The sequence below is a fragment of the Mesorhizobium sp. M0496 genome, assembly GCF_040321205.1.
Classification (GTDB): Bacteria; Pseudomonadota; Alphaproteobacteria; order Rhizobiales; family Rhizobiaceae; genus Mesorhizobium.
This window is the reverse complement of the sequence record NZ_JAMYRC010000048.1, coordinates 1-45347: the sequence shown is the minus strand read 5'-3', so window position 1 is coordinate 45347 and position 45347 is coordinate 1. Positions and strand designations below refer to the sequence as shown.

Here is a 45347-nt window from a genome sequence, read left to right as displayed (position 1 = left end):
AAATCGAGCTTCTGTTCCGCTGGATCAAGCAGCACCTCAAGATCGGCAAGTTCCTGGGCAACAACGGCAATGCAATCCGCCTGCAGCTCTTCGCGGCAATGATCGCCTATGCACTGCTGCGCATCGTCGCGCGCGCCCGAGGTGTCGTCATTCCAATCCTGAGGTTCACAGAGCTGGTCGCCCAATACTTGTTCGGGCGGCGAAAAATACACGCCATCGATAAGCCGCCGCCGGTCAATCCGAGCCGACCAAGAGACCGATCCTGCCTCAATCAGATGGCCTTCATATATGAATAACTTTCCCCGGACAGTCCTGCGCAAGGAGGGAGATTGGCAGTTTCAATGTCGCTGCTCGTCTTGCAACGTTAGAGATTGGCGAAAGCGGAAGTGACATCTGATCTCCCCCCTTGCGGGGGAGATGTCCGGCAGGACAGAGGGGGGTGTGAAGGATCACTACAGAAACCAGTTACCCTGCGCCGTAGCATCTTCCTCGCCGCGACATCAGGCCCCTCAGCCCCCCAGCGCCTGATCCAGATCCGCGATCAGATCATCGCCATCCTCGATGCCCGCCGACAGCCGCACCAGCGAATCCGATATGCCGATCTCGTCGCGCTTTTCGGCCGGGATCGAGCCATGCGTCATCAGCGCAGGGTGCTCGATCAGGCTCTCCACCCCGCCGAGGCTTTCGGCGAGCGTGAACAGCTGCGTGCGTTCGAGGAACTTTTTTGTGCCGGCAAGGTCGCGGTCGAGCACGGCTGATATCATGCCCCCGAAGGCATGCATCTGGCGCCTGGCGATCTCATGCTGCGGATGGCTGGCGAGGCCGGGGTAGATGACGCGGCGCACATCTTTGCGGCCTTCCAGCCACAGCGCGATCTTGAGGCCGTTGGCGGAATGACGCTCCATCCTGAGTGCCAGCGTCTTGAGGCCGCGCAGCGCCAGAAAACTGTCGAACGGACCCGAAATGGCGCCGATGGCGTTCTGCAGGAATTTCAGCTGGGTGGCCAAATCCTTGTTGTCGCCGACCACGGCGACGCCGCCGACCATGTCGGAATGGCCGTTGAGATATTTGGTCGTCGAATGCACCACGATATCGATGCCGAGCTCCAGCGGCCGCTGAATATAGGGGCTGCAAAACGTGTTGTCGGCGACCGTGAGAACCCCCTTGCGTTTGGCCAGAGCCGCGACGCCTTCGAGGTCGACGATGCGCAGCAGCGGGTTGGTCGGCGTCTCGACCCAGAGCATTTTTGTTTCGGGGCGGATCGCGGTCTCCACGGCGGCGAGGTCGGTGAAATCGACGAACGAGACCTGCAGATTGGCGGAGCGTTTGCGCACCCGCTCCATCAGCCGGAAGGAGCCGCCATAGATGTCGTCGGTGGCGACGATATGCGCGCCGGAATCGAGCAACTCCAGCACGGTGGCGATCGCCGCCAGTCCGGACGCGAAGGCGAAGGCAGCCGAGCCGCTTTCGAGATCGGCCACGGCGCGCTCGAAGGCAAAGCGCGTCGGGTTCTGGCTGCGGGCGTATTCGAAACCCTTGTGCACGCCGGGTGACTGCTGGCCATAGGTCGAGGTGGCGTAGATCGGCACCATCACCGCGCCGGTCAGCGGGTCGTGGCTCTGACCGCCATGGATGGTGCGTGTCGAGAAGGCCAGGCGGTTCTTGCCCGGCGGTGGTGTTTCAGCAGTCATCGTGCGCGCCTCAGATGGTTGATCAGATCGATGCGGGTAATCAGGCCGACGAACTCGTCGCCGTCGAAGATGATGGCGACCTCGTTGCGGTCGAAGACAGGCAGCAGCGCGTCCAGCGTCTGGCTGGCCTGCAGCGTGTGCAGATTGGAGGTCATCGCCGTGCGCACCGGGCCGTTGAAGCGCTCCCAGCGGCCGTCATAGGGGCCGTCGACCTTGGCCAGGATGTCACTCTCGTCGACGATGCCGACGAGCTTGCCATTGTCGAGCACCGGCAGCTGCGAGACATCGGAACGGCGCATGCGGCCATAGGCGTTGAGCAGGCTTTCGTCCGGGCCGACATAGACGGTGTCGCCGGTGCGGTGCGAGCGCATCACCAGGTCGCGCAGATCGCCATGCTGCTCATGCTCGGCCAGACCCTGCTCGGCCAGCCAGAAATCGTCGAACACCTTCGACAGATATTTGTTGCCGCTGTCGCAGACGAAGGTGACGACCCGCTTCGCAGAGGTCTGCTCGCGGCAATAGCGCAAGGCCGCCGACAGCAGCGTGCCGGAGGATGAGCCGGCCAGGATGCCTTCCTTGGACAAGAGGTCGCGCACTGCCAGCATGCTCTGCTTGTCGGGAATGGAGTACGCCTTTTTCACCAGCGACAAATCGGCATTGGGCGGCACGAAATCCTCGCCGATGCCTTCCACGGTCCAGCTGCCGGCCTCTTCCATCTTGCCGGTCTTGATCAGTGGCGCCAGCACCGAGCCGACCGGATCGGCGAGCACCATTTCTGTCTTGGGCGAAACCTTCGCGAAGTAGCGGCCAAGCCCGGTCAGCGTGCCGCCCGAGCCAACGCCGACCACCACCGCGTCGACGTCACTGTTAAGCTGTGAAAAGATTTCCGGGCCGGTGGTGGTTTCATGCGCCAGCGGGTTGGCCGGATTGGCGAACTGGTTGGCATAGAAGGCGCCGGGCGTTTCAGCCGCGATCTTCTCGGCCATGTCCTGGTAATATTCGGCATGGCCCTTGCCGACATCGGAGCGCGTCATGCGCACCTCGGCGCCGAGCGCGCGCAGATGCTGGATCTTTTCACGCGACATCTTGTCGGGCACCACCAGCACGATACGGTAGCCCTTGGGGATGCCGACCTGGGCAAGGCCGAGGCCGGTATTGCCGGCGGTCGCCTCGACAATGGTGCCACCGCGCCGGAGCTTGCCCTCTCTCTCCGCCGCGGCGATCATCGACAGCGCGATGCGGTCCTTGATCGAGCCGCCGGGGTTCTGGCTTTCGAGCTTGATGAACAGCCGGCACTTGCCGGTGTCGAACTTGGTCAGCTCGACCACCGGCGTCTGGCCGATCAGGTCGAGAACCGACTTATAGGGCGGACGCAGGCGCGACAACGCGTCGGCCGCGGCGATCTCGTGCTCGCTCATATCGATGCTCCATGACCAAGCGACCGCCTCGAGACAGAGCGGCAGCATATCCTCTTTTCCAGCCCTTTGCTGTCGGAAAGAAGATAGATCGTGCCAATCAACCGGCCAGATGCGGAATGAAATTCCGGGTTTGCTGCTATCGCGCAAATCGTGGCGGGGCGCCGGGACAGCGCCCCCTCTGGCCTGCCGGCCATCTCCCCCTCAAGTGGGGAGATTGGCTGTCACCACGGCTTTCGCCAACTCTCCAGCGTCGTGAAGGGTGGTGCTGTCAGCGAAGCTGCCAATCTCCCCACCCGTGGGGGAGATGGCCGGCAGGCCAGAGGGGGGCGCCATAAAGCGCCGACCCCAACAGAACTCACCCCAACAGCTGCTTGCTCAGCCTCGCGCACTGCACGCGGATATCCGGGATGGCGTCGATCTCGAAGAAGGTGCCGCGCGTCAGCGGGCCGACGGCGAGGATCTTGGCCGAAACCGTGCCGTCGCCAGCGATGATCTCGCAATTGGCCGACACGTCGAGGCCGATGCGCAGCGGGTCAGGTCGTGCCAGGCCGCGATCGACCAGCGAGCGCACGACGCTATTCGACGAGGTGGAAATGTCCCTGACGATCCCCGAGCAATCATAGATGCGCGCGACCTCGAATGTCTCAAGGCGCTGGGTGTGGCGCGACTGGACTTGGACGGTGAATTCGCCGCCCTTGGCGATGTCGACGACGCGGCCGGCGACCAGGCGGATGCGGCCGGATTGCACGGCTTCCGTCACCCTCGCATAGACCTCGGGCGCCATGCGATGGCGGTGGATGTCCCACCAGGCCTTGGTGTGCTCGACAAAACGGCGCTTGGCGGAAGCCGGCCAGTTCTGCCAGATCTTCTGGTTGAACGGCCGCAGGCCGTCGACGACGTCGCGCCAGTCGATACCGGCCTTCTGGTTTTCCTTGATCAGGTCGCGGAACCAGCCGACGAAGTAGGACAGCTGGGTGCCAAGCGGAATGTCGGCGACGTCGAGCTTGATCGGATTGCCCTTGCGATGCGGCGAGGGCAGCAGGCCGCGCCGCGACACCGCGATGATGTCGCCGCGATGGCCGCGCTGTTCCAGCGCCAGGAACGCATCGACCATGCTGAGACCGGTACCCAGCACCATGACCCTGCTGTCCGAAGGGAGCGCTATGTCGGCTTCCGAGCCCATCCTGATGGCATGGCCTTGCGCCGGCTCCTCGTCATGACCGGTCGCCAGCACGGCCAGATGCGCCACGACGCTGGTGCCGTTGGCCAGCGCCACCTCGACGCCGGACGCGGTCGGCGTGATCGAAAGGCTTTCCTCGCGGATCAGCCGCAGCCGGCCGCTCTGCTTCTCGCGCGCCTCCAGCTCGTCGAGCAACTCGCCGAGATAGCGGGCATAGATGCTGCGCGGCGCGTAGACCGGCGCCTGGTCCTGACTTGCCAGGCCGCGCTCCAGCAGCCAGCGCCAGAAATTGCCGGGGTCGTCGGCATAGGCGCTCATGCCGGCGGCACTGACATTGAGCACATGCGCCGACAGCAGCGTCGAATAGGCGATGCCCTGGCCGAAATGCGGACGCTTTTCGATCAGCGTGACGCGCAGATCGGGATTGGGCGATTTCAAGAGATGCGCGGCCAGCACGACGCCGCTGGCGCCGCCACCGACGATGATGATCGAGTTCGCGCGGCCGGTCATACCTGCACCAACCGTACCCGAAGCGTCGGCGTCAGGCCTGGACCTTCACGGCGACCGCAAGGTCGATGTCGCTCGCGACCGGAAGGTCGTCGAGGGCGATATCGCGCATCTCGGCGAGGCTGCGCTGATCGAGCACCTCGGCGATCGCCTGCCGGACCTCGAGCATCAGATGTCGGACTTGGCATGTCGCCTCGTTGCAATCTTCACAGCGCTGGTACTGGGTGCGGCTGGCGCAAGGGATTGGCGCCAGCGGCCCGTCGAGGACGCGCACGACATGGCCGACCTTGATTTCATCCGCCGGCCGGGCGAGGCGATAGCCGCCATCCTTGCCCTTGCGGCTCTGGACGAAGCCGGCATTGCGCAGCTCGCCCAGAATGGCGTCGAGAAATTTCTTCGGGATGTTGTTGCCGGTGGCAATGTCGTTGACGAAGGCGAGCTGTCCGGCCGGCAATCGCGCGAGGTGGACAAGCGCCTTGAGGCCGTACTTACCCTTTTTCGTGAGCATGAAATCAAAATTTCTCTGTCATGCGACGGCATGGAACCATCGGTTGCGCAATGCCTGGCGTGCGTCCCCGCCGCGTCCAGACTGCCATGACACATAAATTCTAGTGACATGATGTACAAGCCGAGCAATGTTGATTTTGCTTCGTTTTCAAGCCGCCGTGGCCATTTTAGCCCGACCTTGTGCCCTCGAAAGCACAAAAATGCCCTTTGAGAGCAGCGGGACGGCAAATCGTCCTCCAGGGCCGGATGTGGTCGGCATCGACTGACGCGACGGCGAAAGTCGATCCATGCCGCGAGCGATCATGGTGATGTGGTGGCCGCTCATCGCCGACTCCAACTCTCTCATGTCGATAAGAATACTATACTTATGCTGGAGCACGCGGAATGCGTTTTCGAATCGAGAGCTGTTTGGGGTATGGATTTGCCTGACAGGGACAAGACTAGGAATTCTCGTTCGCGATCGAGGTCATGCCATTCCTTCGAGCGTTGGTGCGGTGCAGGACCTTGCCGGACGCTGGCAGGACAGCACCCCCTCTGCCCTGCCGGGCATCTCCCCCGCAAGGGGGGGAGATTGGCAGCTCCACCGTAGGTTCAACGCCTGCAACGATGGCGATTGGCGAAAGCCGGGATGACAGCGATCTCCCTCCTTGCGGGGGAGATGGCCGGCAGGCCAGAGGGGGGGTGCTGTCCCGCCGACATCGGAAGACTTCGGACCGTGGCCGAACGCCCAACGTCACGGCTTGGATCAAGCCAGGAGATCGCTCGCGCCGCCCTATCCGCCTCGCCACCCCACCACCGACAGCTTTTTTCTAACAAGCCCGCCTTCCTTGGAAGGATTTAACTCTACAAGAACGATAGAATTAGCTGACTATCATGGGGCATTCCGATTTTCTCTTTTCAGGAGCCTTTCATGTCCACGATTTCGCGACGCATCATTCTGCTCTCGTCGGCGGCACTGGCCGGTGCGGCCTTCCTTGGCCCGGCCGTTGCCGACGACCTCAAGATCACCATCGGCTACCAGACGGTGGTCGAGCCCTCGAAAGTGCCGCAGGCCGACGGCGCCTATGAAAAGGCGACCAAGGCCACCATCGACTGGCGTAAATTCGATTCCGGCGCCGACGTCATCGCCGCGGTCGCTTCCGGTTCGGTCGATATCGGCTATGTCGGCTCGAGCCCGCTGGCGGCGGCGGCCAGCCGCGAGCTGCCGATCCAGACCATCTTCGTCGTCGGCCTGATCGGGCAATCCGAGGCGCTGGTGGCGCGCAACGGCGCCGGCATCGCTGAGGTCGCCGACCTCGCCGGCAAGAAGGTCGCGGTGCCGTTCGTCTCGACCACGCATTACAGCCTGCTCGCCGCACTGAAGCATGAGAAGGTCGATCCGACGTCGGTCGAGATCCTCAACCTGCGGCCACCGGAAATCGCCGCGGCCTTCTCGCGCGGCGATATCGACGCGGCCTATGTCTGGGATCCGGCGCTCGGCCAGATCAAGACGACGGGCAAGGTGGTGCTGGATTCCTCGCAGGTCGCAGCCTGGGGTGCGCCGACCTTCGACGCCTGGATCGTGCGCACCGACTTCGCCGAAAAGAACCCGGAAGCGGTGCGCGACTTCGTCAAGGTGACGGGTGCGGCCTACGCCGAGTTCCTGGCCAAGCCCGACGCATGGTCGGTGTCGTCGCAGCAGGCGGCAGCGATCGCCAAGATCACCGGCGCCAAGCTGGAAGAGGTGCCGCAGCTGCTCAAAGGCTATGTCTTCCCAACGCTCGAAGAACAGGCTTCGGACAAATTCCTCGGCGGCGGCACGGTCAAGGCGATCGAAGCGGCATCGGCCTTCCTCAAGGAGCAGGGCAAGATCGACGCCGTGCTGCCGGACTATTCGAAATACGTGTCGTCGAAATACGTCACCGAGGCGCTGGCCTCGAACTGAGCGCCTGACTCACACTGGACGCGCGCGGATCTTCTTCCCTGACGCCGCGTGCCGCCTGCCCCGGAACCGCTGACGAGGAGCGGTTCCGGGGCAGGCGGATTTGCTTCAAAATCAGCGAGGCACCCATGCCGCATCTCGTACTCGATCCCCATCTCGTACTGGACAAGGTCTCGATCCACTATGACGGTCAGGCGGCGCCCGCCGTCGAGCGGGTTTCGATCGATGTCGCCAAGGGCGACTTCGTCGTGCTTGTCGGCCGTTCCGGCTGCGGCAAGACCTCGCTGCTCAATGTCGCCGCCGGCCTTGTCGCGCCGGCGCGTGGGCGTGCCTCCATCAACGGCAAGCCGATCACCGCGCCGGGCTCGGACCGCGCGGTTGTGTTCCAGAATGATGCTTTGTTTCCGTGGCTGACCGCGCGCGAAAACGTTGCCTTTGCGCTCAGGCTGCGTGGCATCAGGCCGGCCGAGCGGGCGCGGCGCGCCGATGAGCTTCTGACGCTGGTGAAGCTCACCGATGCCGGCGACAAGCGCATCTGGGAGCTTTCCGGCGGCATGCGCCAGCGCGTCGGCCTTGCCCGGGCGCTCGCCGCCGAACCTGAATTCCTGCTGCTCGACGAACCGCTCGGCGCACTCGACGCGCTGACGCGCGAGCGCATGCAGACGACGCTGCTCGATTTATGGACGGCAAGCGAGGTCGGCGTGCTGATGGTGACGCATGGCATCGAGGAGGCGCTGGTGCTCGCCACCCGCATCGTCGTGCTGGCGCCCGGCCCGGGCCGCGTGGTGCGGACTTTCGAGCCTGGCTTCTCCAGGCGCTACGCGGCCGGCGAAGCCATTCGCACCATCAAGGCCGATCCGGCCTTTGCCGCGGCGCGCGGCGAGTTGACCGACGCGATCTTCGAAGGAGAAGCGGCATGACCGTTACCTCCTACACGGAGCGGCCGGGACACAAGATCGACGAGTCCGACGGCCTGTCGGTGCCGTGGTCTCGGCCCAGCCCGAAGCGCAAAGGTGTTTCGGCGCGCGCAGTCAGCGCGGTCACCATTCTGGTGGTGCTGGCCCTGTGGGCGCTGTCGGCCCGCCTGCAACTGGTGTCGCCGGTCTTCTTGCCCTCGCCGCTCGCGGTGTGGACCAAATTCATCGTCGTCGCTCGCGACGGCTTCGTCGATGCGACGCTGCTCCAGCATGCCGTCGCCAGCCTGGGCCGCGTGTTTGCCGCGCTGGTCGCGGCCATTCTCGTCGGCGTGCCGGTTGGTCTGACCATCGGCATCAGCACCATCGGGCGCGGCGTCTTCGATCCGCTGCTGGAATTCCTGCGGCCGATCCCGCCGCTCGCCTACCTGCCGCTGGTCATCATCTGGTTCGGCATCGGCGAGCCGTCGAAGATCCTGGTGATTGCCATCGCCATGCTGGCGCCGGTCGCGCTGTCGACCGCTTCGGGCGTTCGCGGCGTCTCGCAGGAACGCATCAACGCGGCGCGTTCGCTTGGCGCGACCCGGGCCCAAGTGGTCCGCCATGTGATCCTGCCCAGCGCGCTGCCGTCGATCCTGACCGGACTGCGCATCGCGCTTGGCGCCGGCTGGTCGACGCTGGTCGCCGCCGAGCTGGTGGCGGCGACGCGCGGGCTCGGCTTCATGATCCAGTCGGCCGCCCAGTTCCTGGTCACCGACGTGGTGGTGATGGGCATATTGGTGATCGCGGCCATCGCCTTTGTGCTCGAATTCACCATCCGGAGGATCGAGCGCGTGCTCGTTCCGTGGGCGGGACGGGAGTGATTGGAACCAGAAGAGCAGGAGAGAATGACGATGACCCATTCCACCGCCGTGCTGTTCGCCCAGATCGGCAACTGGCTTCTCGCCCGGACCAGGGAAAGCCAGCCGCTTGAACAGCAACCGAAATCGCCGGCGCCGGTGCGCTGGGACGCCGAGCGCGACCGCCTGCCGCCGCGCGACGAGAGTTTTTACTGGGCCTGGCAGTATTGGTCGCAGTGAGGGGGCGGCGGCTGGGCCGCAGGGTAGGGGGCTCGCCTTCATCGCTTCGTCATCCTAGGGTCTGCGCCGCGTCGGTTCGCTCCTTGCTCCGCCCTAGGATGACGAAGGAAGGGTTGCCGCAGAAAATATTTCCAACGTTCGCAGTCAACTCGCAAAATCATTCCTCTACTAAGTTTATAGAACTACCTAGCCTGATCCATCTTCCAACCGGCGAGGCCATTTTTCCGGCGCCGATCCGCATCGAAGGAGAGGGATCATGTTCAATCTTACCAAGCACTTCAATCTTACCAGACGTGTTTTCGGTATAGGGCTGCTGGCGGCAAGCGTTGCCGTGTCGTTCGGCGCCGCCGCGCAGGAGCTGAAGCAGTTCAGCATCGGCTATCAGAAGACCGGCCTGCCGGTGATCGCCAGGCAGCAGCAGGTGATCGAAAAGGCGCTTGAAGACAAGGGCGTCACGGTCAAATGGGTCGAGTTCACCGCCGGGCCGCCGCTGGTCGAGGCGCTCAATGTCGGTGCCATCGATGTCGGCTGGACCGGCGACGCACCGCCGATCTTCGGCCAGTCGGCCGGCGCCAACATCGTCTATGCGGCCGCGCTGCCGTCGAATGGCGAGGGCGAGGCGATCTTCGTCAAGCCGGCGTCGCCCATCCAGTCGGTCACCGACCTGAAAGGCAAGCGCGTCGGCGTCGGCAAGGGCACCAGTGCGCACAATTTGCTCGTCGCCGCCCTGGAGAAGGCCGGCATTCCGTTCGACCAGATCACGCCGGTCTATCTCAGCCCGGCCGATGCGGCCGCCGCCTTCGCCAGCGACCAGATCGACGCGTGGACCGTCTGGGATCCGTTCTTCGCCATCGCCGAAACGCGCTATCAGCCGCGCGTGCTGGCACGTTCCAGCGAGGTGCTCAGGGTCAACACCTATTTCCTCGCCAACAAGGATTTCGCCAAGGCGCACCCCGAGATCGTCACGACGACGATCGCAGCCCTTGGCGAAGCGGCGAAATGGGCGGACCAGAACCGCGACAAGGTGGCCGCGGCGCTGCATGAGGTGACCGGTGTGCCGCTCGACGCGCAGACGATCGCCGCCAACCGAACCAAATTCGGCATCTTTCCGATCACCGACGAGATCGTCGCCGGCCAGCAGGCGACCGCCGACCGCTTCTACAAGCTCGGGCTGATCCCGAAAGCGGTCCGCATCTCCGACGCGGTGTGGACCGCGCCAGGCAATTGATTTTTCTCCAACGGCGCCGGGTGAGAACGCCCGGCGCCGTTACTTTTTGCACCTTCCAGGAGGTCCGTCATGACCGCGCCAGCCAACCCGCTCGATTTCTTCTGGTTCATCCCGACGCATGGCGACGGTTCCTATCTCGGTTCCGAGGAACAGCAGCGGCCGCCGGAGTTCGGCTACTTCAAGGAGATCGCGCAAGCGGTCGACCGGCTCGGCTTTCCCGGCGTGCTGTTGCCGACCGGTCAGAACTGCGAGGATTCCTGGATCACCGCGACGGGCCTTGCGACGCTCACCGAAAAACTGAAATTCCTCGTTGCGCTGCGGCCGGGCGTGACGCTGCCGACTTTCGCCGCGCGCCAGACGGCGGCCCTCGACCGGCTGAGCAATGGCCGCCTGCTGCTCAATGTCGTGGTCGGCGGCAATCCGACCGAGCTCGCCGGCGACGGCGTCTTCCTGCCGCATGACGAGCGCTATGCCCAGGCGCATGAATTCCTGACCATCTGGCGTGCCCTGGTATCCGGCGAGCGCGTCAATTTCGACGGCAAATATTACCGCGTCGAGAATGGCCGCCTCGACCTTCTGCCGCGCCAAGAGCGGCCGCCGCTCTATTTCGGCGGATCGTCGGACGCGGGCCAAGACCTCGCCGCCGACCTCGTCGACATGTATCTGACCTGGGGCGAGCCGCCGGCGCAGGTGGCCGAGAAGTTGGCTACGGCACGCAGCAAGGCGGCGCTGCGCGGCAGAAAACTGCGTTTCGGCATCAGGCTGCATTTCATCGTGCGCGAGACCGAGGACGAAGCCTGGCGCGCCGCCGACCGGCTGATCAGCCATGTCACCGACACCCAGATCGAAAACGCGCAGGCGCGCTTCCTCAACCAGATGGATTCGGTCGGCCAGCGCCGCATGGCCGAGCTACATGGCGGCCGCCGCGACAGGCTGGTGGTGTCGCCCAATCTGTGGGCCGGCGTAGGGCTGGTGCGCGGCGGCGCCGGCACGGCGCTGGTCGGCACGCCGGAACGGATCACCGAGCGCATCCGCGAATACCAGGCGATCGGCATCGATACCATTATCGGCTCCGGCTATCCGCATCTCGAGGAGGCCTACCGCGTCGCCGAGTTGCTATTCCCGAAGCTCGGGCTCGGCACCAGGCGGCAGCGAGCGCATGAGCACATAGCCAACGAATTCTCGGTGGGCTTCCATGGCGCCAATCGCCTGCAGGCTTCGTCATGAGTTTGGCTCAACGTGTCGGCAAGAACGGCATCGGCTGGCTGCTCCCGGTGCTGGTGATCGCCGGCTGGGAGATTGCATCGCGGGCCGGCGTCATGCCGGCCAACGTGCTACCGGCGCCAAGCGCCGTCGCCGAGGCCTTCTGGCGGCTGACGCTGTCGGGCGAACTGATCCGCAACATCGGCGTCAGCACCGCACGCGCGCTTGCAGGCTTTGCCGTCGGCGGCTCGATCGGCTTTGCGCTTGGCCTCGCCAACGGATTGTCGACACTGAGCCGCGGCCTGACCGACACGACGCTGCAGATGATCCGCAACATTCCGCACCTGGCGCTGATCCCGCTGGTCATCCTGTGGTTCGGCATCGACGAGGAAGCAAAGCTGTTCCTGGTGGCGCTCGGCGTGTTCTTTCCGATCTATGTCAACACCCTGCTCGGCATCCAGAGCGTCGACCCGCAGCTGGTCGAGATGGGCCGCGTCTACGGGATGGACCGGCGCGCGCTGTTCTTCCGGGTGATCCTGCCCGGCGCGCTGCCAGCGATCTTCGTCGGCCTGCGCTATGCCCTGGGCATCATGTGGCTGACGCTGATCGTCGCCGAAACCATCTCGGCCAGTTCCGGCCTCGGCTACATGGCCATGCAGGCGCGCGAATTCCTGCTGATCGATGTCGTCGTGCTGTCGATCCTGATCTATGCGCTGCTCGGCAAGCTCGCCGACAGCCTCGCCCGCCTGCTCGAGCGACTGTCGCTCGGCTGGCATCCCGCCTTCCAGAATGCATGAGGTCGTCTCGATGCCCAGCCTCGCAGCCGTCCGGTCGTTCGTTACCACGCCACCGTCACAGCCGGCGGAACCCATCGAAAGGCAGCGCGCCTTTGCCTTCAAGGGTGCGGAGAAACGCTTCGGCGACAAGACCGTGCTCGACGGCATCGATCTGGACGTGCCGGCCAGGCAGTTCCTTGCCGTCATCGGCAAGAGCGGCTGCGGCAAGAGCACGCTGCTCAGGCTGCTGGCCGGCCTCGACCGGCCGACATCAGGATCGCTGACATTCGGAGTGGACGAGGAAGGCCACAGCCGCACTCGCTTCATGTTCCAGGAACCGCGGCTGTTGCCTTGGGCCAGCGTGGTGAAAAACGTCGAGGTCGGGCTGACCGGGATCGCCACCGGCGCCGAGGGCCGGCAACGCGCGCTCGACATTCTCGGCGAGGTCGGGCTTGCTGATCGAGCCGACGAATGGCCCTCGGTGCTGTCCGGCGGCCAGAAGCAGCGCGTGGCGTTGGCCCGGGCGCTGGTCGGTCACCCGCAGATCCTGGCGCTCGACGAGCCACTGGGCGCACTCGACGCCCTGACCCGCATTGAGATGCAGCAGCTTCTGGAACGGATCTGGATCGCGCAGAAGTTTACCGCAGTGCTGGTCACGCATGATGTCGCCGAGGCGGTTGCGCTCGCCGACCGGGTCGTGGTGATCAGTGAAGGTCGGATCGCGCTCGATCTGGATGTCCCGGTGGAACGGCCGCGCCGGCGCGGCTCGGTGGAGCTTGCTCGGTTGGAGGGCAAGATTTTGGATCGGCTGTTCGGGTAGGGCTGTTGGGCGGAGGCAGTTTCAACGTTCGGGATTTGGCACGAGGCCTCCCCGACTTCGTCATCCACGGGCGGAGCGGAAGCGAAGCGTACGCGCAGACCCGAGGATCCATGCCGTGCCTTGGCCGAAGTATGCAGCGGAGCAGAATTCTGCATCGTGGCGACGCGTTTAAGTCGCGGCATGGATCCTCGGGTCTGCGCTGCGTCGCTGCGCTCCTTGCTCCGCCCGTGGATGACGAAGGGATGGGCCTTTTCGCCAATTACAATCGGCGGCTCCACACGATCCTTCGCGATGCCGAAGCGACAGTTCGCCAGCGCTTCCCATCGCAGCTCACCCTCCTGACCGGTTCGCCCACACCAGCCCCATCAGGCCGACCAGCATGGTGACGATGCCGGTATAGAGCCATTGCGACTGGCCGGTCATGAAGCTGCCGCCGATCGCGCCGACGCCTTGCAGCGCCCACAGCGCGCCTATGGCAAGCACGATCAACGCCAGCAGATTTTTGGTCAGTCTCATTGCCGGATCTCCTTTTCGAAGTCGATCGGTTGCGGGGTTGCGGCCGTGATGAAATAGCCAAAGGAAGGGACCTGATCGCCCTCACTTCTACTTGGATATCAACCCTCGATCTTGTCAAACAAATCCCGAATATCGGCTCGAAGATCATGATCAACTGATCATCGTGCGCTGGAAAATCCCTAACAGACTGTTACCCAGCGACTCCAAACGTGTGATCTCGCCACGGAACCGACAGATGATTGCCGCATTTCCTGCCTTATTTGGCTCCTAACGGCTGGGGTCTGTCAAAAACGGAGCCATCCCTCAAATATGAAGAACTCAAAACAGACCGCGCTTGTCGCGGTAACGATCGCTGCTGGCCTGATGGCCGGCGCATCTTCGGCAGCCGCCGCCAGCCAGTGCGGCCGCGCCTCGTGGTATGCCCTGCACTCCAAGACCGCATCGGGCGAACGCATGAACCCGTCGGCAATGACCGCCGCCCACCGCACTTTGCCTTTCGGCACCAAGCTCAGGGTAACCAACAAGAACAACGGCCGCAGCGTCATCGTGCGCATCAACGATCGCGGCCCGTTCATCAGGGGTCGCGTGCTCGACCTGTCGAAGGGCGCAGCCGGCCAGCTCGGCTTCATCGGCTCCGGCCATACCGCCGTCTGCATGGCGCGCGTCTAAGCTTCCTGTGTCCGGCAAAAGGGGCCGGACACATTACCTACACATTTCGCAGCCGCACACTGAGCCGGCTGGTGCCGTTCAGGGCCGATTCCCAGGGGCTTGAACCAAAGAAGCATTGGTCACGCCGCGTGACGTATTGCATCGCAGCAATTAGTTGTTAACTTCCCCGCGAGACATTTAAGGCTCGGCGCTGCTCGTCGTCCCTTCGGTCGCAGGCAGCAGCGGGGTTCTCGATGTTCTACCAGCTCTACGAAATGAACCACGCGGCCTTGCAGCCGGCGCGCCTCTATGCCGACGCGTTGCGCCTGCTCTACACCAATCCGCTCAATCCGTTGTCCCACACGCCCTGGGGCCGTTCGGTCGCGGCGACCGCCGAATTGTTCGAGCGCACCACGCGCCGCTACGGCAAGCCGATCTTTGGCCTCGACAAGACCGTGGTCGACTGGAACACCGTCGCGGTCGCCGAGAAGACCGTCTGGTCGCGGCCGTTCTGCAATCTCGTCCGCTTCGAACGCTCCGTTCCCGCCGGGCGCAAGCCGGATCCGAAGCTTTTGATCGTGGCGCCGATGTCGGGCCACTATGCGACGCTGCTGCGCGGCACGGTGGAAGCCATGCTGCCCCATGCCGACGTGCACATCACCGACTGGGTCGATGCCCGCATGGTGCCGCTGGCCGACGGCAGCTTCGATCTCGACGACTACATCGACTACATCATCGACATGCTGCATGCGCTCGGCCCCGACACCCATGTGATGGCGGTGTGCCAGCCTTCCGTGCCGGTGCTGGCGGCCGTGGCGCTGATGGAAACCAAGGGCGATCCCTTCGTGCCCTCGACCATGACCCTGATGGGCGGGCCGATCGACACCCGCCGCAATCCGACGGCGGTCAACCTTTTGGCGCAGGAAAAGGGCATCGACTGGTTCCGCGACAACGTCATAATGACCGCGCCTTGGCCGGTGCCGGCCTTCGGCCGCGAGGTCTATCCGGGCTTCCTGCAGCTGTCCGGCTTCATGAACATGAACCTCGACCGCCACATCATCGCCCACAAGGACTTCTTCATGCACCTGGTGAAGCATGACGGCGACAATGCCGAGAAGCATCGCGATTTCTACGACGAATATCTGGCTGTCATGGACCTGACGGCGGAGTTCTACCTGCAGACCGTCGACACCGTCTTCGTGCGCCAGGCCTTGCCCAAGGGCGAGATGACGCATCGCGGCACCAGGATCGATCCGTCATCGATCCGCAACGTCGCGCTGTTCACGGTCGAAGGCGAGAACGACGACATTTCCGGCCTTGGCCAGACCAAGGCCGCGCATGACCTTTGCCCCAACATCCCCGCTGAACGGCATGCGCACTATATGCAGCCGGCGGTCGGCCATTACGGCGTCTTCAACGGCTCGCGCTTCCGCTCCGAGATCGTGCCGCGCATCGTCGACTTCATCACCAGCTATGGCCGTCAGGAGCGCGTTGCGGTGAAGCCGAAGCTGGTCCGCACGGCCAAAAGATAACCCTGCAACGAGAATCCAGGCCAATTATTGGGCAAAAGCCGCCGGGTGATTCTGTTGCACAAGTGCCGCTGTCCAGCCCCTCGGGTAACCATGCCGACAATCCGACCGACGTCGTAATTGACACGGACTGTAAAACCCCCTTAACCTTTCGTTAATAACAAAGGGTGAGCGGGGACAATGATTTCCTCATCAGTGGCGCGACGGCTGCGCGTGTATGTGGCAGCCGGGCTGGCAGTAACGGGAGGCTGGGTGGCACCGGCTTTGGCGGCCGGAGCGATGGCGACCGGGGGTCTCACCTCGCAGCCGATCGGCCACTATGATTTCTGCAAGCTGCATCCCAGCGAATGCTCAATCCGCCCGTCCAATCTCGCGCCGGCCTCGATGACCGACGGGCTGATGCGCAAGCTTCTCAATGTCACCGCCAGGGTCAACGCCGCCGTCAAGCCAATGAGCGACATGGACATCTACGGCAAGGACGAGGTCTGGGCCTATCCCGACAAAGGCGTCGGCGATTGCGAGGACTACGTGCTGGAAAAGCGGCGCCAGCTTTCGCGCATGAGCATCTCGCTTGCCGATCTGCTGATCACCGTCGTGCGCAAGCCCGACGGCGAGGGCCACGCCGTGCTGACGGTGCGCACCGACAAGGGCGACTACGTGCTCGACAATCTGACCGACAAGGTCAAGGCGTGGGACGCGACCGGCTATCGCTTCCTCAAGCGGCAGGCGATCGACAACACCGGCCGCTGGGTCTCGATCCGAGGCGGCCAGCAGGTCCTGGTCGGCGCGGTTCAGTAGCCGACAGTCGTGACGCAGCCTCCCCGCTTCGTCATCCTAGGGCGAAGCAAGGAGCGAAGCGACGCGGCGCAGACCCCTGGAGCTGCTCCGCAGCCCAAGGGATCCATGCCGTGAGGCCGATGAAGAACAAAGCCGCGTAGAATAAAGGCTCTGTTCCGTAGCGATCCTTCCCAACCACCTCTATGAGCAAGGTTCTGCACTGCCGCGGCGCCCGTAACTCGCGGCATGGATCCCTTGGGCTGCGGAGCAGCTCCTCGGGTCTGCGCGTCCGCTTCGCTCCCGCTCCGCCCGTGGATGACGAACGCGAGGGGGCCGCCAAGCAAATTTTCCCATCCTTCGTGAACCATTTCCTCCCGGCCGACGACACATGGCCGTAGACGGAAACCAATCATGGAGACTTCAGATGACTGTACTTTTGCGAAATGCATTCCTCGCCGCCATCGCGGCATCGGCACTGGCCGGACCCGCCTTGGCCAACCAGACTATCCCAAGCTGCGCCAACACCTCGACCAACGATTTGTGGAGCGGCCGCTGTTGCAACCTTGGCGACTCGAACTGCCTGGGCGGCGGAAACAATGGCCACGACCATAGCGACAAAGGCGGCCGGGGAAACAATGGCGGCACGGCCGGCAAGAAATGATCCCACCAAAGATGCCTGCTGGCGGATCGCCGGCGGGCATCTCTTCACCTGAAGCGAGACACCTTCGCGAGGAAATCGCCAAGGTGCGCCTCCGGCGCAGATCGCGAAGCTACGGCTGCCGGCCCAGCGCCGCGCGGATCGATGCGGTGATGCGGCGAAGCTCCGCCTCGTCGAGCTTTTCGATGTTCTCGGCCAGCAGATTGGCCAGTTCGGTGGCGGCGGGGCTTAGGCCCGACGTATCGAGCTTCACACGCGGATGCGAGGCTTCGGCCAGCCGCGCCAGCTCCTCGGCGTCGTCCCAGATAATGTTGAAATAGCCGATGATCTTCTGGATCAGCGTCCAGGTCGGCGCGCCGCGCCTGCCGTGCTCGAGCGCCGACAGATAGGCGGCGCTGACGCCGATCGCCGCCGCCATGTCCTTCTGGCTGACGCCGCGTTCGCTTCTGAGCGTCCGCAGCTTCTCGCCGAACGGGGTCATGCGCCCACCCTCATGAGCGAACGCCTCACGATCGCGGCCGCCGCAGCCGGATATAAAGCGCACCCGAACCGCCATGGTTGCGGGCAGCATGGTCGTGGCTGGAGACCAGCGGCCGGAAGGCAGCCGTCGACAACCAGGCCGGCACGGCGCGCCGCAGCACGCCGTCGCCGCCGGAGGACGAGCCCTTGCCCGTGATGACCAGGACATAGCGGATGCCGCCGGCATGCGCCCGGTGCAGGAACGAGAACAGCAGCGAATAGGCCTCGTCCTGGGTCAGGCCGTGCAGATCGACCCGGCCTTCGATCGGCAGCCGGCCCTTCGACAGCTTGTCCAAGGTCGGCTCGTCGAGCGCATGGGCGACATGCTGCGTCTTGGGCTTTGCCGCGGCGGGCGTATTGGCAGCGGCCAGCGCCGGTTGCGACTGATTTGGCCTGGCCTCGGCAGGGATGTTGGGGACGTCGACAGCCATCCTGCCCTTCAGCGGCTTGGCCGTGCGCGCCACCAGATTCCACAGCACCCGGTCGTCTTCGCTCAGCTTGTCCGGACGCTGGGTCATCGATTCGACCCCGAAACGAGCGCGCGCGGCACCAGCGCATAAAAATCGGCCGGATTGCGCACCACGCCGGCGATCTCGCCGGCGGCATCGCCGGAACCGGCGAAGAGATCACCCCGCGCCGGTCCGGTGATGGCGGAACCAGTGTCCTGCGCGATCATCAGGCGGCGGAACGGTTTTGCGTCGAAGGCGGTGAGCGTCGGCGCATCGATGTAGAACGGCGTGCCGAATGTGTGCAGCAGGCGGTCGACGGCAATCGAGCGTCCCGGCGTCAGCGGCACCTTGGCGGCGGCGATCGGACCAAGCGACGCGTCCTCGACATCGGCCTCGCGGAAGAAGATGTAGGAGCGGTTCCGCCACAGGATCTCGTCGACGCGGTCCGGATGCGCCTTGAACCAGGCGCGGATCGACTGCATCGTCACTTTTTCCAGCGGGATTTCTCCCAGTTCGCTCAGCACCTTGCCGGGCCCGGTGAAGCGCTGGCCGGATTTGGCGGCATAGGTGACGCGGGCAAGCCGGCCGTCGGTCATGTTCAGTCGTGCGGCACCCTGCACATGAACGAAGAAGGCATCGACCTTGTCGGCCAGCCAGGCGATTTCCAGGCCCTTGCCATCAAGCGCCCCGCGCTCGATCTCGCCGCGATCGGGATATTCGAGCAGCCCGTCCGGCGTCTGCCGCGCAAAAGCGAGGTAAGGATCCATGCCGGGCGGGCGGTTGCCGTCCTCGATATCGACGAGATCGGCCGGGCGCGACAGCAGCGGCACCGAAAACCGCTCCGTCCGAACCGGCGAGGCTTCGACCACAGGCTCGTAGAAACCGGTGACGAGGCCGGCGCCACCGTTCTCGGGTCGGATGTGCACGGGCGAGAAATGGCGCTCGAAGAAAGCCTGGGCTTCCTTCCGATCTGGAGATCGCGACCGATTCGCCGGCGAAACGGTGCGAGCCTCGGCATAGGCTTCGGCAAAGGCATCGAAATCGACGCCGAGCACACCACTGCGATACGGTTTGGTCAGAACGTGAAAGGCCGAGCGGCGAAAGGCGGCGAAGGCCGCCAGATGATCGTCATCGTCCCAGCCGGGGAGGTCGGCAAAAGATTTTCCGACAAAGAGTGGCGATAGCGACACCGGAGCCTCGCCGCCGTTCCGGGTTCAGTCTTCTTCCTCGGTGGCGACGAGCTTCCAGTTGGGATCGCGCGAGCGCGTGTCGCGAGCGAAGGTCCAGACATCCTTGACCTCGGCCACGGTTTCCGGGTCGCCGTCGATGACCGCGCCGGCCTTGTCGCGGGTCGCCGAAATCAGCTCGCTGATGATGCGCAGCGTGACATGCGCCTCGCCGCCCTTCATCTCGGCCGAGACGATGTCGGCCTTGTCGATGCCGACGAAGGAGGACTGGATCTTCTCCGCCTTGGCCTCGCGATCGCCGATCGCGGCGACAAAACCGTCATAAACCTCGCGCGACAACAGGTTCTTCAACGTTTTGCGGTCGCCGTCGGCATAGGCCATGACGATCATCTCGTTGGCCATCTTGGCGCCGTCGACGAAAGTCTTCGGCTCGAAGGACGGGTCGTTGTCCTTGATCGTGCGCAGGCCCTTGTTGAGGTCGGTGTCGGGCTTGGCGAAGGCATCGATCGCGGCATAGGTGTCGGCCGCCGGCTCGCCCGGCAGGCGCTTGCGCGGCAGCGACACGACATTCTCGGATTTCTGGGCGGCATCCTTGTCGCCGCTGCGGGCCGCTGTATAGGGATCGAAGGGCGGCCGTTCGCTGCCGGTGCGACGGCCCAGCACATTGCGCAGCTGGAAAAAGATGACCACCGCCGCAATCAGGAAGAAAATCGTGCCGAAGTCGAAGAATCCCATATCTTCCGCCAATCAATCCCTGCCCTGTGGCCGGACCGTCAGGCCCAATGGCCGCGGTCGCATAGCGTTCAACATTCAAAGCATATAGAACGCAAGGCGCAATCATTCAAATCAAAGGCAGGCATACCTATCTAACAGCCTCAGTGCCAGCGGCGATTGCTCACTGGGCGCCGAAACAATCGAAACGGCCGAAACGATCCAAAAGGTTGCCAAGACTTGCGCATCTCGTTCCTTCCCCTTTTTGTCCTGGCACTTCCGCTGCTGGAAATCGCCGGCTTCGTGGTCGTCGGCCGCCAAGTCGGCGCGCTGGCGACAGTCGGCCTGGTGCTGGCATCGAGCATTGCCGGCGCGCTGCTGCTCCGGCATCAGGGTTTCGGCGTCATGACGCGGATCCGCGCTGAAATGGATGCCGGCCGCGATCCGAGCGGGCAGCTGGCGCATGGCGCGATGATCGTGCTGGCGGCGATCCTTTTGATCATCCCCGGCTTCATCACCGACATTATCGGCCTGCTGCTGTTCCTGCCGCCGGTCCGCGACCTCGCCTGGCGGACCTTGAAGGGCCGCGTCGTGCTGGCCACCAATTTCTCGACCGGCGGCTTCCGCGGCCGGCAACGCGACAAGACCATCGACCTCGACGATGGCGATTATTCACGCGAAGACGACTTCAAGCGCGGACCGGACCACAACTCGCCCTGGCGCCGCCTCAAGGACGATTGAGGCCGCTCCGTCCTCATCCCGGGATGGAGAAGCAAGGCGGCAAACCTTGTCTTGTCATCCCTGCCATGGTAGCGAACGCCCGATTTCAATTCGGTCAGCGACGCTGCCCAGGCAAGAGGACGAAGGCTTATGGCCAGCAAAGATGACGCGCCGGTCGGCGCAGCCAACGGAAACGGCAACGCGGCGCAGCCGTCGCTCAACGTCCTGGCGCAATATGTGAAGGACCTATCCTTCGAAAGCCCCGGCGCGCCGAATTCGCTGCGCGGCCGCGACAAGGCGCCGGGCATCGCCATCAACGTCAATGTCAACGCCAACCCGCTCTCCGACAAGCAGTTCGACGTTAATTTGACGCTGAACGCCAAGGCGTCCTTCGACCAGGAAGTGCTGTTCAATGTCGAGCTGGTCTATGGCGGCGTGTTCGCCATCGCAGGCTTCCCGCAGGAACACATGCTGCCGATCCTGTTCATCGAATGCCCGCGCCTGCTGTTCCCGTTCGCCCGGCAGATCATCGCCGAGGCAACCCGCAATGGCGGCTTCCCGCCGCTGATGCTCGACCCGATCGACTTCGCGCAGATGTTCCAGCAGAAGCTGGCCGAGGATCAGGCAGCGTCGAAGGTCAAGGTGAGCTGAGGCCTGGTGTCTCGGTAGCGTTTAAAAGCCCGGCCTCGCGCCGGGTTTTTTGTTGAAAGGCTGGCGGGACAGCGCCCCCCTCTGTCCTGCCGGACATCTCCCCCACAAGGAGGGAGATCGGCTGTCATCCCGGCTTTCGCCAATCTCCAACGTTGAAAAGGAAGGCGCGGCCCGCGAAGCTGCCAATCTCCCCACCCGTGGGGGAGATGTCCGGCAGGACAGAGGGGGGCGCCAAGGATCGCGACGGAACGACTTTAGTTCCCGACAACCTTCAGCCACAGCGCCTTCTCACCCAACGTCCCGACCATGCCGGCATGCGCGTCGCGTTCGGCTTCGGTGAGGCGGGGCCGCAGTGGCGAAGGCCGCTGGCTTACCACAATCTCGATCTGGCGGACGTTCTCGCCCCCTCGCGCCGGCGCGGTGGCGCTGTCGAGGATGAGGGCCGCCTGCTTGCCGCCGATCAGCTCGATATAGACCTCGGCCAGCAATTCGGAATCGAGCAAGGCGCCGTGCTTGGTGCGCCTGGTGTTGTCGATGCCGTAGCGCCGGCAGAGCGCGTCGAGCGAATTGGGGCCCATCGGATGCTTGCGGCGCGCCAGCGCCAGCGTGTCGACGACAAGACCATTGTCGATGACGGGGTGACCTAGCCGGCCGAATTCGACGTTGAGGAAGCCGACATCGAAAGTGGCATTGTGCGCGACCAGCTTGGCGCCGTCGGTGAAATCCAGCCACTCCTGCACAATCTCGGCAAAGGTCGGCTTGCCCGCGAGATCCGCGGCGCTGATGCCGTGCACGGCCTGCGCCTCGGCGTGGATCGCACGGCCTTGTGGGTTGATATAGTGGTGAAAAGTCTTTCCGGTCGGAAAGCGGTTGACCAGCTCGATGCCGCCGAGTTCGATCACGCGGTCGTCGCGCGAATCGAGGCCGGTGGTTTCCGTATCGAAGATGATCTCACGCATCGAATCAGTCGCTCCAAAGAAGCAGAATCGTGAGACCGGAACAAAATGGCAATGGGCAATGCTGACGCGGTGGTGTCAGGAGTGCAGCTTATCCCCGGAGAGTTCGGCAATGATGGCAGCCACGGCGGCGCGGGCGGAGTCCAATCCCTGGCCGGTATCGACGACGAAATCGGCCTGACGGCGCTTGTCCGCATCCGGCACCTGCCTAGCCAGGATCGACGCGAGTTTTTCTTCCGTCATATCAGGCCGCGCCAGAACGCGTTCTCGCTGGACGTCGGCTGGCGCGGTGACGACGACGACCTTGTCGACGCGGTCGCGGCCGCCGGTTTCGAACAGCAGGGGGATATCGAGGACGGCGATCGGCGCGCCGGCGCTACGATGACGCGTCAGGAAAGCATCGGCATCGGCGCGCACCAGGGGATGGATGATCGCCTCGAGCCGCTTCAGCGCGACGGCGTCGCCGAGCACACGCGCGCCAAGCTTTGCCCGATCGACCACGCCGGCGGATGTGGTGCCGGGAAAGGCCGCCTCGACCAGGGGCGCGGCCTTGCCGGCATAGAGGCGATGCACAGCCTCGTCGGAATCATGGACCGGCACGCCGGCCTCGGCGAACATCTTGGCCGTGGTCGACTTGCCCATGCCGATGGAGCCGGTGAGGCCGAGCACGATCATGGCTTCGGCACCAGATCAGCTTCGATGAGCGCGCGCAGTTCAGCCGTCACCTGCGGCCTGATGCCGAACCAGCGCTCGAAGCCGGGCACGGCCTGATGCAGCAGCATGCCGAGGCCGTCGACGGTTTTCAGGTTTCGCGCGCGCGCCGCGGCAAGCAGCGGCGTCTCCAGCGGCACATAGACGATATCGGTGACGATGGCGTGGTCCGGCAGCACAGCGGGATCGGCCGACAGGCCTTCATTGCCATGCATGCCGAGGGCCGTGGTGTTGACCAGCAGGCCGGCATCGGCAAGCAGTTCACCGGTCGCCGCCATGCCATGCGCCGAAACGCCGGCGCCGAAACGATCGCGCAATTCCATAGCCCGGGCCAGCGTGCGGTTGACGATGCGGATGTCGGCGACACCGCGCTCCTTCAAGGCATGGATGACGGCGCGCGACGCACCGCCGGCGCCGAGCACGACCGCCGGGCCATTGCTGGCCCAGCCCGGCGCATAATCGTCGAGGTTGGCGGCAAAGCCGTGCGCGTCGGTGTTGCCGCCCCACAAGGCGCCGTCCTCGAACCACAGCGTGTTGACGGCGCCGATCTCTTGCGCGGCCTGGTCACGGCGCTCGGCGAGCGCGAAAGCCGCCTCCTTGTGCGGGATGGTGACATTGCCGCCGCGGTAATTGTTCGCCTGCAGCGTCTTCACGAACCCGGCAAAGTTTTCCGGCGCGACATCGATCGCCTCATAGCTGCCGTCGATGCCATGCTTGGCCAGCCAATATCCGTGGATCTTCGGCGAGCGCGAATGCTTGATCGGGTGGCCGGTCACGAAGGCCTTTTTCGACGCCTCAGCCATCGATCGCTCCCAGCGTGCGAAGTTCGGCCAGCAGCGGCAACAGCGGCAGGCCGACAATGGTGAAATGATCGCCTTCGATCTTCTCGAACAATTGAATGCCTTCGCCTTCGATCTGGTAGGCGCCGACGCTTGCCAATGCCTTGGGGCCGACACGGGCGAGATGGCGGCCGATGAAGGCCGGGTCGAGCTTGCGCATGGTCATCGAGGCGATGCCGACGTGCCGCCACAGAACCGCGCCATCGCGGACCAGCACGGCGGCGCTGTTCAACTGATGGGTCTTGCCCGACAGCGCCAGGAGATGACGGCGCGCGCCTTCCCTATCGGCCGGCTTGTGGAACAACTCGTCGCCGAGCGACAGCGTCTGGTCGCAGCCAAGCACCAGGGCGCCCGGCCTGCGCTCGCTGACTTCGGTGGCCTTGGCTTCGGCCAGCACCAGGGCGACATCCTCGGGCGAGACATCGCTGTCCTGCAAGGGCGCCTCGAGCGCGCGCTCGTCGACATCGGCCGGAACCGCCTCGACGTCGACGCCGGCATTGACAAGCATCGCCTTGCGGAACGGACTGCCTGAAGCGAGGATGATTTTCTCGGTCATGATTTTTCGCCTGATTAATGGTCGTTGACCGCCGTAATGCAGAAGGTTGCCAAAGGTTGGCGGGACAGCGCCCCCCCTCTGTCCTGCCGGACATCTCCCCCTCAAGGGGGAGATTGGGTGTGACTTCGGCTTTCGGCAATTTTTAACGTCGAACAGAAGGTGCCGCCCGCGAAGCTGCCAATCTCCCCCCTTGAGGGGGAGATGCCCAGCAGGGCAGAGGGGGGCGCGAAGGATCGCGACGTTTCGGACACTATCTCAAGCCTTGGTTACGGAAGGGCTCCAACTATCTATTCTTCCCTCTCAGGGCAACGATCGCAGCCGCCGTTTCCTCGATCGAGCGGCGGCTGACGTCGATCATCGGCCAGCCATGGCGCGTGCAGATCTGGCGGGCGTAGGCGAGTTCTTCGCTGATGGCGGCGCGGTCGACATAGTCCGATGCCTCGTAGGAACTGCTGTTGCCGAGGAGGCGATTTTGCCGAACATGCGAGATGCGCTCGGCGGTGGCGATCAGCCCGACGATCAGCGGTGTCCTGGCGTTGACCAGACTTTCCGGCACCGGCACGCCGAGCACGATCGGGATGTTGGCGGTCTTGATGCCGCGATTGGCGAGATAGATGCTGGTCGGCGTCTTCGAGGTGCGCGAGATGCCGATCAGCACGACATCGGCATCGTCCATGTTGAGCGGCAGCTGGCCGTCATCATGGTCCATGGTGAAATTGAGCGCGTCGATGCGGCGAAAATATTCGGCATCGAGAACATGCTGGGCGCCGACGCGACGGCCGGCCGGTGTGCCGAGATAGGACTGGAACACGGTCAGCACCGGCTCCAGCACCGACACACAGGGCAGGCCCATCGTCGCGCAGCGTTCGTCGATGCCGCGCGCCAGCTTCTGGTCGACGACCGTATAAAGGATGATGCCGGGCTCTTCCTCGATGTCCTCGAACACTTTCGCTACCTGCTTTTCGGTGCGGATGAGCGGATAGATATGCTCGATGGCGCGCGCATCCTTGTATTGCGCCGAAGCCGCCCGGCCGGCGGCGAGCAGCGTTTCGCCGGTCGCGTCGGAAATCAGGTGCAGATGGAAGAAGCTTTGGGGTTTGTTCACAGGGGGTCACCTGGGGCTGTGGGCGGCTGTGGATAGAGCGGGATGAAAAGACGGGCCGATCGGAGGCGACTGTATCAGAAGGCTAGATGTCCACAATTCGTTGCGCTGTCAGCTTCATCGGGCGGGTGGGGACAAGTTTGGGGACGGCTTCTTTTGTCTCTCGCCCGTCCACAGGGCCGGCTTTTCCCGGCATCTCGTAACGCTTTGACTCCAGTGATGGATTCGCGACTGTCCCCAGAACCCTACATCCAGGCAAAAGAAGCACGCGACAATATGTTGGCTGGTTTTTTCCGGGGCAAAGCGGGACAGGTGACAACCACCAGAACCAACAGACTCTTAGAATCAGAAGAATCTTAGATATAAGAATCTTTGATTATAGAAGAGGCTTGGAGAAGCGAGCGCTCGATGCCCCAGAACCGGATCACGCTGGACGTCCTGAAGGGCAAGGCTCATTTTCCGCCTCCGCTCTGGATGATGCGTCAGGCCGGGCGCTATCTGCCGGAGTATCGGGAGACACGCAGACGGGCTGGGTCGTTCCTGGATCTCTGCTATGATCCCGACCTTGCCGTCGAAGTGACCTTGCAGCCGATCGAGCGTTTTGGTTTCGATGCGTCGATCCTGTTCTCGGACATTCTCGTCGTTCCGCATGCACTTGGCCGTGACGTTCGCTTCGAAGAGGGGCGAGGCCCGCTGCTGACGCCGATCACAGCACCGGAGATTTTGGCTCTGGAAAGCAAGGTGTTTCACGTGAATCTCGAGCCGGTCTACGAGACGGTTCGCCGACTGCGGGCGAAACTCCCCGATGAGACGACCCTGATCGGCTTCTGCGGCGCGCCATGGACGGTGGCGACCTATATGATTGCGGGCCATGGCACGCCCGACCAGGCGCCGGCGCGGTTGTTCGCCTATCGCGAGCCGGCGGCATTCCAGCACCTGCTCAAAGTGCTTGCCGATCATTCGGCTGCCTATCTCATCCGCCAGATCGACGCGGGTGCCGATGTCGTGCAGATTTTCGATTCCTGGTCCGGCGTGCTCGACGATGCGTCCTTCGACTTGTTCTGCGTCCAGCCAGTGGCGGAGATCGTCAGGCAGGTGCGAGCCGTTCATCCCGATGTGCCGATCGTCGGCTTTCCCAAGGGCGCCGGCGCCCGTTACCAGACCTATCGCCAGAAGACCGGCGTAACGGGTCTGGGGATCGACTGGACGGTGCCCCTGGAGGCGGCGAAGGATTTGCAGCGCTTGGGCGCGGTCCAGGGCAATCTCGATCCCTTGCGGCTCGTGGCTGGCGGCAAGGCACTGTCCGACGGCGTCGAGGCGATCCTGAAAGCGCTGGGAGAGGGGCCGCTGATCTTCAATCTCGGCCACGGCATCACGCCGGAGACACCGATCGCCCATGTCGAGGCGATGGTTAGACAAGTGCGGAGCGCGACACGCTGATGGCCGAAATGAAAAACGCGAACAGCACCGGTCAGGCGATGATGCGCATGATATCAGGCATAGGTGTCTTGGTTGTTTTCACCGCGCTTTTGTATTTCGCCGCACCCGACAGCTTCTACCCGTGGGCCAAGGCCATCCATATCCTTGCCGTCATTTCGTGGATGGCGGGCATGCTCTATCTGCCGCGGCTACTGGTCTACCATGCCGATGCCGAGAAGGGCTCGGTGCAGTCGGAGACCTTCAAGGTGATGGAGCGGCGCCTGCTGCGTGGCATCATCAATCCGGCGATGATCGCCACCTGGGTGTTGGGCCTGTGGCTCGCCTGGAAAGGCTTCGGCTTCCAGGGCGGCTGGCTGCATGCCAAGATCGGTGCGGTGCTTTTGTTGTCCGCCATGCATGGCTATCTGGCCGGTGCGGTGCGCAAATTCGCCGAGGACCGCAATGAAAAGCCTGCGAGGCACTGGCGAATCGTCAACGAGATCCCCACATTGCTGATGGTCGCAATCGTGATCCTGGTTGTCGTCAAGCCGTTCTAGGCTCGATTGGGCCGCAAAACGCAGCTTGCTCTTTCACCCAACCGACGATAAAAGACGGGTCTTCCTTCCCGTCATGCGCCGCCCTTCATTGCTCTCGGCCGCGCCCGGCATTTGTCGCATCCCGCCGATATTTTCCCAAAGCTTACCCAGACTCCATCTATTCAAGGTCCGTCTATGCAAGAAATGAAACTCACCGAGTTCAAGAACAAGAAACCGCCAGAGCTGATCGCTTATGCCGAATCGCTCGAGGTGGAGAACGCCAGCGTCATGCGCAAGCAGGAGCTGATGTTTGCTATCCTGAAGAAACTGGCCGCCCAGGAGATCGAGATCATCGGCGACGGTGTGGTCGAAGTGCTGCAGGACGGTTTTGGATTCCTGCGCTCCGCCAACGCCAACTATCTGCCAGGTCCCGACGACATCTACATTTCGCCGTCGCAGATCCGGCGCTTTTCGCTGAAGACCGGCGATACGGTCGAAGGGCCGATCCGCAGCCCGAAAGAGGGCGAGCGCTATTTTGCGCTGCTCAAGGTCAACACGATCAATTTCGACGATCCCGAAAAGATCCGTCACAAGATCCACTTCGACAATCTGACGCCGCTCTATCCGACCAAGCGGCTGAAGATGGAGATCGACAATCCGACCACCAAGGACATCTCGGCGCGCGTGATCGATCTGGTCGCGCCGATCGGCAAGGGCCAGCGCGCGTTGATCAACGCGCAGCCGCGTACCGGCAAGACGGTGCTGATGCAGAACATCGCCCACTCGATCACTGCCAATCATCCGGAATGCTATCTGATCGTGCTTCTGATCGACGAGCGGCCGGAAGAAGTGACCGACATGCAGCGCTCGGTGAAGGGTGAGGTGATCTCCTCGACCTTCGACGAGCCGGCTGTTCGCCACGTGCAGGTCGCCGAAATGGTCATCGAGAAGGCCAAGCGCCTTGTCGAACATGGCCGCGATGTCGTCATCCTGCTCGATTCCATCACCCGCCTCGGCCGCGCCTACAACACCGTGGTGCCGTCATCCGGCAAGGTGCTGACCGGCGGTGTCGACGCCAACGCGCTGCAGCGGCCGAAGCGTTTCTTCGGTGCCGCCCGAAACATCGAGGAAGGCGGTTCGCTGACCATCATCGCCACCGCGCTGATCGATACCGGCAGCCGCATGGACGAAGTCATCTTCGAAGAGTTCAAGGGCACCGGCAACTGCGAAATCCAGCTCGACCGCAAGGTGGCCGACAAGCGCATCTATCCGGCCATGGACATCTTGAAGTCCGGCACCCGCAAGGAAGACCTGCTGGTTTCCAAGCAGGACCTGCAGAAGATCTTCGTGCTGCGCCGCATTCTGGCGCCGATGGGAACCACCGATGCGATCGAGTTCCTGATCGACAAGCTCAAGCAGACCAAGACCAATGCGGACTTCTTCGATTCGATGAATACGTAGGAGCTTACCCTCCCCCTTGTGGGGAGGGTCGATCCGCGCAGCGGAGCGGGGTGGGGGTCAGCACCGAAGTTGGCGATTCACCCCACCCCGTCTCACGATCCGTTTCGCTACGATCGCGAGCAGACCCTCCCCAAAAAGGGGAGGGTGTCACCTCAACAGCTTCTCCAATTCCCCAGAATCCGTAACCACCGGCAGGCAAACCTGTCCCGTGCAGAACCACGCACCCGCCTTGTCGGTCGGTGGCAGGATTCCGCCGGGCAGCAAGGGTCGATTCGTGTCCGAGCCGATCGGCGCGACAATATCCACCCGCCGCGGGTCCGGGCTTCGATTCGCAACCGGAACGAGCCTTGGATCCTTCAATCTATCCACAATGACCAGCTTGAGCGGCTCGATCGCCAGCGCGCAGGCGTTGACGATGCCGGCCTGACCGTAGGTCTGGTGCGCCGCACGACCGGCCGCGTGTTCGGCGACTTGCCAGGCTCTTTCGTGCAGTTCGAGATCGCCGGTGACGGAGGCGAGGCGGACCAGCGCTTCGATGATCTGGCCTGTGGCTGATGGGATGGCTTCGTCGACATCACCGCGGATGCGGATCGGCACGTCGGCGCTGTCGGAAGCGGTCAGGTAGTAGCCTGTCTTGTCGGTGTCGGCGTGCCAATGGTCGAGCTGCTCGAGGAATTGGCTGGCTTGGTCGATATAGCCCCAATCACCCGACGCTTCGAACAGCGAGATCGCCGCATTGGTCATGGCGGCGTAGTCGCTGGACAGAGCAGGGAACAGTTTCCTGGCGCCGAGCATCGAATGCGGCAAGCGGCCGTCGCGGCTGGCAGAGCAGATATGGGCGAAGGCTTTTGCCGCCGCCTCGATCCAGTCAGGCCGGGCCAATGATCGACCGGCCTCGGCAAGCGCCGCAATCATCAGGCCGTTCCAGTCGGTGAGCGTCTTTGCGTCGAGGCCGGGCCTGACCCGCTCTTCGCGGACGATGAGAAGTTTCGCCTTGAGCGGACCCAGTTTTTCGCGCTCGATCACGCTTTGCGATTGCTGGGACGCGGTTTGGTGGACAATTGGCTTGCCTTCCCAGCCGTGCGGGCTGGACAGCGTGAAGTATTTGAAAAATAAGGCAGAATCGTCGCCGAGAGCGGCTTCTACCTCTTCCCTGCTCCAGGTGTAGAACAGTCCTTCCACGCCATCGCTGTCGGCGTCGAGGCTGGCGGCAAAGGCGCCGCCGTCGACGCGCATTTCGCGCAGCAGCCAGTCGACCGTCTCTTCGATTCGTACCCGGAACAATTCGTTGCCGCTCGCCGCAAAGGCCCAATTGCAGAAGCGGATGAGCTGGGCGTTGTCGTAGAGCATTTTTTCGAAATGCGGCACCAGCCACTCGGCGTCGGTCGAATAGCGGCTGAGCCCGCCGCCAATATGGTCGTAGATGCCGCCGCTCAGCATCTGTTCGAGGCTGAGCAGGACGTCGTCGCGATGACTGGTGTTGCCGTCGCGCAGCCAGGACAGCCAGAGGGTTTGCATGAACGGCGCATTGGGGAATTTCGGCGCGCCGCTTAAGCCACCGAGATCGCGGTCGATCATGCCGTCGATGCCCTTGGCAAGCTCCGCCAGCGTGCCACGGTCGAGTACCGTTCTCGCATGCGAACCGGCGAGCCGCGCCTCGACATGGGTGGTCAGGCCGTCGGCACTCTGGTTGAGGCTCGCCCTCTTCTCGCGCCACGCCTTGTCCACCGCCTGCATCACCTGGATGAAACCCGGACGGCCGTAGCGCGGCTCGCGCGGAAAATAAGTGCCGCCCCAAAACGGCTTGCCGTCCGGCGTCAGGAACATGGTCAGCGGCCAGCCGCCCTGCTCGCCCATCGAGGAGAGTGCCGCCATGTAGATCTGGTCGATGTCGGGGCGCTCCTCTCGGTCGACCTTGATATTGACGAACAGACGGTTCATGACGGCGGCAACGCCGTCGTTCTCGAAGCTTTCGTGCGCCATGACATGGCACCAATGGCAGGCGGCATAGCCGACCGAGAGCAGGATCGGCCTGTCCAGTGCCTTTGCCTCTTCAAGCGAAGCCGGCGACCAGGCCCGCCAGTGAACGGGATTGCCGCTGTGCTGCTGCAGATAGGGGCTGGCCTCCTGGGCAAGCAGGTTTTGCGCGGGTAGCGTCACGATGGGCAAACTCGGTTGGGAGTTGTCGTATGGACGTAGAGCTAGGGCGGTTCGGCAGAGCGGGCAAATGATTTCAGGCGATTCGATCGTAGCACTGTCGAGCGGCCGGCTTCCGGCCGGCGTCGCCGTCATCCGCATTTCCGGCCCGCAGACTCGATTCGTAGTCGAAACGATTGCCGGCGGTATGGTTAAGGACCGCGCGGCGGTTCTGCGCAGGCTGCGGGCGCCGGATGGAACCGTGCTCGACAACGGCCTGGTTTTCTTCTTCCCAGGACCGGCCAGTTTCACCGGCGAGGATGTCGCGGAGTTCCACGTTCATGGCGGACGCGCCGTGGTGGCCAGGATGCTGGAGACGATCACCGGTTTTGACGGCGTCAGGCACGCTGAACCAGGCGAATACACGCGCCGCGCCTTTCTTAACGGCAAAGTCGACCTGGTCGAGACCGAGGCGCTCGCGGATCTCGTCAACGCCGAGACCGAGGCGCAGCGGCGCTTCGCGTTGCAAAACGCCGAGGGCGCCCAGAGCGAACTCTATCTCGGTTGGAGGCGCCGGTTGATCCACGCTCGCGCCATGATAGAGGCGGAGATCGATTTTGCCGATGAGGACGATGTTCCTGGTTCCGTTTCGAATACAGTCTGGTCCGATGTCCGGGCAATGATCGAAGAAATCGACCGGCATAGCGCCGGCTTTCGAGCCGCCGAGATCATCCGTGACGGCTTCGAGGTCGTTATCCTTGGTGCGCCCAACGCCGGTAAGTCGAGTCTGTTCAACGCCCTGGCGCGGCGGGATGCCGCTATAGTAACGGATGAACCTGGTACGACCCGCGATCTGCTCGAGGTGGTGCTCGACCTCCAGGGGCTTCGCGTCAGGCTTACGGATACGGCCGGGCTGCGCGAAGCGCCTGGCAAGGTCGAAGCGATTGGCATCGAGAAGGCACGGGCCAAGGCGCATGGTGCCGACCTGTTGCTGTTGCTGCAGGACGTTGCGGACCCCAGGGACATCGGTCTGCTACCGGCCGGCGCTCCGAGCTTGCGGGTCGGCACTAAGCTTGATCTGCTGGAAGACCGCGCTGCAATCGATGCAGCGGGGAACTATGACCTTGCCATCTCGGTGAAGAATGGGACGGGCGTGGAGACATTGCTGGTGGAGATCGGCCAGCGAGCGGCGGAGGCGGCCGGCAATGCCGGCGATGTGCTGCCGTCGCGCCTGCGCCACGTGGAATTGCTCAATGAAACCAACCGCCATCTGCGTCGCGCCACCGACGGCCGGACTTTCGGGCAGGAATTGCGCGCCGAGGAATTGCGGCTCGCGGCCGATCATCTGGGCCGAATCGTCGGCGCCATCAATGTTGAGGACATGCTGGACGTCATCTTCTCGCAGTTCTGCATCGGGAAATGACTCACGTGAAACATATCGTCGGTCGGACGCGGGTTAGTCAGCCAGCGAAGAAGTCTTGGGGGCAGGATGTGAAGGACCCGCATGCCTCGGCAATTGGCGGAAACGCCAATTGTTTCGTCATCCTGGGGCGAAGCAAGGAGCGAAGCGACGAGCGCAGACCCTAGGATCCATGCCGCGACTCCAAAGCGTTGCTACGGTGCCGAATCCTGCTCCGTTGCACTCTTTGACCAACATCACGGCATGGATCCTCGGGTCTTCGCCGCGTCGCTTCGCTCCTTGCTCCGCCCGTGGATGACGAAGGCGTGGAGGCCTCGGCGGTCATGGATGTCTATGATGGTGGCCACAGCGAACGACGAAACTCGGCTGCCGTCCTCGAATCCCTGAACCCCTGCGCAGCACCATTCGGGTGACTCACGTGAAACATCGGCGATCCCGACGACTCACGTGAAACACGCGCGATGGCAAGTGCAAGACTGTTTCACGTGAAACGATTGCCGAGTTTTCTTGACAGCGCGGCCGGGCAGGGACATGTGTCCCTCATTTGTTTGAGTCTAGGACGTTTGGAAATGACCAATCACTATGATGTGGTTGTAGTGGGCGGCGGCCACGCCGGGTGCGAAGCGGCGAGCGCTGCCGCGCGCGCCGGCGCCAGGACCGCTTTGGTGACGCTGCGCTTCGACACGATCGGTGTGATGTCCTGCAATCCGGCGATCGGCGGGCTCGGCAAGGGTCACCTGGTTCGCGAAATCGACGCCATGGACGGCCTGATGGGGCGGGTGGCGGATGCCGCCGGCATCCAGTTCCGCCTGCTCAACCGCCGCAAGGGCCCAGCAGTGCGCGGACCCCGGACGCAGGCCGACAGAAAGCTCTATCGCCTTGCCATGCAGGAAGCGATTCGGCAGCAGAACGATCTCGACGTGGTCGAGGGCGAGGTTCTGGACTTCGAAATCGCCGAGGGCCAGATCGCGGCCGTTCTCCTGGCCGACGGAAGGCGGCTTGCCTGTGGCGCTGTCGTTCTGACGACCGGGACTTTTCTGCGCGGGCTTATCCATATCGGCGAGAAGAAGATCGTCGCCGGCCGGATGAACGAGCAGGCCAGTCTTGGTCTGTCGGCGACGATGGACCGTGCTGGCTTCAAGCTCGGTCGGCTGAAGACCGGCACGCCGCCGCGGCTGGACGGCCGGACGATCGATTGGGCGTCGCTGGAAAGCCAAGCCGCCGATGAGGATCCGGTGCCGTTTTCGCTGATGACCGACCGTATAGAGACGCCGCAGATCGAATGTGGCATCACGCGCACGACCACGGCCACGCATGAGCTGATCCGCGCCAATCTCGGCCGCTCCGCCATGTATTCCGGGTCGATCGAAGGTGTCGGACCGCGCTACTGCCCGTCGATCGAGGACAAGATCGTCAAGTTCGGCGACAGGGATGGCCACCAGATTTTCCTCGAACCGGAAGGGCTCGACGACGATACGATCTATCCGAATGGGATTTCGACTTCGCTGCCCGAAGATGTGCAGCTCGATATATTGAAAACCATTCCGGGGCTTGAGCGCGCCACCATGCTGCAGCCCGGCTATGCCATTGAATATGATCATGTCGATCCGCGCGAGCTGCATCAGACGCTGGAGACGAAGCGCATCAGCGGTCTCTTCCTCGCCGGGCAGATCAACGGCACGACCGGTTATGAAGAGGCGGCCGGGCAAGGCCTGCTTGCCGGCCTCAATGCGGCACGGCGGGCGGCGGGCAGCGAGCAGATCGTGCTCAGCCGTACCGAAGCCTATATCGGCGTGATGGTCGACGATTTGACCAGCCGCGGCATCAGCGAACCTTATCGCATGTTCACCTCGCGGGCCGAGTTCCGGCTGTCGCTGCGCGCCGACAACGCCGATGAACGGCTGACGCCCGCGGCTGCGAAATTGGGCATCGCCTCGACGCAGCGGATGCGGCGCTATGAGACTGTCATGCAGCGCCTCGATGAAGCGCGTCAGCTGGCGAAGTCGCTCACCCTGACTCCCAATGAAGCGGCGAGGCATGGGCTGGAGATTAACCGGGACGGCGTGCGCCGGTCCGGCTATGAATTGCTGTCCTATCCCGATGTCGACGTGGCCTGGCTGGCTCGTGTAGATTCGCGGTTTGCGGAAATCGGCGGCAAGACGGCGGAACGCCTCGAAACGGAAGCGAAATATTCTGTCTATCTCGACCGCCAGAAGACGGATGTAGCACAGATCCGGCATGAAGAGAGCCGGCTAATCCCGGAAACGGTCGATTTCGCCGGGGTCCCGGGCCTGTCCAACGAGTTGAAGCAGAAGATGCAGGCGCGGCGGCCGCGCTCCATCGCCGATGCCCAGCGCATGGAAGGCATGACGCCGGCGGCACTGGCGATCATTGTCGCGCATGTTCGCCACGCTGAGAGCGCCCATCGCCCACAAAGGGATGTTGCGTGAGCTCTATGTCCTGGAAGAGCCTGCAGGACGCGGCAGGCCCGGTTTCACGTGAAACATTCGATCGGCTGGTGGCGTTCGAGCAGATGTTCCAGAAATGGAATCGCAGCATCAATCTCGTTGCGCAATCGACGGCTGGCGATGTCTGGCAGCGCCATATCCTGGACAGCGCCCAGTTGGCGCGAATCGAGCCTCGGGCGACGCGCTGGGTCGATCTCGGGTCTGGCGGCGGATTTCCCGGCCTTGTCATGGCTTTCCTGCTTGCCGAGCGTGACGGCGCCAGCATCGATTTGGTTGAAAGCAATCGCAAAAAAGCATCCTTCCTGCAGGCCGTCGTCGGGCAGTTCAGCCTGCCGGCGCGGGTCGTGGCGCGCCGCATCGATGACAGTCATGCGTTTGTTTCGGCACCGCAAATCGTCACGGCGCGGGCGCTGGCATCGCTTTCGACCTTGCTGGACCTGTCGGCGCCATGGCTGATTTCAGGCGCGCGCGGCCTGTTTCACAAAGGCCGGGATTACCGCGCGGAAGTGGAAGAAAGCGTTCACCGATGGTCCTTCGATCTGGTAGAACATTCAAGTGTGACCGACGCCAGCGGCGTCATCCTCGAATTGTCGAACTTGCGACCTGTCTGATCTGCTCCAGGCGACCCGAAGCGACCCAAAATGAATTTCTGGCATAGACCCATGATGAAGAATGGCCCCCGCATCATCACCGTAGCCAACCAGAAGGGCGGCGTCGGCAAGACCACCACCGCCATCAACCTGGCGACCGCGCTGGCCGCCATCGGCGAAAAGGTGCTGATCGTCGATCTCGATCCGCAAGGCAACGCCAGCACCGGCCTCGGCATCGACCGCAAGGATCGGACGGTCTCCTCCTATGACGTGCTAACGGGTGAGCTGGATCTGGAAGCCGCGGCCATTCCGACAGCGGTGCCTGGCCTGTCGATCGTGCCGTCGACGCTCGACCTGCTCGGCATCGAAATGGAGATCGCCTCCGCGCCGGACCGGGTGCTCAAGCTGCGCAATGCGCTGCGCGCCGCGACAGAGCGCGGAGCACCGTTCGGTTATGTGCTGATCGATTGTCCGCCGTCCCTCAACCTTTTGACCCTCAATTCCATGGCGGCCGCCGATTCGGTTCTGGTTCCGTTGCAATGTGAATTCTTTGCGCTGGAAGGACTCAGCCAATTACTGGAAACCGTCGAGCAGGTGCGCCGCTCGATCAATCCGGACCTTATTATCCAAGGCATCGTGCTGACCATGTATGACGGCCGCAACAATCTCGCCAACCAAGTGGTGCAGGATGTGCGCGCCCATATGGGCGACAAGGTCTACGAGACCATCATTCCGCGCAATGTGCGAGTGTCCGAGGCGCCGTCCTACGGCAAGCCGGCGATCCTCTACGACCTGAAATGCTCGGGCAGCCAGGCCTATCTGCAATTGGCATCGGAAGTGATCCGCCGCGAGCGTAAATTGCGCGCCGCTTGATTAGATCGGATGCATAGTTAAGAGCCGATTCGATACCGAAACGATTTGGAATAGCCAACTGGAATAAAGATGAGCGAAGACCTTTCGAGAAAGAGACTGGGCCGAGGGCTGGCGGCGCTGATCGGCGAGATCGACCGTCCGGCAGCGCCCGAAAAGCCTGGTATGAGCGCCGACGGCAAGGTGCCGATCGAGTTCCTGACCCCCAATCCGAAAAATCCGCGCCGGCATTTCGGCGACGCCGAACTGACGGACCTTGCCCAGTCGATCCGAGAGCACGGCGTGGTCCAGCCGGTGGTGGCGCGGCCTTCGCCGACACAGGCCGGGCGCTACGAGATCATCGCCGGCGAGCGGCGTTGGCGCGCGGCACAGCGCGCCGGTCTGTCCGATATCCCGGTCATCATCCGCGAGGTCAACGACCGCACCGCGCTCGAACTGGCGATCATCGAGAACGTGCAGCGCACCGACCTCAATGCGGTCGAGGAAGCACTTGGTTATCAGCAGCTGATCGACGAGCACGGCTACACCCAGGCCGATCTCGGCCAGGTGATCGGCAAAAGCCGCAGCCATGTCGCCAACACGCTCAGGCTTCTGAAGCTGCCCGACGTGATCCGCGATATGCTGGTCGACGGCGCGCTGTCGGCGGGCCATGCCCGCACGCTGGTGACGGCGGAAGATCCAGCCGGCCTTGCCAAGCGCATCGTCGAAGAAGGGCTTTCGGTGCGCCAGGCCGAAGCGCTGGCGCAGATGCCCGCCGGCGGCAGCAACGCCAGGGAAGCCAAGCCTGCGCCGAGTCTGGAGCAGAAGGACCCCGACACGCTGGCGTTGGAAAAGCTGTTGACGGATACGATCGGCATGATCGTGTCCGTGGAACACAAGGGCAAGGGTGGCGTGCTGCGCATCGCATATCGGTCTCTGGAGCAGCTTGATGAGCTGTGCAGACGGCTGAAGCGGGAGTAGTAGTTAGCCGACGAATTTTCTTCAAGGCAGAGATTGATTTGGCGCATGTAAAAGGGGCTGGCCGCCGCGCCGGCCCCTTCTTTTGTGGCGCTGGTGATTGGCGAAGCCGCGAATCCTCTTTCTCGAGGGGAGATGGCCGGCAGGATTGTTCCTGTCTTGCGGCGACTGCGCCTTTGGCGAATGGCTTCCCCCACTCCGTCGCTGCTTCGCAGCGCCACCTCTCCCCCCTCCGGAGGGAGAGGAAAGGCGCCAAGGTTGGCGAATTCGCGCCTTTCCTCTACCCCGTCGATCGGGGGAGAGGTGGCGAGCGAAGCTCGACGGAGTGGGGGTCGACCTTACACCGACGCAATGATTGCCGCTTGACCGAGTTTTCGTGCGCGCAGGCCAGAGGGATCGGTTCGACCGGATGCGACCTCCTTGCGGCAGATGGAGGCCGGCGCTCTACGCGCGGCGACCCCCTCTGTCGCCTTCGGCGACATCTCCCCCTCGAGGGGGGAGATCAGGCGCGCTGCGCCAATCGGCTGCTTTCCACTGCTATCCCCAGCAGCGCCTGTCTTGCCAGCGCAACCGACAGATCCGGCCGCCGCCGCGTCTGCAGCACCGCTGTCTGCAGGCGCGTCAGCGCGCGGCCGAGCGCGTCGGTGCTCCAGCGCTCCAGCGCTTTCTCGACCAGCTTGCGGCGCGAGAAGAACACTGGCGGACGGGCCGCGGCAACGACGGAAGCCGCATTGCGGCCGCCCGAATCCATCTGGCCGCGCATGGCCTGGATCTGCTGCAACTGCCGCATCGCCGAGGACAGCACCAGGAAGGGCTGTCCGCCGGACTGGCAGTGGCGGGTGAAGGCGGTGTCGAAGTCGCCGATCTTGCCTTCGAGCAGCGCGTCGACCGCATCGTCGAAAGAGGCGCCGGACACGTCACCCGACATCGCCTTGACCTCTTCCAGCCCGATTTCCCGCTGGCCATGCGCGTAAAGAACGAGCTTTTCGATTTCGCCGCGCGAGGCCAGCCGGTCGCCGCCGAGATTGCGGCGCAGCGCCTGTCTCGCCTCCATGGTCATCGACATACCGGCCTTGCGCAATTCGTCGTCGATGACCGCATCGATGTCGCGGGCTTCATCGGCGTAGCATGGCAGTGCCATGGCGTTGTCCGCCGCCTCGACGATGGCGCGCAGGCCGACGCCCTTCTTGAGATCGCCGGCCTCGATCAGGATGATGGCATCCGGTGCGGGCTCCGCCGTCAGCGCCTTGACGTCGTCGGCCAGCGCCTTCTGGCCGCTGGCATTGCGCACCCACAGCAGCCGCCGGTCGGAAAACATCGGCACGGTGCGGGCTTCGTCAAGCAGCCGGCCCTCGTCGCGGTCGACCTCCGAACCCTCCAGCCGGACCACCGAGAAGGGATCGTCGAGCGGCAGGCCGGTCTTGCCCGCAAAGGCCTTTGCCCGCTCGGAGACGAGGCCGCGGTCGGGGCCGTAAAGCAGGACAATGGAGATGCGCTGGTCCGGCCGCGCCAGCCACCCATCGACCTCGTAAGCTTTCTTCTGTCCCATGGCGGGTTGGTTAGCATGATGCGGGGGCGGCTTCCAGCTTGGGTTCCTCTCCCTCCGGAGGGGGGAGAGGTGGCGCTGCGAAGCAGCGACGGAGTGGGGGAAGCCATTCGCCAAACGCACCGCGGCAAGACAGGCACAACCCGGCGAGCAGAAAACTCAGGCAAGCGGTAATCAGAGGAAGAGGTCGACCCCCACTCCGTCGAGCTTCGCTCGACACCTCTCCCCCGCTAGCCGGGGGAGAGGAAAGGCGCGAGTTTGCCGACCTTGGCGCCCTTCCTGTCTCTCAGGAGGTGCGGAAGCGTGGATAGGTCCCAAGTCTTCGCCAATCATCTTATCTTCCGACAAACCCAGCCCAACCTTCTCCCTAATTGCGCGTCCCCGCCCAACATCGACAAGAAATTTCGCAGACATATCTTCATCTTGGTGCTGGGGAGGCTGATCGGCCGGTGCTGCCGGGACCGACTTGTGCAGGCTTGCCCGACGAATTCGCACTGGTCTGGCCGTGCAGATATGCAACTATCGGCGCCAGGCAACATTGGAGGACTTGGTCATGGCCGATGCTGGGATGTTGCGGTTTCACGTTCCGGAGCCGGAAGTGCGGCCGGGCGGAACGCCTGACTTTTCCAACGTGCCGATCCCCAAGGCCGGCTCGGTGCCGCGCCCCGACATCGATGTCGATCCGCGCACCATACGCGACCATGCCTTCTCGATCATCCGCGTGCTGAACCGCACTGGCGAAGCCGTCGGCCCCTGGGCCGGCTTGCTTTCCAGCGACGAGCTTCTGGCCGGCCTGCGCCACATGATGACGCTGCGGACCTTCGACGCCCGCATGCAGATGGCGCAGCGCCAGGGCAAGACATCGTTCTACATGCAGCATCTGGGCGAAGAGGCGGTGGCTTGCGCCTTCCGCAAGGCGCTCGAACCCGGCGACATGAACTTTCCGACCTATCGCCAAGCGGGGCTGCTCATCGCCGACGGCTACCCGATGGTCACGATGATGAACCAGATCTATTCCAACGAGGCCGATCCGCTGAAGGGCCGGCAATTGCCGATCATGTATTCGTCGAAGGAGCACGGCTTCTTCTCGATCTCCGGCAATCTGGCGACGCAGTACATCCAGGCGGTCGGCTGGGCGATGGCTTCGGCGATCAGCAATGATTCGAAGATCGCGGCGGCCTGGATCGGCGACGGCTCGACGGCCGAGTCCGACTTCCATTCGGCGCTGGTGTTCGCCTCCACCTACAAGGTGCCCGTCGTGCTCAACGTCGTCAACAACCAGTGGGCGATCTCGACTTTCCAGGGTATCGCGCGCGGCGGCTCGGGCACGTTTGCAGCCAGAGGCCTCGGCTTCGGCATTCCGTCGCTGCGCGTCGACGGCAACGACTATCTGGCTGTCCATGCCGTGGCCAAATGGGCGGCGGAGCGCGCGCGCAGCAATCTCGGGCCAACGCTGGTCGAATATGTCACCTACCGCGCCGGCGCGCATTCGAGCTCGGACGATCCGTCCGCCTACCGGCCGAAGACCGAATCCGACGCCTGGCCGCTCGGCGATCCGATCGTGCGGCTGAAGAACCATCTGATCGCGCTCGGTGTCTGGTCGGAGGAGCGGCACACCCAGGCCGAGGCGGAAATCCTCGACACGGTGATCGCGGCGCAGAAGGAAGCGGAAGGCCACGGCACACTGCATGCCGGCGGCAAGCCGTCGACGCGCGACATGTTCGAGGGCCTCTACGCCGAGATGCCGCCGCATCTGCGGCGCCAGCGCCAGCAGGCGGGAGTCTGAGCCATGCCGAGACGCACCATGATCGAGGCGATCCGCGACGCCATGGACGTGTCGATGGCGCGCGACGACCGCGTCGTCGTGTATGGCGAGGATGTCGGCTTCTTCGGCGGCGTCTTCCGCTGCACGCAGGGCCTGCAGGCGAAATACGGCAAGAGCCGCTGCTTCGATGCGCCGATCAGCGAATCCGGCATCGTCGGCTCGGCCATCGGCATGGCCGCCTATGGCTTGAAACCGTGCGTGGAGATTCAGTTTGCCGACTACATGTATCCGGCATACGACCAGCTGACCCAGGAAGCGGCGCGGCTGCGCTACCGCTCCAATGGCGATTTCACCTGCCCGATCGTGGTGCGGATGCCGACCGGCGGCGGCATTTTTGGCGGCCAGACGCACAGCCAGAGCCCGGAAGCGCTGTTCACCCATGTGTCGGGGCTGAAGACCGTGGTGCCGTCCAATCCGCATGACGCCAAGGGGCTGCTGATCGCGGCGATCGAGGACCCGGACCCGGTGATCTTCCTGGAGCCGAAGCGGCTCTACAACGGTCCCTTCGATGGCCATCACGACCGGCCGGTGACGCCATGGTCGAAGCATGCGCTCGGCGAGGTCGCCGACGGCCACTACACGGTGCCGCTCGGCAAGGCGGCGATCCGCAGGCCAGGGTCAGCCGTCACCGTGCTCGCCTATGGCACCATGGTCTATGTCGCGCAGGCGGCGGCCGAGGAAACCGGCATCGATGCCGAAATCATCGATCTCAGGACCCTGATGCCGCTCGATCTCGACACCATCGTTGCTTCAGTGAAAAAAACGGGACGCTGCGTCATCGTGCATGAGGCGACGCTGACCTCTGGCTTCGGCGCCGAGCTGTCGGCGCTGGTGCAGGAAAACTGCTTCTACCATCTGGAGGCGCCGGTGGCGCGGGTCGCCGGCTGGGACACGCCCTATCCACATGCGCAGGAATGGGACTATTTCCCCGGCCCTGCCCGGGTAGGCCGAGCTCTCCTCGAAACCATGGAGGCCTGAGATGGGCGAGCACATCATCAAGCTGCCCGATGTCGGCGAGGGTGTCGCCGAGGCCGAGCTTGTCGAATGGCACGTCAAGGTCGGCGATATCGTGCGCGAGGACAGCGTGCTCGCCGCCGTCATGACCGACAAGGCGACGGTTGAAATTCCGTCGCCGGTCGACGGCGAAATCCTGTGGCTGGGCGCCGAGATCGGCGACACGGTGGCAATCGGTTCGCCCATCGTGCGGCTGAAGGTGGCGGGCGAGGGCAATGTTGCGGGTGGTGCGACGCCGGCAAAAGTCACGGCTGAGAGTACCCCCACCCCTAACCCCTCCCCACAAGGGGGAGGGGGACGCGTTTCAAACACGAAGGCCGACGCAAAGTCAGCCACTTCCAAGAATGCGCCAAGAACCGCGAGCGTCAGTGAGTCAGATGCCGGCGTGCGAGCAGCGCAGACAGAATCCCCCTCCCCCTTGTGGGGAGGGGTTAGGGGTGGGGGTACTGCGCCGACGTCCCGAGGTGCCGCGCCCGCCGGCGCGCCGCGTCCCGAAGGTGAAAAGCCGCTGGCGTCGCCGGCTGTTCGTCTGCGGGCAAAGGAGGCCGGCGTCGACCTCAGGCAGGTTGCGGGATCTGGCCCGGCCGGCCGCATCGGCCATGAGGACATCGAGGCATTCCTGGCCCGCGGCCCGCAGGTCGCCAAGGGCCTCGCCCGCAACGATGCCGTCCAGGACATCAAGGTGGTCGGCTTGAGGCGCAAGATCGCCGAGAAGATGTCGCTGTCGAAATCGCGCATCCCGCATATCACCTATGTCGAGGAGATCGACGTCACCGCGCTGGAGGATCTGCGCGCCGCGCTCAACAAGGAGAAGCGCGTTGGCGTGGAGAGGCCGAAGCTGACGCTGCTGCCGTTCCTGATGCGGGCGATGGTCAAGGCGATCTCAGACCAGCCCAATCTCAATTCACTGTTCGACGACGAGGCCGGCATCATCCACCAGCATGGCGGCATCCATATCGGCATTGCGGCGCAGACGCCGTCAGGGCTGGTGGTGCCTGTGGTCAAGCACGCCGAGGCGCGCGACATCTGGGAGTGCGGCGCCGAGGTTATCCGGCTTGCCGAGGCGGCCAAGTCCGGCACCGCGACACGCGACGAATTGTCCGGTTCGACCATCACCATCACCTCGCTCGGCGCCATGGGCGGCGTGGCGACGACGCCGGTCATCAACCATCCGGAAGTGGCGATCATCGGCGTCAACAAGATGATGATACGGCCGGTGTGGGACGGCACGCAGTTCATCCCGCGCAAGATGATGAACCTGTCGTCCAGCTTCGACCATCGCGTCATCGACGGCTGGGACGCGGCGGTGTTCATCCAGCGCATCAAGACGCTGCTGGAAACGCCGGCGCTGATTTTTGTGGATTGAGGAGATGCGGTCGATCGCGAAGCTCAAGATGGATCTTCGGAAGTTGCCGGCGTTGGAATGTGTGCTCCCCCTTCTCCCCTTGTGGGAGAAGGTGTCGCCGAAGGCGACGGATGAGGGGTGTTCCAGGGAACGCCAACGTCTCACTCCGCTGGAACACCCCTCATCCGTCTCGGCGCTAACGCGCCGATCCACCTTCTCCCACAAGGGGAGAAGGACAAGGCGCGCGGCAGCCATTACCCGAAGGAAGCAGCCGTCATGAAAGAAATCTCCTGCAAGCTGCTCGTCATTGGCGCCGGTCCGGGCGGCTATGTCTGCGCCATCCGGGCCGGGCAGCTCGGCGTCGATACGGTGATCGTGGAAGCCGGCAAACCGGGCGGCACCTGCCTCAATGTCGGCTGCATCCCGTCCAAGGCGCTGATCCACGCGGCGGAAGAGTTCGAGAAGGTCTCGCACATGGAAGGCGGCAACAGCCCGCTCGGCATTTCGGTGACCGCGCCGACGCTCGACCTTGCCAAAACAATCGCCTGGAAGGACGGCATTGTCAGCCGGCTCAACAGCGGTGTCGCCGGCCTGCTCAAGAAGGCCGGCGTGAAGACCGTGCATGGCTGGGCGACTTTTCGTGACGGCAAGACCGTCGCGGTCGAGACCGAGACCGGTAGCCAAGTGATCCGCGCCGAGGCGATCGTCATCGCCACCGGCTCGGCGCCGGTGGAACTGCCGTTCCTGCCGTTTGGCGGGCCGGTGATTTCGTCAACCGAGGCGCTGGCGCTAAGCGAAGTGCCGAAGAAACTCGCCGTCGTCGGTGGCGGCTATATCGGGCTGGAACTCGGCATGGCCTTCGCCAAGATGGGCGCCAAGGTGACCGTCGTCGAGGCGCTGCCACGCGTGCTGGCGCAGTATGACGCCGAGCTCACGCGTCCGGTGGTCAAGCGGCTCAACGCGCTCGGCATCGAGGTGATGACAGGTGCCAAGGCCAAGGGTGCCAAGGGTGACGTGCTGCTGGTCGAGACATCCGACGGCAAGAGCGCCAAGCTCGCCGCCGACAAGATCCTGGTGACGGTCGGGCGCAAGCCGGTGACCGAAGGCTGGGGGCTCGAGCAGATCGACCTCGACATGGCGGGCAAATTCATCCGCATCGACGACCAGTGCCGCACCTCGATGCGCGGCATCTTTGCCATCGGCGACGTCACCGGCGAGCCGATGCTGGCGCACCGGGCGATGGCGCAGGGCGAGATGGTCGCCGAGATCGTTGCCGGCCACAAGCGCAGCTGGGATAAGCGCTCCATTCCCGCCGTCTGCTTCACCGATCCGGAACTGGTGACGGCGGGCCTGTCGCCGGAAGAGGCCAAGGCGCTCGGCGGCGAGATCAAGATCGGCACGTTCCCGTTCGCCGCCAACGGCCGCGCGATGACGAAGCTTGGCGAGGACGGCTTCGTCCGCGTCGTCGCCCGTGCCGACAACCATCTGGTGCTCGGCATCCAGGCGGTCGGGCAGGGTGTGTCGGAACTGGCGGCGTCGTTCGGGCTGGCGCTCGAAATGGGCGCAAGGCTGGAGGACATCGCCGGCACCATCCATGCCCATCCAACGCAAGGCGAAGGCTTCCAGGAAGCAGCGCTGAAGGCACTGGGCCACGCGCTGCATGTGTGAGGGGCTCTTTTCCTCTCCCTCCGGAGGGGGGAGAGGTGTCGCTGCGAAGCAGCGACGGAGTGGGGGAAGGCGGTCCCAATGTGCTGCCGCTGACAACTGAACACGATCGGGCTGAGTCCAAATATCGAGCAGGGGGCTAACCAAACGCAGCCCCCGACCCGAAAACACAACACCTGCGCCGGCCCCCCCCCCGTCGGCCGTGCTTCGCTCGACACCTCTCCCCCGATCGACGGGCTATCGGATTCACACATTTCGCAGTCCGAGGTTGGCGCCGTATTTGATGGCCCAGAATTCGGCGAGGCCGATGCGCATGACCTTT

General features: G+C 63.8%; 42 protein-coding genes and 1 pseudogene. 27 read left to right on the top strand and 16 right to left on the bottom strand.

Annotated features, from left to right (window positions below; all coding sequences use genetic code 11):
* A pseudogene (locus tag NKI73_RS28610) lies at positions 1-296 on the top strand (IS4 family transposase); the annotation flags it as partial.
* A 213-nt stretch (positions 297-509) separates the two neighbouring features.
* Here the strand turns inward: NKI73_RS28610 and NKI73_RS28605 are convergent.
* The 4 genes from NKI73_RS28605 to NKI73_RS28590 all read right to left on the bottom strand — a co-directional run bounded on the left by NKI73_RS28605 (position 510) and on the right by NKI73_RS28590 (position 5304).
* Positions 510-1691 carry a trans-sulfuration enzyme family protein gene (locus NKI73_RS28605; protein ID WP_352634739.1) on the bottom strand — a complete coding sequence of 394 codons (1182 nt, stop codon included), beginning with the start codon at positions 1689-1691 and terminating at the stop codon, positions 510-512.
* A complete protein-coding gene (locus NKI73_RS28600) occupies positions 1688-3109 on the bottom strand; it encodes a pyridoxal-phosphate dependent enzyme (protein WP_352634741.1) in 1422 nt (473 codons plus the stop codon). The genes NKI73_RS28605 and NKI73_RS28600 overlap by 4 nt, the downstream gene beginning before the upstream one ends.
* Before the next feature lie 355 nt (positions 3110-3464).
* Positions 3465-4799 (bottom strand): FAD/NAD(P)-binding protein, encoded by a 1335-nt coding sequence (locus NKI73_RS28595; RefSeq protein ID WP_352634737.1) that lies wholly within the window; start codon positions 4797-4799, stop codon positions 3465-3467.
* A gap of 31 nt (positions 4800-4830) precedes the next feature.
* A complete protein-coding gene (locus NKI73_RS28590) occupies positions 4831-5304 on the bottom strand; it encodes an RrF2 family transcriptional regulator (RefSeq protein WP_352634735.1) in 474 nt (157 codons plus the stop codon).
* A 909-nt stretch (positions 5305-6213) separates the two neighbouring features.
* Between NKI73_RS28590 and tauA the strand changes: the two genes are divergently transcribed.
* The 8 genes from tauA to NKI73_RS28550 all read left to right on the top strand — a co-directional run bounded on the left by tauA (position 6214) and on the right by NKI73_RS28550 (position 13244).
* Positions 6214-7227, top strand: coding sequence for a taurine ABC transporter substrate-binding protein (gene tauA / locus NKI73_RS28585; RefSeq protein ID WP_352634733.1), 1014 nt, complete (start codon positions 6214-6216; stop codon positions 7225-7227).
* A 125-nt stretch (positions 7228-7352) separates the two neighbouring features.
* Entirely contained in the window at positions 7353-8144 is a 792-nt protein-coding gene (locus NKI73_RS28580; RefSeq protein WP_352634731.1) for a taurine ABC transporter ATP-binding protein, read from the top strand.
* Complete coding sequence (locus NKI73_RS28575) at positions 8141-9001, top strand: ABC transporter permease subunit (RefSeq protein ID WP_352634729.1); 861 nt, start codon at positions 8141-8143, stop codon at positions 8999-9001. Before NKI73_RS28580 ends, NKI73_RS28575 begins: the two co-directional genes overlap by 4 nt.
* A 30-nt stretch (positions 9002-9031) precedes the next feature.
* Entirely contained in the window at positions 9032-9217 is a 186-nt protein-coding gene (locus NKI73_RS28570; protein ID WP_352634728.1) for a hypothetical protein, read from the top strand.
* A 256-nt stretch (positions 9218-9473) separates the two neighbouring features.
* Complete coding sequence (locus NKI73_RS28565; RefSeq protein WP_352634726.1) at positions 9474-10445, top strand: sulfonate ABC transporter substrate-binding protein; 972 nt, start codon at positions 9474-9476, stop codon at positions 10443-10445.
* 69 nt (positions 10446-10514) lie between these two features.
* A complete protein-coding gene (gene ssuD / locus NKI73_RS28560; RefSeq protein WP_352634725.1) occupies positions 10515-11672 on the top strand; it encodes an FMNH2-dependent alkanesulfonate monooxygenase in 1158 nt (385 codons plus the stop codon).
* The gene (locus tag NKI73_RS28555) at positions 11669-12445 is read left to right on the top strand and encodes an ABC transporter permease subunit (RefSeq protein WP_352634724.1); all 777 of its coding nucleotides are present in this window, start codon (positions 11669-11671) and stop codon (positions 12443-12445) included. The genes ssuD and NKI73_RS28555 overlap by 4 nt, the downstream gene beginning before the upstream one ends.
* A 10-nt stretch (positions 12446-12455) precedes the next feature.
* On the top strand, positions 12456-13244 hold the full coding sequence (locus tag NKI73_RS28550; RefSeq protein ID WP_352634722.1) for an ATP-binding cassette domain-containing protein: 789 nt from the start codon (positions 12456-12458) through the stop codon (positions 13242-13244).
* Between the two features lie 330 nt (positions 13245-13574).
* On the opposite strand, the gene NKI73_RS28545 is transcribed toward NKI73_RS28550, so the two are convergent.
* A complete protein-coding gene (locus NKI73_RS28545) occupies positions 13575-13760 on the bottom strand; it encodes a hypothetical protein (RefSeq protein ID WP_352634720.1) in 186 nt (61 codons plus the stop codon).
* A 309-nt stretch (positions 13761-14069) separates the two neighbouring features.
* On the opposite strand from NKI73_RS28545, the gene NKI73_RS28540 reads away from it, so the two are divergent.
* The 4 genes from NKI73_RS28540 to NKI73_RS28525 all read left to right on the top strand — a co-directional run bounded on the left by NKI73_RS28540 (position 14070) and on the right by NKI73_RS28525 (position 17375).
* Positions 14070-14429, top strand: coding sequence for a septal ring lytic transglycosylase RlpA family protein (locus tag NKI73_RS28540; protein WP_352634718.1), 360 nt, complete (start codon positions 14070-14072; stop codon positions 14427-14429).
* A gap of 233 nt (positions 14430-14662) precedes the next feature.
* Entirely contained in the window at positions 14663-15940 is a 1278-nt protein-coding gene (locus NKI73_RS28535) for a polyhydroxyalkanoate depolymerase (RefSeq protein ID WP_352634716.1), read from the top strand.
* A gap of 177 nt (positions 15941-16117) precedes the next feature.
* On the top strand, positions 16118-16735 hold the full coding sequence (locus tag NKI73_RS28530) for a transglutaminase-like cysteine peptidase (RefSeq protein ID WP_352634714.1): 618 nt from the start codon (positions 16118-16120) through the stop codon (positions 16733-16735).
* A gap of 403 nt (positions 16736-17138) precedes the next feature.
* Complete coding sequence (locus NKI73_RS28525) at positions 17139-17375, top strand: hypothetical protein (protein ID WP_352634712.1); 237 nt, start codon at positions 17139-17141, stop codon at positions 17373-17375.
* A gap of 109 nt (positions 17376-17484) precedes the next feature.
* On the opposite strand, the gene NKI73_RS28520 is transcribed toward NKI73_RS28525, so the two are convergent.
* From NKI73_RS28520 to NKI73_RS28505, 4 genes are read right to left on the bottom strand one after another with little or no spacing between them, the layout of a single operon-like run.
* Positions 17485-17853 (bottom strand): helix-turn-helix domain-containing protein, encoded by a 369-nt coding sequence (locus tag NKI73_RS28520; RefSeq protein ID WP_352634709.1) that lies wholly within the window; start codon positions 17851-17853, stop codon positions 17485-17487.
* Between the two features lie 25 nt (positions 17854-17878).
* A complete protein-coding gene (locus NKI73_RS28515; protein ID WP_352634707.1) occupies positions 17879-18409 on the bottom strand; it encodes a Smr/MutS family protein in 531 nt (176 codons plus the stop codon).
* On the bottom strand, positions 18406-19530 hold the full coding sequence (gene mltA, locus NKI73_RS28510) for a murein transglycosylase A (protein ID WP_352634705.1): 1125 nt from the start codon (positions 19528-19530) through the stop codon (positions 18406-18408). Before mltA ends, NKI73_RS28515 begins: the two co-directional genes overlap by 4 nt.
* 24 nt (positions 19531-19554) lie before the next feature.
* Positions 19555-20262, bottom strand: coding sequence for a Tim44/TimA family putative adaptor protein (locus tag NKI73_RS28505; protein WP_352634703.1), 708 nt, complete (start codon positions 20260-20262; stop codon positions 19555-19557).
* 216 nt (positions 20263-20478) lie between these two features.
* Here NKI73_RS28505 and NKI73_RS28500 point away from each other — a divergent pair, with 216 nt between their 5' ends.
* Both NKI73_RS28500 and secB read left to right on the top strand, forming a co-directional pair.
* The gene (locus NKI73_RS28500; RefSeq protein ID WP_352634701.1) at positions 20479-20979 is read left to right on the top strand and encodes an FxsA family protein; all 501 of its coding nucleotides are present in this window, start codon (positions 20479-20481) and stop codon (positions 20977-20979) included.
* Positions 20980-21108: 129 nt separating this feature from the next.
* Positions 21109-21609 (top strand): protein-export chaperone SecB, encoded by a 501-nt coding sequence (gene secB, locus NKI73_RS28495; protein ID WP_023763101.1) that lies wholly within the window; start codon positions 21109-21111, stop codon positions 21607-21609.
* A 254-nt stretch (positions 21610-21863) separates the two neighbouring features.
* Here the strand turns inward: secB and dnaQ are convergent, their stop codons facing one another.
* The 5 genes from dnaQ to NKI73_RS28470 all read right to left on the bottom strand — a co-directional run bounded on the left by dnaQ (position 21864) and on the right by NKI73_RS28470 (position 25776).
* Positions 21864-22568 (bottom strand): DNA polymerase III subunit epsilon, encoded by a 705-nt coding sequence (gene dnaQ, locus NKI73_RS28490; protein WP_352634699.1) that lies wholly within the window; start codon positions 22566-22568, stop codon positions 21864-21866.
* A 75-nt stretch (positions 22569-22643) separates the two neighbouring features.
* A complete protein-coding gene (gene coaE / locus NKI73_RS28485) occupies positions 22644-23240 on the bottom strand; it encodes a dephospho-CoA kinase (protein WP_352634696.1) in 597 nt (198 codons plus the stop codon).
* Positions 23237-24079: a shikimate dehydrogenase gene (locus NKI73_RS28480; RefSeq protein ID WP_352634694.1), complete on the bottom strand. Its 843-nt coding sequence runs from the start codon at positions 24077-24079 to the stop codon at positions 23237-23239. Before NKI73_RS28480 ends, coaE begins: the two co-directional genes overlap by 4 nt.
* The gene (locus NKI73_RS28475; RefSeq protein WP_352634692.1) at positions 24072-24671 is read right to left on the bottom strand and encodes a Maf-like protein; all 600 of its coding nucleotides are present in this window, start codon (positions 24669-24671) and stop codon (positions 24072-24074) included. The genes NKI73_RS28480 and NKI73_RS28475 overlap by 8 nt, the downstream gene beginning before the upstream one ends.
* 283 nt (positions 24672-24954) lie before the next feature.
* Positions 24955-25776, bottom strand: coding sequence for a pyruvate, water dikinase regulatory protein (locus NKI73_RS28470; RefSeq protein ID WP_352634690.1), 822 nt, complete (start codon positions 25774-25776; stop codon positions 24955-24957).
* A 405-nt stretch (positions 25777-26181) separates the two neighbouring features.
* On the opposite strand from NKI73_RS28470, the gene hemE reads away from it, so the two are divergent.
* From hemE to rho, 3 genes are all read left to right on the top strand, one after another.
* Positions 26182-27213 (top strand): uroporphyrinogen decarboxylase, encoded by a 1032-nt coding sequence (hemE, locus tag NKI73_RS28465; RefSeq protein WP_352634688.1) that lies wholly within the window; start codon positions 26182-26184, stop codon positions 27211-27213.
* A complete protein-coding gene (hemJ, locus tag NKI73_RS28460) occupies positions 27213-27749 on the top strand; it encodes a protoporphyrinogen oxidase HemJ (RefSeq protein ID WP_352634685.1) in 537 nt (178 codons plus the stop codon). The genes hemE and hemJ overlap by 1 nt, the downstream gene beginning before the upstream one ends.
* A 174-nt stretch (positions 27750-27923) precedes the next feature.
* The gene (gene rho / locus NKI73_RS28455) at positions 27924-29189 is read left to right on the top strand and encodes a transcription termination factor Rho (protein WP_352634684.1); all 1266 of its coding nucleotides are present in this window, start codon (positions 27924-27926) and stop codon (positions 29187-29189) included.
* Between the two features lie 147 nt (positions 29190-29336).
* Here the strand turns inward: rho and NKI73_RS28450 are convergent, their stop codons facing one another.
* On the bottom strand, positions 29337-31349 hold the full coding sequence (locus tag NKI73_RS28450; RefSeq protein ID WP_352634682.1) for a thioredoxin domain-containing protein: 2013 nt from the start codon (positions 31347-31349) through the stop codon (positions 29337-29339).
* A gap of 67 nt (positions 31350-31416) precedes the next feature.
* Here NKI73_RS28450 and mnmE point away from each other — a divergent pair, with 67 nt between their 5' ends.
* The 5 genes from mnmE (at position 31417) to NKI73_RS28425 (ending at position 37633) form a co-directional block, all read left to right on the top strand.
* Positions 31417-32748: a tRNA uridine-5-carboxymethylaminomethyl(34) synthesis GTPase MnmE gene (mnmE, locus tag NKI73_RS28445; RefSeq protein ID WP_352634681.1), complete on the top strand. Its 1332-nt coding sequence runs from the start codon at positions 31417-31419 to the stop codon at positions 32746-32748.
* 566 nt (positions 32749-33314) lie between these two features.
* Positions 33315-35195 (top strand): tRNA uridine-5-carboxymethylaminomethyl(34) synthesis enzyme MnmG, encoded by a 1881-nt coding sequence (gene mnmG / locus NKI73_RS28440; RefSeq protein WP_352634679.1) that lies wholly within the window; start codon positions 33315-33317, stop codon positions 35193-35195.
* Positions 35192-35824, top strand: a complete 633-nt coding sequence (rsmG, locus tag NKI73_RS28435; RefSeq protein WP_352634677.1) for a 16S rRNA (guanine(527)-N(7))-methyltransferase RsmG — start codon at positions 35192-35194, stop codon at positions 35822-35824. Before mnmG ends, rsmG begins: the two co-directional genes overlap by 4 nt.
* 51 nt (positions 35825-35875) lie before the next feature.
* Complete coding sequence (locus NKI73_RS28430) at positions 35876-36676, top strand: ParA family protein (protein WP_352634675.1); 801 nt, start codon at positions 35876-35878, stop codon at positions 36674-36676.
* A gap of 69 nt (positions 36677-36745) precedes the next feature.
* Positions 36746-37633 carry a ParB/RepB/Spo0J family partition protein gene (locus NKI73_RS28425; RefSeq protein ID WP_352634673.1) on the top strand — a complete coding sequence of 296 codons (888 nt, stop codon included), beginning with the start codon at positions 36746-36748 and terminating at the stop codon, positions 37631-37633.
* Positions 37634-38132: 499 nt separating this feature from the next.
* Here NKI73_RS28425 and holA read toward each other — a convergent pair whose 3' ends face one another.
* On the bottom strand, positions 38133-39179 hold the full coding sequence (holA, locus tag NKI73_RS28420) for a DNA polymerase III subunit delta (protein WP_352634671.1): 1047 nt from the start codon (positions 39177-39179) through the stop codon (positions 38133-38135).
* 550 nt (positions 39180-39729) lie between these two features.
* On the opposite strand from holA, the gene NKI73_RS28415 reads away from it, so the two are divergent.
* The 4 genes from NKI73_RS28415 to lpdA all read left to right on the top strand — a co-directional run bounded on the left by NKI73_RS28415 (position 39730) and on the right by lpdA (position 45028).
* Positions 39730-40962 carry a 3-methyl-2-oxobutanoate dehydrogenase (2-methylpropanoyl-transferring) subunit alpha gene (locus NKI73_RS28415; protein WP_352634669.1) on the top strand — a complete coding sequence of 411 codons (1233 nt, stop codon included), beginning with the start codon at positions 39730-39732 and terminating at the stop codon, positions 40960-40962.
* Between the two features lie 3 nt (positions 40963-40965).
* A complete protein-coding gene (locus NKI73_RS28410) occupies positions 40966-41979 on the top strand; it encodes an alpha-ketoacid dehydrogenase subunit beta (RefSeq protein ID WP_352634667.1) in 1014 nt (337 codons plus the stop codon).
* Position 41980: 1 nt separating this feature from the next.
* A complete protein-coding gene (locus NKI73_RS28405) occupies positions 41981-43381 on the top strand; it encodes a dihydrolipoamide acetyltransferase family protein (protein ID WP_352634665.1) in 1401 nt (466 codons plus the stop codon).
* A 255-nt stretch (positions 43382-43636) separates the two neighbouring features.
* Positions 43637-45028, top strand: a complete 1392-nt coding sequence (lpdA, locus tag NKI73_RS28400; protein WP_352634663.1) for a dihydrolipoyl dehydrogenase — start codon at positions 43637-43639, stop codon at positions 45026-45028.
* The last annotated feature ends 319 nt before the right edge of the window (positions 45029-45347 follow it).

Bases quoted from the DNA above. Each gene is read 5' to 3' on its own strand.
- holA (WP_352634671.1), bottom strand. From the start codon at position 39,179: ATGGGACAGAAGAAAGCTTACGAGGTCGATGGGTGGCTGGCGCGGCCG.
- lpdA (WP_352634663.1), top strand. From the start codon at position 43,637: ATGAAAGAAATCTCCTGCAAGCTGCTCGTCATTGGCGCCGGTCCGGGC.
- NKI73_RS28550 (WP_352634722.1), top strand. From the start codon at position 12,456: ATGCCCAGCCTCGCAGCCGTCCGGTCGTTCGTTACCACGCCACCGTCA.
- NKI73_RS28505 (WP_352634703.1), bottom strand. From the start codon at position 20,262: ATGGGATTCTTCGACTTCGGCACGATTTTCTTCCTGATTGCGGCGGTG.
- NKI73_RS28600 (WP_352634741.1), bottom strand. From the start codon at position 3,109: ATGAGCGAGCACGAGATCGCCGCGGCCGACGCGTTGTCGCGCCTGCGT.
- coaE (WP_352634696.1), bottom strand. From the start codon at position 23,240: ATGATCGTGCTCGGCCTCACCGGCTCCATCGGCATGGGCAAGTCGACC.
- tauA (WP_352634733.1), top strand. From the start codon at position 6,214: ATGTCCACGATTTCGCGACGCATCATTCTGCTCTCGTCGGCGGCACTG.
- NKI73_RS28475 (WP_352634692.1), bottom strand. From the start codon at position 24,671: ATGACCGAGAAAATCATCCTCGCTTCAGGCAGTCCGTTCCGCAAGGCG.
- NKI73_RS28570 (WP_352634728.1), top strand. From the start codon at position 9,032: ATGACCCATTCCACCGCCGTGCTGTTCGCCCAGATCGGCAACTGGCTT.
- NKI73_RS28595 (WP_352634737.1), bottom strand. From the start codon at position 4,799: ATGACCGGCCGCGCGAACTCGATCATCATCGTCGGTGGCGGCGCCAGC.
- NKI73_RS28545 (WP_352634720.1), bottom strand. From the start codon at position 13,760: ATGAGACTGACCAAAAATCTGCTGGCGTTGATCGTGCTTGCCATAGGC.
- mnmG (WP_352634679.1), top strand. From the start codon at position 33,315: ATGACCAATCACTATGATGTGGTTGTAGTGGGCGGCGGCCACGCCGGG.
- mnmE (WP_352634681.1), top strand. From the start codon at position 31,417: ATGATTTCAGGCGATTCGATCGTAGCACTGTCGAGCGGCCGGCTTCCG.
- NKI73_RS28590 (WP_352634735.1), bottom strand. From the start codon at position 5,304: ATGCTCACGAAAAAGGGTAAGTACGGCCTCAAGGCGCTTGTCCACCTC.
- rho (WP_352634684.1), top strand. From the start codon at position 27,924: ATGCAAGAAATGAAACTCACCGAGTTCAAGAACAAGAAACCGCCAGAG.
- NKI73_RS28515 (WP_352634707.1), bottom strand. From the start codon at position 18,409: ATGACCCAGCGTCCGGACAAGCTGAGCGAAGACGACCGGGTGCTGTGG.
- NKI73_RS28530 (WP_352634714.1), top strand. From the start codon at position 16,118: ATGATTTCCTCATCAGTGGCGCGACGGCTGCGCGTGTATGTGGCAGCC.
- NKI73_RS28405 (WP_352634665.1), top strand. From the start codon at position 41,981: ATGGGCGAGCACATCATCAAGCTGCCCGATGTCGGCGAGGGTGTCGCC.
- NKI73_RS28540 (WP_352634718.1), top strand. From the start codon at position 14,070: ATGAAGAACTCAAAACAGACCGCGCTTGTCGCGGTAACGATCGCTGCT.
- NKI73_RS28520 (WP_352634709.1), bottom strand. From the start codon at position 17,853: ATGACCCCGTTCGGCGAGAAGCTGCGGACGCTCAGAAGCGAACGCGGC.
- NKI73_RS28410 (WP_352634667.1), top strand. From the start codon at position 40,966: ATGCCGAGACGCACCATGATCGAGGCGATCCGCGACGCCATGGACGTG.
- dnaQ (WP_352634699.1), bottom strand. From the start codon at position 22,568: ATGCGTGAGATCATCTTCGATACGGAAACCACCGGCCTCGATTCGCGC.
- NKI73_RS28425 (WP_352634673.1), top strand. From the start codon at position 36,746: ATGAGCGAAGACCTTTCGAGAAAGAGACTGGGCCGAGGGCTGGCGGCG.
- NKI73_RS28525 (WP_352634712.1), top strand. From the start codon at position 17,139: ATGACTGTACTTTTGCGAAATGCATTCCTCGCCGCCATCGCGGCATCG.
- secB (WP_023763101.1), top strand. From the start codon at position 21,109: ATGGCCAGCAAAGATGACGCGCCGGTCGGCGCAGCCAACGGAAACGGC.
- hemJ (WP_352634685.1), top strand. From the start codon at position 27,213: ATGGCCGAAATGAAAAACGCGAACAGCACCGGTCAGGCGATGATGCGC.
- NKI73_RS28555 (WP_352634724.1), top strand. From the start codon at position 11,669: ATGAGTTTGGCTCAACGTGTCGGCAAGAACGGCATCGGCTGGCTGCTC.
- NKI73_RS28605 (WP_352634739.1), bottom strand. From the start codon at position 1,691: ATGACTGCTGAAACACCACCGCCGGGCAAGAACCGCCTGGCCTTCTCG.
- NKI73_RS28480 (WP_352634694.1), bottom strand. From the start codon at position 24,079: ATGGCTGAGGCGTCGAAAAAGGCCTTCGTGACCGGCCACCCGATCAAG.
- NKI73_RS28415 (WP_352634669.1), top strand. From the start codon at position 39,730: ATGGCCGATGCTGGGATGTTGCGGTTTCACGTTCCGGAGCCGGAAGTG.
- NKI73_RS28535 (WP_352634716.1), top strand. From the start codon at position 14,663: ATGTTCTACCAGCTCTACGAAATGAACCACGCGGCCTTGCAGCCGGCG.
- ssuD (WP_352634725.1), top strand. From the start codon at position 10,515: ATGACCGCGCCAGCCAACCCGCTCGATTTCTTCTGGTTCATCCCGACG.
- NKI73_RS28575 (WP_352634729.1), top strand. From the start codon at position 8,141: ATGACCGTTACCTCCTACACGGAGCGGCCGGGACACAAGATCGACGAG.
- NKI73_RS28430 (WP_352634675.1), top strand. From the start codon at position 35,876: ATGATGAAGAATGGCCCCCGCATCATCACCGTAGCCAACCAGAAGGGC.
- NKI73_RS28565 (WP_352634726.1), top strand. From the start codon at position 9,474: ATGTTCAATCTTACCAAGCACTTCAATCTTACCAGACGTGTTTTCGGT.
- hemE (WP_352634688.1), top strand. From the start codon at position 26,182: ATGCCCCAGAACCGGATCACGCTGGACGTCCTGAAGGGCAAGGCTCAT.
- NKI73_RS28580 (WP_352634731.1), top strand. From the start codon at position 7,353: ATGCCGCATCTCGTACTCGATCCCCATCTCGTACTGGACAAGGTCTCG.